This is a genomic window from Acidovorax sp. (assembly GCF_034519795.1).
Lineage (GTDB): Bacteria > Pseudomonadota > Gammaproteobacteria > Burkholderiales > Burkholderiaceae_C > Acidovorax.
The window spans coordinates 1-56,958 of the sequence record NZ_JAXHOB010000032.1 but is presented as its reverse complement, the minus strand read 5'-3'; the positions used below and the strand labels follow the sequence as shown (position 1 = coordinate 56,958).

The window sequence follows — 56,958 nt, the reverse complement described above, 5'->3', positions numbered from 1 at the left end:
GAGATCGACCTGATCGCCGACCTGCTCAAGGAGCTGCAGGTGTCCCTGGTGGACGTGGCCGAGCAGAACGTGGAGGTCATCCTGCCGGGCTTCACCCACCTGCAGGTGGCCCAGCCCGTGAGCTTTGGCCACCACATGCTGGCCTATGTGGAAATGTTCGCGCGCGACGCCGAGCGCATGGCCGATGTGCGCCGCCGCGTCAACGTGCTACCCCTGGGCGCCGCCGCGCTGGCCGGCACCACCTACCCGCTGGACCGCGAGCGTGTGGCGCGCACCCTGGGCATGCAGGGCGTGTGCCAGAACAGCCTGGACGCCGTGAGCGACCGCGACTTCGCCATCGAATTCACGGCCGCCGCCAGCCTGTGCATGGTGCACGTGAGCCGCCTGAGCGAAGAGCTCATCATCTGGATGAGCCAGAACTTCGGCTTCATCAAGATCGCCGACCGCTTCACCACCGGCAGCTCCATCATGCCGCAGAAGAAGAACCCCGACGTGCCGGAGCTGGCGCGCGGCAAGACCGGCCGCGTGGTCGGCCACCTGATGGGCCTGATCACCCTGATGAAGGGCCAGCCCCTGGCCTACAACAAGGACAACCAGGAAGACAAGGAGCCGCTGTTCGACACCGTGGACACGCTCAAGGACACGCTGCGCATCTTCGCCGAGATGGTCGGCGGCCAGTTGAACCCCGCCACGGGCAAGAAGGAGGGCGGCATCACCGTCAACGCGCCCGCCATGGAGCAGGCCGCGCTCAAGGGCTATGCCACCGCCACCGACCTGGCCGACTACCTGGTCAAGAAGGGCCTGCCGTTCCGCGATGCCCACGAAACCGTGGCCCACGCCGTGAAGGCCGCCGTCTCGCACCAGGTGGACCTGTCCGAGCTGCCGCTGGCCGTGCTGCAGGGCTTTCACCCGCAGATCGAGAAGGACGTGTTCGACGCGCTGAGCCTGCGCGGTTCGCTCAATGCGCGCAACACCCTGGGCGGCACGGCACCTGCCCAGGTGCGCGCCCAGTTGGCGCGCCACCGCGCACGGCTGGGCTGACGCCTTCTGGGCGTGCTTCTTGCATGGGATGGATGCCGCAGGCGGCTGCGCATGACAGCGCCGCCGCCTGCGGCTACGATCCCTGCCTGTTGCACCTGATGACCCATCCGCTGGAGCCCTTCGCATGACCTCGCCCCGCCGCCGCCTTCTCCTGAACACCCTGCGCACCGGTGCGCTGCTGCTGGGCCTTGCGGCCACAGGCCTGGCCTCGGCCCAGCCCAAGCCGATCCGGCTGCTGGTGGGTTTTCCGGCCGGCGGTGGTACCGATGCCATCGCGCGCACCCTGGCCGAGAAGCTCAAGGACGAGCTCGGCACCTCGGTGGTGGTGGAGAACAAGCCCGGTGCAGGCGGGCAGATCGCCGCCCAGACCCTCAAGGCCGGCCCGGCGGACGGCACGGTGTTGTTTCTCACCCACGACCACTCTATCTCCATCCTGCCCCAGGTGGTGAAGAACGCCGGCTTCGATCCCGCGCGTGATTTCATCCCAGTGGTCGGCATCGCCACCTTCGTGAACGCCTTCGCTGTCTCGGGCGGTACGCCCGCCAAGTCGTTCAGCGAGTACGTCGCCTGGGTCAAGGCGGCAGGTGGCGGCAAGGGCGCCGTGGGCATCCCTGCCCCCGCGTCCACCCCAGAATTCCTGGTGAAGCTGGTGGGCGGCAAGTTCGGCATCGACCTGGTGTCGGCACCCTACCGGGGCAGCGCGCCCATGATGGCCGACATGCTGGGCAACCAGATCGGTGCCGGCGTGGCCTCCATCCCCGACTTCATCGAGAACCACAAGGCCGGCAAGGTGCGCGTGGTGGCCGTGCTGGGCAAGGCCCGCCAGGCCGCCATGCCCGACGTGCCCACCTTCGACGAGCTGGGCCTCAAGGGCTTCGAAGACCTGCCCTACTACGGCATCTATGCCCCCACCGGCACGCCGCAGAAGTTCGTCACCGACTTTTCGAACGCCGTGGCCAAGGTCATCGCTATGCCCGAGGTGCGCGACCACCTCACCGCCATGGGCCTGACCGTGGGCCACATGTCGCCCACGCAGTTCGCCGCGCGCGAAAAGGCCTACACCGCTGCCTGGACCAAGATCATCAAGGACACCGGCTTCGTGGCCCAGTAATCCGTCTGCCGGAGCAGGCAGGCACCGCCCACCCCCACCCATGCCTAACGCCCGCCTGCCCGCCCACTGGCGCCAGTCCCGCTACCTGCCCTTGATCGTGGGCCTGTGCAGCGGCGCGCTGGCCATGCTGCTGGCCTGGGTGGTGATCGATATCTCGCACACCAAGGCGCGCACCGAGATCGTGGCCCGCGGGCAGACGCACCTGCTCGAAATCCGCGACCGCCTGGACCGCCAGCTGCAGAGCACGCTGTCGGTGCCCGAAACCGTGGCTGCCTTCGTGGCCGCGCAAGGCCATATGCCGCCCGAGATCTTCGCCTCGGTGGTCGGGCGGCTGCTGGAAAGCCAGCGCAACATCCGCAACCTGGCGCTGGCACCGGACAACGTCATCAGCGACATCTATCCGCGCCTGGGCAACGAGAAGGCCCTGGGCCTGCGCTACCTGGACAACCCGCAGCAGCGCGGCGCCGTGGAGCGCGCCATCCAGACCCGCCGCACGGTGGTGGCCGGGCCCATCCCGCTGGTGCAGGGTGGGCTGGGCATCGTGAGCCGCACGCCGGTGTTCCTGTCGGGCGTGCCGGGTGCGGCCGCCGTGGCCGAGCCGCGCTACTGGGGCATCGTCTCGCTGGCCGTGAACGCCGACACCCTGTTCACCGACGTGGGGCTCAACACCGAACAGATGGGTTTCCAGGTGGCTGCGCGCGGCCTCGATGCCATGGGCGCCCAGGGGGCCGTGTTCGTGGGCCGCGCCGGCCTCTTCGACGAAAAGCCGGTCACGCTCGACGTGCCCCTGCCCGGGGGCGGCAGCTGGATCCTGGGTGCCGTGCCGGTCGGTGGCTGGAAGGCCGCCGGCAGTGCACCTGCGCTGGTGGTGACGCTGTCGTACGTGTTCGCGGTGCTGCTGGGGCTGCTCAGTGCCTGGCTGGTGCGGGCCCACCAGCAGGTGCTGGCGCTGGCCAGCCACGACCGCCTCACCGGGCTGCCCAACCGCCGCCTGTTCGAGGATCGCCTGTCCCAGGCCGTGCTGGCGGCCTACCGTGACCGCCGGGCCGGCGCGCTGCTGTTGATGGACCTCGATGGCTTCAAGGCCGTCAACGACAGCATGGGCCACGGTTGCGGCGACCAGGTGCTGGTGCGCGCAGGCCAGCGCCTGGCGGGGCTCGCGCGTGCCAACGACACGGCGGCACGGCTCGGGGGCGACGAGTTCGCGCTGGTGTTGAATGCGGTGACGTCGCCGCAGGCCGCGATGGAAATCGCCCAGCGAGCCATCCAGGACATGCTGGCGCCCATCGGCCTGGACAACGGCGAGCATGTGCGCATCGGTGTCAGCATCGGCGTGGCCGTGTTCCAGGGCGACGCGGCCGAGGCCCTGCCCGCGCTGATCGACCGCGCCGATCAGGCACTGTACGCCAGCAAGCGCACCGGCAAGGGCAAGGCCACGCTGGCCGCCTCGGCCGAACTGCACACCTATGCGACGCAGCCGCTGAACAGCTCCACCATGCCGTGAACCATCCATTCGGATGGCTCTTGCAGTGTCCATGGCTGGCTGTGCGCGAGGGCCCCACCGAATTTGTAAAACATGGGTTGGCTGCGGTGAAACTGCCGAAAATGGCCCCATCTGATAACGATGTGCCACTTCCTGGAGCCCCTGCCATGAAGCGATTTCCCCGCCTCTCCCAGCTCGCCCGGCGCCTTGCGCTGTCGGGGGTGCTGGTGTCGAGCACGGCCGTAGTGCACCCCGCGCCCGTGGGTCCATCGGGCGCGGGGCCCGGGCCCAAGACCACGCAGTCCTCATCGGCCTCCCACTATGCCCGCTGGCAAGCCAGCATGGATGCATTTGCCGCAGCCGACAAGGCCCAGGCCCCTGCCGAGGATGGGGTGCTCTTCGTGGGCAGCTCCACCATCCGCTTCTGGACACAGCTGCCGCAGGACTTTCGCGACGTGCCGGTGGTCATCAACCGTGGCTTCGGTGGCTCCACCATGGCCGATTGCCAGTACTTCGTCAAGCAACTGGTGCTGCAGTACCGCCCGCGCCAGGTGTTCGTCTATGCGGGCGACAACGACCTGGCCGAAGGCCGCTCGCCCCAGCAGGTGCTCGACAGCTTCGAGGGCTTCGTGGCTGCCGTGCGCGCCGAACTGCCGGACACGCGCATCGCCTACATCTCGATCAAACCGAGCCCCTTGCGCGCCGAGCTGATGCCCAGGGCGCGCGAAGCGAATGCGTTGCTGGCCGCCTATGTGCGCACCTTGCCCAACAGCGATTACATCGACATCTTCACCCCCATGCTCGACCTGCAGGGTGCGCCCCGGGCCGAACTCTTCGGGCCGGACCGCCTGCACCTGAGCGGTGCGGGCTACCGGCTGTGGCGCTCGGTGATTGCGGACTATGTGGGGCGTGGCCGGGCCACGATGCAGGCCGGCTCGGACCGGGCTGCCGAGAAAGCCACGGAAACAGCAGCGGCTGTGCCGGCGGCTGCTGCCGTCCAGGTCAGCACCGGCCGCTGAAAGCCCGCTCCTTCATCCCGCCATCGCTTTCGCCTTGGGCGGATCTTGCCGTGCGGGACGGCGCTGGCGGGTACATCGGCGGGCGCTTCTGGCCCGGGGCCAACACGGCGGGCGGCGCGGCGTCTTCCTTCTGTTGGCGTTCAAGCCACAGGGTCGCCCGTGCCACCGCATAGAGCACGCCGAAGCAGGCGGCCAGCAGGGCGATGTCCTGCAGCCAGGGCCGCTCGTATTTCGCACCCAGCCCCGCCAGCACCAGGAGCACCAGCACCAGGTGGGCGCAAAACACCGGCAGCGAGGCCGATCCCAGCGTCTCAAGCCAGCGCTGCCTCGGCATGCTGCGGGCCAGCCCGGGGCCGTAGTGGATGGCGAGCAGCAACAATGCGAAGAGGTTGATCATGCGCATGGGCCCCAGGGCCCACTTGTCGAACCAGGGGTTGAACGCGGCGTATGGACCCTCGGGATGGAACGGTATTTGCCCGACCAGATGGCGCCACCCCAGCAGGAAAATGGCCAGTGCAATGGCCAGCAGCACCGACCAGCGCGGAAACGTGAACGCCGGCGCGTTCGGGTCGTTGCGCGTGGCGCCCATCCACAGCCCCAGCATCCACAGGAACTGCCAGCTCCACATCACGAAGGCGCCGGTCTCGCTGAACGGCACGGGCAGCGGCACGATGGCGTTGATGCCGTCATAGACCCAGTGCGACAGTCCGAACTGGGCCAGCAACCACAGCAGCCCGCTCACCACCATCACCGGCCGCCAGCCCCAGACGAAGGCCAGCACCATCACCCAGGGGCTGGCCAGCATGAACAGCACATACAGCGGCAGAATGTCGAGGAGCGGCGGCTCGTAGAGCAGCAGCAGGCCACCCACCAGCGCGGTGAACGGCTGCTGGATGTAGAAGTTCAGCAGGTCCACCACGGCCGGCTGTTCGATGCGGATGCCGATGAAGGCGATCACCGTGAACAGGAACAAGAGCAGTGCCGCATGGCAGGCGTAGATCTTGAGGGCCCGGCGCCAGAAGGCGTGGTGCATCTCGGCCACGCTCTTGCGCCAGGCCACCCGGCCGTAGACCATGCCGGCCATGTAGGCCGAGAGCAGCACGAAGCCCTCGGCCGCCGACACGAAGCCGAAGGGCTGGCCCAGAGGCGAGGTGAGGCGCGTGGGCAAGTGCGTCACCGTCATCAGCAGCAGCATCAGCCCCCGGGCTGCATCGATTTCCCAGCTGCGCTGGGAGGGGGCAGGGGCGGGGGGCATGGCGCGCTTGCTCAGGCGAGGGTGCGCAGCGTCGGCTCGCGGTCCCACTGCCGTGTCTGCGCGGCAGCAATGAAGGCCTTGCTGTCCTTGGGATCCACCACGCCGGCGTCGGGCTCTATGCCGGCCGCCTGCACGATGGCCTGCGATCCCGGGCAGGCGCCGATCGCCTTGAGGTGGCCGAAGGCATCGCGGAACCAATCCACGGCCGCGGCCTCGCGAGAGAGTTTGTTGCCCATCTCGGTCGAGAGGATGGAGGCCACGGCATCGAACACGGTGGACGGCGTGCCGGCCAGTTGTCCATCGGCGGGCAGGCGGCTGCCATCGTCCATCGTGGCACCGCCCACCTTGGGGGCGACGATCTTCACCGTGGCGCCGGCCTTCTCCACGGCCTTCTTGAAGGCGGCCACCGACTTGGCGTTGGATCCGTCGTCCACCAGCAGGCCCACGCAGCGGCCTTCGAGCGTGGGCTTCATGCGGTCAATGATGCGCAGCGCGGGCGACAGCGGCAGGTCCTGGGGCTCCACGGCAGTGGGCGGCGCAGGGGGCAGGGCGTCCATGCCCAGACCATCTGCCACGCGCTGGGCCAGGGCGGCGTCCACATGCTGCAGATGCCCCACCACCGCCTCGCGCACGTGCACCGTGGCCACCTTGGACAGCTCGAACACGATGGCCGAGGCCATGTGCGCCTGCTCCACCTCGCTCTGGCTGCGATAGAACATGCGCGCCTGGCTGTAGTGGTCGGCAAAGCTCTCGGCGCGCACGCGGCCCTTGGCACCATCGTCGGCCGGGCGCTCGGCAAAGTGTTTGAAGCCCTGCGCCAGCGAGGCGCGCGGCGTGTCGCCCTGCAGGCTGCTGGGCTCGTAGTTCACCCGGCCCTTGGGCACCTGCATCTGCATGTGTCCATCGCGCTGCATGTTGTGGAACGGGCACTTGGGCGCGTTGACCGGGATCTGCGCGAAATTCGGACCGCCCAGGCGCGACAGCTGCGTGTCCAGGTACGAGAACAGCCGGCCCTGCAGCAGCGGGTCGTTGGAGAAATCCACGCCCGGTGGCACGTTGGCGGGGCAGTAGGCGACCTGCTCGGTCTCGGCAAAGAAGTTGTCGGGCCAGCGGTTGAGCACCATGCGGCCAATGGTGCGCAGGGGCACCAGTTCCTCGGGGATCAGCTTGGTGGCATCCAGGTGGTCGAACGGGAACTTTGCCGCGTCTTCCTCGGTGAACAGCTGCACGGCAAAGTCCCACTCGGGGTAGTTGCCGGCCTCGATGGCCTCGAACAGGTCGCGGCGGTGGAAATCGTTGTCCGCCGCCTGCAGCTTCACGGCCTCGTCCCACACCGTGGACTGGATGCCGAGCTTGGGCCGCCAGTGGAACTTCACGAAAGTGCTTTTTCCTTCGGCGTTGACCAGGCGGAAGGAATGCACGCCGAAGCCCTCGATCATGCGCAGGCTGCGCGGGATGGTGCGGTCGCTCATGGCCCACATCACCATGTGCAGGGTTTCGGGCATCAGCGAGACGAAGTCCCAGAAGGTGTCGTGTGCGCTGCCCGCCTGGGGGTAGCCACGGTCGGGCTCCATCTTCACGGCGTGCACGAGGTCGGGGAACTTCATCGCGTCCTGGATGAAGAACACCGGAATGTTGTTGCCCACGATGTCCCAGTTGCCCTCTTGCGTGTACAGCTTGACGGCGAAGCCGCGCACGTCGCGCGGTGTGTCCACCGAACCGGCGCCGCCGGCCACGGTGGAAAAGCGCGTGAACACCGGGGTCTGCACGCCCACTTCGGTCAGCACGCGCGCGGTGGTGAACTCGGCCAGCGATTCGGTCAGCTCGAAGTAGCCGTGTGCGGCCGTGCCGCGGGCATGCACGATGCGCTCGGGAATGCGCTCATGGTCGAAGTGCGTGATCTTCTCGCGCAGGATGAAGTCTTCGAGCAGCGTGGGGCCGCGTGGCGTGTCGCGCAGCGAGTTCTGGTTGTCGGCGATCGGAATGCCCTGCTGGGTTGTCATCACCGGGTGATCACCGCCCGCTTGTTGTTGCAATTCGTCACCATTGCCGCGCTGGGTGTCGGGGGACGGGGTGGTGCTAGGGGTCGAACGTGGCTTATCCGCAGTGCTGCGGATGGCTGGGGACTTGGCCATGGATGCTCCAGAAATGGGGGTGGGGTCAAAAGGCATCTTTCCCGAGGGCACCACAGGCGGGGGTAGGACCACGAGCCGTCCTCCTGTCGGCAGTGCAAAAACGGCGGTTGCGTGAAGTGGCGCACGCTCTGGATACGTAAGTGCTTGCAACGCAGGCCTGCATGCCATGCGCTTTTGTTACGCTTGCCAGTTCCTTTGGAGGGGATCGCGTGAAAGCCAAGAACTGGATGTTTGCTGCCGGCCTGTCGCTGGCCACCATGGGTGCGGCCCATGCCCTGCAGATCACGAGCCTGTCCCCCCAGGGCGAGGTCGCGCGCGTGCGCCAAGTGGTGGCCAAGTTCGATGCGGCCGCCGTCAATTTTGGCGACCCCAAGGCGCCCGCGCCGCTCACGCTGAGCTGCAGCGATGCCGCAGCCACCAAGGGCAATGGCCGCTGGACGGGCGAGAAGGAGTGGGTGTTCGACTTCGAGAACGACCTGCCTCCCGGGGTGCGCTGCACTGCGGCGGTCAAGACCGGTTTCAAGTCGGCCACCGGCACGGCGCTGACGGGCCCCACCAGCTTCCAGTTCAACACCGGCGGGCCCTTCGTGCAGAACATGCGGCCTGGCACCTACCAGGAGCTCGACGAGGAACAGGTCTTCGTACTGCAGCTCAACGGGCCGGCGACGCTCGAAAGCGTGCAGGCCAACACCTGGTGCGCGCTCGATGGGGTGGGTGAGAAGGTTCCCGTGCGCCTGGTCGAAGGCAGCCAGCGTGCCGAGATCCTTAAGTCCCTGGGACTGGACAGGCGTGCCGCGCAGCAGCCCCTGCAGTACGTGAGCCTGGCCTGCAACCGGCGCCTGACTTCGGGCTCGCGCATGCAGTTCGTCTTCGGCAAGGGCGTGGCCACGCCAAGCGGCGTGGCCAATGCGGTCGAAAAGCGCTTTGCCTACAAGGTGCGCGAGCCCTTTTCGGCCGAGTTCACGTGCGAGCGCGAGAACGCGCAGGCCGCCTGCCTGCCGATCCGCCCGATGGCGCTGTCCTTCAACGCGCCGCTGTCGCGCAAGCTGGCGGCCGGCATCCGCCTGAAATCAGGCAAGGAAACCTTGAAGCCGCAGCTCGAAGGCGGTGCGGACGAGGACAAGAACCCCGATTCCGTGGTCACCAGCCTGCAGTTCACCGCACCGCTGGCCGAGAACACGCAGTTCACCATCGAGCTGCCCAAGGATTTCCAGGACGCCTCGGGCCGCACGCTTCGCAACGCCGACAGCTTCCCGCTCAAAGTGGCCACGGGCGGCATGCCGCCGCTGGCCAAGTTCGCGGCCGCGCCCTTCGGCATCGTCGAGCGCTTCGCCGAGGGCCCCGAGGGCCCGGCATTGCTGCCCGTCACGCTGCGCAACGTGGAGGCGGCCCTCAAGGTGCAGGGCCTGCAGGCGGGCAGCGGCACGCCTGCGGCCCCTGCCGGCAAGGTCAGCACCCTGCGGCCCACCAGCGACTCGGACATCATTGCCTGGTTCCGCAAGGTCAAGCGCTACGACAACTACCATGTCGACCGCAAGGAAGCGCGCCGCGACACCAGGGGCCCGTTGCCCAAGGTGATCGACAACGAGCGCGACTACGTGCAGTCGCGCATGGTCTCGCTGCTCGGCGGCCAGGGCGGCGTGAAGATGCTGGAGCTGCCCAAGCCCGCGAGCAACGACCCGCGCCCCTTCGAGGTGGTGGGCATCCCGCTCACGCCCGGCTTCCACGTGGTGGAGATCGCCTCGCCAAGGCTCGGCAGCTCGCTGCTCGACGAGCGCCATGGCGACGCCCGCACCATGTACGTGCGCACTTCGGCGCTGGTGACCAACCTGGGCGTGCACTTCAAGCTCGGCCGCGAGAACGCACTGGCCTGGGTGACCAGCCTGGACAAGGGCCAGCCCGTGGCCGGCGCCACGGTGCGGGTGTCCGACTGCAGCGGCCGTGAACTGGCCACCGGCACCACCAATGCCCAGGGCGTGGCCAGCCTCGAAGGCCTGTCCTCGGATCCGGAAATGTGCGGCGAGGAGGGCGAGCGCGCCTACTTCGTCAGCGCGCGCAGCAAGGGCGCCGACAACGTCGAGGACATGGCCTTCACCTGGAGCGACTGGCAGCGCGGCATCGAGCCCTGGCGCTTCAACGTGCCCACCAGCAGCGAGGCCAATCCCGACGAACGCGCCCACACCATCTTCGACCGCACCCTGTTCCGGGCGGGCGAAACGGTGTCGATGAAGCACCTGCTGCGCACCGAGACGCGCAAGGGCTTCGACATTCCCGAAAGCCGGCCCGCCACGCTGGTGATCACCCACATCGGCAGCGGCCAGCAGTACACCCAGCCCCTGGCCTGGCGCAGCACGGCCACGGGCGGTTTCAGCGCGCAGAGCAGCTTTGCCGTGCCGCCTGCGGCCAAGCTCGGCATGTACTCGGTGGAGCTGCGCAACGCGGGCGGCAGCGAGCGCAGCTTCAGCTCGGGCCAGTTCCGCGTGGAAGAATTCCGCCTGCCGGTGCTGGAAGGGCGCATTGCGCCCGCCGACAAGAAGGCCCTGGTGCGCGTGCGCTCCGTGCCCACGGACGTGCAGATCAACTACGTGGCCGGCGGTGGCGCAGCCAACCTGCCGGTGCGCGTGTCGGCCATGGTGCGCAGCAAGTCCCTGCAGTACAACGACTACGACGCCTTCAGCTTCAACCCGCCGCGCAAGCGTGGCCAGTCGGGCAACGGCAACAGCGACGATGAAGAGGCCGCCGCCAGCCAGGACAGCCGCGTCATCGCCGACAAGCTGCCCGTGACGCTGGACCGCAATGGCGCCGGCAAGGTCACCATCGACAACGTGCCCCAGGGGCGCCAGCCGCAGGACCTGGTGATGGAGGCCACCTACGCCGACCCCAATGGCGAAGTGCAGACCCTGCGCAGCACGCAGACCGTGTGGCCTGCGGGCGTGGTGGCCGGCATCAAGACCGAGGGCTGGGTCTCTGCCAAGCAGAAGATCCGCTTCCAGGCCCTGGCGCTGCAGCACAACGGCACTGCGGCGGCCGACGTGCCCCTGCAGGTCAAGGCCATGGCGCGCATCACCACCACCACGCGCAAACGCATGGTGGGCGGCTTCTACAGCTACGACAACCAGACCGAGACCAAGGACCTGGGCACCGTCTGCAGCGGCAAGAGCGACAGCCGCGGCCTGCTGCTGTGCGAATCCAGGCTCGACGAGGCCGGCGAGGTGGAGCTGGTGGCGATCGCCAGCGACCGCGACGGCAACACCAGCGAGGCGGCGTCTTCGGTCTGGGTCACGCGCCAGGGCGAGCTGTGGTTCGGCGGTGAGGACCACGACCGCATGGACCTGCTGCCCGAGAAGAAGAGCTACCAGAGCGGCGAAACCGCCAAATTCCAGGTGCGCATGCCGTTCCGCTTCGCCACGGCCCTGGTGGCCGTGGAGCGCGAAGGCATCATCGACACCCGCGTGGTGCAGCTCAACGGCCAGGACCCGACCATCGAGCTCAAGATCGAAGAGGGCTGGGGCCCCAACGTCTACGTGAGCGTGCTGGCCCTGCGCGGGCGACTGCGTGACGTGCCCTGGTACAGCTTCTTCACCTGGGGCTTCAAGTCGCCGCGCGAGTGGTGGAACTCGTTCTGGTACGAGGGCAAGGAGTACCAGGCCCCGACGGCCATGGTCGACCTGTCCAAGCCCGCCTTCCGCCTGGGCCTGGCCGAGATCCGCGTGGGCACCAAGGCCCACCAGATCGACGTGAAGGTCGTGGCCGACAAGGAAAGCTACCCGGTGCGCGGCAAGGCGCAGGTCACCATCACCGCCACCCTGCCCAACGGCAAACCCGCCGCCAACGCCGAGGTGGCCCTCGCCGCCGTGGACCAGGCGCTGCTGGAGCTGATGCCCAACACCAGTTGGAACGTGCTTGAAGCCATGCTGCAGCGGCGCAGCTGGGGCGTGCAGACCTCCACCGCGCAGATGGAGATCATCGGCCGGCGCCACTACGGCAAGAAGGCCGTGCCCGCCGGCGGCGGCGGCGGCCGTGCGCAGACGCGCGAGCTGCTCGAAACCCTGCTGCTGTGGGAGCCCGCGCTCAAGCTCGACGCCAATGGCCAGGCCAAGGTGACGGTGCCGCTCAACGACGCGCTCACCACCTTCAAGATCGTCGCTGTGGCCGATGCCTCGGTGGGCCTGTTCGGCACCGGCAGCACCAGCATCCGCGCCACGCAGGACCTGCAGATCATCAGCGGCCTGCCGCCGCTGGTGCGCGAGGACGACCAGTTCCGCGCCCAGCTCACGCTGCGCAACACAACCAAGGCGGCGATGAAGGTCGAGGTCTCGCCCCGCGCCACGCTGCTGGACCTGAAGCCCCAGACCATCGACATCCCCGCCGGCGAGTCGCGCGAGGTGGCCTGGAACGTGACGGCACCGGCGCAACTGGCGCAGACCCGCGCCGAAGCCATCCTCTGGGAGATCGATGCCAAGGACACGGCGAGCGGCGCGCGCGACGCGCTCAAGGCGCGCCAGCGCATCATCCCGGCCATTCCGCTCACGGTGCAGCAGGCCACGCTGGTGCAGGTGGACGGCAGTTTCAACCTGGACGTGAACCCGCCGGCCGACGCACTGCCCGGCCGCGGCGGCCTGAAGATGTCGCTGCAGCCCAAGCTGGCCGAGGGCCTGCCCGGCGTGCGCGACTGGTGGGCCAACTACCCCTTCATCTGCCTGGAGCAAAAGACCAGCAAGGCCGTGGGCATGCGCGACGGCAAGCTGTGGCAGACCGTGGTGGCCCAGCTGCCCACCTACCTGGACAGCGACGGCCTGGCCAACTACTTTCCGCCGCGCGACGGCGATGCCAACCGCGGCAGCGACACGCTCACGGCCTACCTGCTGGCAGCCACGCACGAGGCCTCCAGCATCGACCCGGCCTTCGCACTGCCCGACGAGGCGCGCGCGCCCATGGAGCGGGGCCTGATCGCCTTCATCGAAGGCCGCATCCAGCGCGACTTCTGGAGCCCGCGCAAGGACCTGGACATGCGCAAGCTGGCCGCCATCGAGGCCCTGTCGCGCTACGGCAAGGCCCAGGGCCGCATGGCCAGCAGCATCACCGTGGCGCCCAACCAGTGGCCCACGCACGCGGTGATCGACTGGGTCAACGTGCTGCGCCGCGTGGCCGATGTGCCCGAGCGCGACAAGCGCCTGGCCGAGGCCATGCAGGTGCTGCGCAGCCGCCTGTCCTTCCAGGGCACCAAGCTGATCTTCAGCACCGAGCAGGACGACTACTGGTGGTGGCTGATGCAGAACGGCGACGTCAACACCGCCCGCCTGATGCTGGCCGTGATGGACGACCCGGCCTGGAAGGACGACATGGGCCGGCTGGCCAATGGCTTCATCAGCCGCCAGCAGGGCGGTGCCTGGCACACCACCACGGCCAACCTCTGGGGCGGCCTGGCCCTTGAAAAGTTCTCGGCCAGGTTCGAGGCCACGCCGGTCGCCGGCAGCACCAAGGCCACCCTGGGTGCCAACAGCGCCAGCGTCGACTGGAGCAAGGTCGAGCGCATCAAGACCTCGGATGCCAGTGGCGCCGCGCACCAGACCACCTGGTTCGGCGCACCGGCCGCTCCGGGCAATCTGCGCAACAACGGCATGTTCCTGCCCTGGGCAGCAGCGGGCGGCAAGGAGAGCCTGTCCGTGGCCCACCAGGGCACGGGCAAGCCCTGGCTCACGCTGCAATCGGTGGCCGCCATCCAGCTGAAAGCCCCCTTCGCGGCCGGTTACGCCATCAAGAAGACCATCACCCCGGTGGAGCAGGCCGACAAGTCGCTGCCCGCCGGCCAGTACACGCGCGGCGACGTGCTGCGCGTGACGCTGGAGGTCAACGCCAGCGCCGACATGACCTGGGTCGCCATCACCGACCCGGTGCCCGGCGGCGCCACCATCCTGGGCAGTGGCCTGGGCCGCGATTCCGAGATCGCCACCCAGGGCGAAAAACGCAGCGGCAGCGGCTGGCCGGCGTTCGAGGAGCGCAGCTTCGAGTCCTTCCGCAGCTACTACCAGTTCCTGCCCAAGGGCACGGTGAAGATGGAGTACACCGTGCGCCTGAACAACGTGGGCGACTTCGCGCTGCCCCCGAGCCGCGTGGAAGCCATGTACGCGCCCGAAATGTTCGGCGAGTTCCCCAACGCCCGCGTGAAGGTCGAGGCCGCCAAGTGACACCGCGTACCGCAGCGCCGCCCCGCAGGCACCGGCCATGAACGCCAGCGTCTTCGTGGAGCTGCGGTTCTGGCTGCTGGTGGCCTTCTCGCTGGTGCTGCCTGCCGGCATCTATGCGGCCCTGCTGCGCACGCGCGCCATCTCGCGCCTGGCGGTGCTGGGCTTTGGCGTGGCGCTGGTGCTCATCGCGGGCGTCGATGTCTACCTGCTGCAGAGCATGGCCGCCCTGGCCCGGCACACGCCCTCGCTGGCCGACGACTCGGTGTTCGCATCGGAGCTGTCGATCGCGCTCTACGTGCTGCCGGCCGTCTTCGGCGGCATCGGCGTCAACCTCATCTCGCATGTGCTGCTGCACCACCTGGCCGAGGCCGAGAAGCGCTTCGAGCGGGAGCATTCCGGTGGTTGAAGGGCGGCCGGCATTGGCGCGGCGTGCGCGTTGCGCCGCTGGCATGGCGATACTGCCTGTGACCGCCCATGCCCATGGAGCGGAGGTTCTGCAGGTGCTCTGCGCCCTGGCCGCCAGCTTCGGTGCGTGCCTGCTGGCGCTCTGGCTGGTGCCGGCGTTGCGGCCCCACCGCTGGATGGGTGCCCTCGGTTGCGTGCTGGGGGCGGTGGCCGCGGGCTGGGCCACCAGGGGCCTGCCATTCCAGGCGCAGCGCAGCCTGGTGACGGCGGCCATGGTGCTGGGCCCGCTGCTCGGCGCGGCGGCGGCGGTGGGCTGGCCCCTGCTGCGCAGGCGCTGCCTTCGGGGCAACGATGGCCGCTGAACCCGCGAACACGAGGCCTTGGCAGCCTGCTTGCGGCGGGCGCGCGCTTGGTCTGCTCGTGGCGTTCTGGGGCCTCTTTGCCAGTCCGCTGCCCGCGCACGCCATCCCCAGCTTCGCCGAGGTGCGCCAGGATTTCAGGCCCTCCGACACCCTCGTCCTCTCGCAGGAGGGCGAGGTGGTGCAGCGCCTGCGCACCGATGCCACGGTGCGCCGCGGCCAGTGGGTGCCGCTGGCCGATGTGTCGCCCGCGCTGCGTGCGGCCCTGGTGCTCAGCGAGGACAAGCGCTTTTACGAACACAGCGGGGTGGACTGGCGTGCGGCCTCGGCGGCGGCCTGGGGCAACCTGTGGAACCAGCGCACGCGCGGCGCCAGCACCATCACCATGCAGCTGGCTGGCCTGCTCGACGGCGACTGGCGCCAGGGGCCGGGCGGGCGCAGCGTGGTGCAAAAGCTCGGCCAGACGGTGGCCGCGCAGGTGCTGGACCGCCGCTGGCGCAAGGACCAGGTGCTGGAGGCCTACCTCAACCTGGTGCCGTTTCGCAGCGAGCTGGTGGGCATCGATGCGCTCAGCCGCACCCTGTTCGACAAGGCCGCCCATGGGCTCGATGACCGCGAGGCTGCCGTGGCCGCTGCGCTGGTGCGGGCCCCCAATGCCCGGCCGGCGCTCGTCTCCCAGCGCGCCTGCGGCGTGCTGCGCGACCTGCAGCAGCGCCCCGGCCAGGGGGCTGCGCGCGTGGACTGCGATGGACTGGACCTGTTCGTCACGGCCGCCCTGCAGCGCCGGGCGTTCGACGCCAGCGAGGGCATGGCCCCGCACTTCGCCCGCTACCTGCTGCGCCAGCAGCAGGCCGTGCCGGGCGCGGCCCCCGTGCCCGAACGGGTGACCAGCACCCTGCGGGCGCCGCTGCAGCGCTTTGCCGTGCAGACGCTGGCCCAGCACCTGCGCGAGCTGCAGGGCCGCAACGTCGAGGACGGCGCGGTGCTGGTGCTCGACAACGCCACCGGTGCCGTGCTCGCCTGGGTCGGCTCCTCGGGCCAGCTCAGCCAGGCCGGCGAGGTCGATGGCGTGCAGGCCCTGCGCCAGCCGGGCTCCACGCTCAAGCCCTTCCTGTATGCCCAGGCCATTGCCGAGCGGCGGCTCACCGCCGCCTCGCTGGTGGACGACTCGCCGGCCCACATCGCCACGGCCAGTGGCCTGTACATCCCGCAGAACTACGACCGCCAGTTCAAGGGCTGGGTCTCGGCGCGCACCGCGCTGGCGGCCTCGCTCAACGTGCCGGCCGTGCGCACGCTGGTCATGGTCACGCCCGATGCCTTCCACCGCCAGCTCGGCGCCCTGGGCCTGCCGTTGCGCGAGGGCGGCGACTACTTCGGCTACAGCCTGGCCCTGGGCAGCCCCGAGGTGCCGCTGCTGCATTTGACCAATGCCTTTCGCAGCCTGGCCAACGGCGGCAACCGCGGCCCGGTGCGGGTGTGGCCGGGCCAGCCGGGCGCGGCGCCGGTGCGTGCCATCGATGCCGGCGCGGCGTTCATCGTGGGCGACATCCTGTCCGACGGCAATGCGCGCTCGCGCACCTTCGGCACGGACAGCGTGCTCGCCACGCGCTTCTGGTCGGCCGTGAAGACCGGCACCAGCAAGGACATGCGCGACAACTGGGCCGTGGGCTGGTCGCAGCGCTACACGGTGGGTGTGTGGGTCGGCAACGCCAGCGGCGCGGCCATGCACGACGTGAGCGGAACCAGCGGCGCGGCGCCCATCTGGGCTTCGGTGATGGGCTTTCTGCATGCGCGCGAGCCCAGCCGGGCGCCCGCTGCACCCAAGGGCCTGGTGCGCCAGGCCGTGCAGTTCGGGGCCCTGCAGGCAGCGCAGGAGGGGGCGGCGCCACTGCCGCTGGAAGCGGCGCGCGAAGAGTGGTTCGTTCCCGGTACCCAGCAGGCGCGCTTTGCCATCGACACCGGGCCGGCGGACGACGCCGTGGCTGCGAAGCGCGGTGGCAGGCCCTCGCGGGCCGCACCGGCCGCTGCGGAGGCTGCCGACGAGCCGCCATCGGCGCGCATCCTGGCCCCGGTGCCGGGCACCATCATCGCGCTCGACCCCGACATTCCACCCGAGCGCCAGCGCCTGCAGTTCGTGGCCAGCGGCGGGCGCGACCTGCGTTGGCGCATCGACGGGCGCGAGCAAGGGCGTGGTGCGCGCTGGGCCTGGCCGCCCTGGCCGGGGCGCCACCAGCTGGAACTGGTGGATGCACGGGGCAAGGTGCATGACACACTGCAGTTCGAAGTGCGTGGGGCCGGTGTGCGGGCGGCCGGCGGCGGCGGGCCATCGCGCCGATAAGTGCCGCAAAAGCCCTGCCTTTTCGCGCGATGCCTGGAATGCAGGCGACGTTACACTGTGTTGCAAATAACCGGGTCTGCAGGACGCCTGCCCCGCAACGCACGCTTGTCCATGCATTTCTCCCGCCAGTTTTTCTCCCACAGGCTGATCTGGCTGGCCCTGCTGGTGTCCCTGGGCATCGGCCTGCTGTTCGCCCGCACCATCTGGACCATGCGGGAAGACAGCTGGGACCATGCGAGCCGCACCAATGCCAACCTGGCCAGCACGCTGGAGCGCAGCATTGGCGGCACCCTCCGATCGCTCGACGAGTCGCTCAAGGGTGTGGTGGCGGGGCTGGAGCGCTCGGAGGTGATGGCCCTGCCGCCGGAGATACGCAACGGTGTGCTGTTCGACAACTCCCTGCAGGTGCCTGGCGCCGGATCCGTGCTGGTGGTCGATGACCGGGGCGACGTCGTACTGGACTCTTCCACCCTGAAGCCACGCCAGGCCAACTTTGCCGACCGGGACTATTTCCTCGCGTTCTCCGAAGGCGGCCATCGGGGCTTGCACGTGGGCCGCCCCGTGCTCTCGCGCATCACCGGCTCGTACATTCTTCCGTTGACAAGGGCCTACCACCGCCCAGACGGTTCCTTCGCGGGGGTGGTGGTCGGAGCCATCCGCCTGAGCTACTTCGACGGGCTGTTCGGCTCGCTCGACCTGGGGGCCGGCAGCCGGGTGGACCTGTACCGAACCGATGGGCTGCTGATCTCGCGCTTTCCGCAGGACCAGGCCGACCTGAACACCTCCATTGCCGGCACGGCCGCCCTGGCACGGCTGCAGGCTGCGGCGGTGGGCGTCGACGCGGTCGATGCGGCGGGCACCGACGGCACGCGCCAGCTGCAGGCCTGGAAGCATGCAGGGGCCTACCCGCTGATCGTGAACGTGGCGCAGTCGAGCGATACCGTCCTGGCCAAATGGCACCGCAGCGCCTGGGTGATCGGGGTGTTCTCGGCACTGCTGATGGCCGGCTGCGTGGGGCTGGCCATGCTCTTTGTGCGCGAACTGCTGCGCCGCCAGGCCGTGAGCGCCGAGCTGCGCCTGGCCGAGCGCGACCGCCAGACCATTCTCGATAACCTGCCCTCGCTGGTGAGCTATTGGGATGCGGACCTGAACAACCGCTTTGCCAACAGCGCCTATGACACCTGGTTCGGCCTGCCCGCCGAACAGTTGCGCGGCAGGCACTGCCGCGAGCTGCTGGGCCCTTCTCTGTACGCCCTGTGCGAGCCCTTCCTGCGCAGCGCGCTGCGCGGCGAGAGCCAGCTTTTCGAGTGCACGGTGGTCGACAAGGCCGGGGGGGTGCGCCATGCCATCGTCTCGTATGTGCCCGACATGGATGGTGGTGTCGTGCGCGGCGTGTTCTCGCAAACCACCGACATCACCGACCGCAAGCGCATGGAGGAGCAGCTGTTCGAGGAGAAGGAGCGCATCCGCCTGACGCTGCAGTCCATCGGTGACGCGGTGGTGTGCACCGACGCGCAGGGCGCCATCACCTACCTGAACCCCGTGGCCGAGCGCCTCACTGGCTGGCAGGCCTTTGACGCCGCCGGCAGCCAGGTCGACGCCGTGCTCCGCCTGCATGACCCGGCCACCGGCATGCCCATGCCCAGTCCGCTGCGCCAGGCCATCCAGGGGGTGGCCCAGGAGGTGTCGGTGCGCAGCGTGGTGCACCACCGCACTTCGGGCCAGCGTTTCGACGTGCAGGAAACCGCCAGCCCCATCACCGACCGCCACGGCGCGGTGACCGGCGCCGTGGCCGTGCTGCGCGACGTGACCGAGGCGGTGGCCATGCAGGCGCGCATGGCCCACCTGGCGCAGTACGATGCGCTGACCGACCTGCCCAACCGCCTGCTGTTGCAGGACCGTGCCCAGTTGGCGATTGCGCACGCGCGGCGCGACGGCCGCAGCCTGGCCGTGATGTACATCGACCTCGACGGCTTCAAGGGCGTCAACGACCGCCTGGGGCATGACATGGGCGACCGGCTGCTGGTGCAGTTCGCCCAGCGCCTCAAAGGCGCCGTGCGCGAGTCGGACACGGTATGCCGCCAGGGCGGCGATGAGTTCGTGGTGCTGCTGCCGGGCCTGGAGGATGTGGAGGGCGCCTGCAGCGTGGCGCGCAAGATCCTGGCCACGGCGTCCACCCCCTTCGACCTCGGCGGCGAGCCCCTGTCCGTCGGCCTCAGTGGCGGCATCGCCGTGTTTCCAGCGCATGGCAACACATTCGAAGCGCTCACTCAGCACGCCGACGCCGCCATGTACACCGCCAAGCGCAGCGGGCGCCTGCAGTTCATGCTGTACGCGGGCCCTGGGGCCGAGCCGCGGGTGATCAACAAGCCGCTGGTGCCCGAGCCGAGCTGACGCACCCGCGCGTTGTCGGGGCCTGCGCGTTGGGCGCCCTGCGTCTATGCTCGGCGGTTCTGTCCGCTTCATTCCTGCCTTCCATGCATGCGCTCGCCCCGGTGTTGTTCGTCCTGATCTGGTCCACGGGCTTTCTTGCGGGGCGCGGCGTGGCCAGCCATGCCGACCCGTTCTGGTTTCTGGCGTTGCGCTTTGCCTGTGTGGCTGCCGCCTTCATCGCGGCGGCGCTCTGGGTGCGGGCGTCCTGGCCCCAGGGGGCGCGGCGCATCGCCATGCACCTGCTGGCCGGTGCGCTCATGAGCGGGCTGTACCTGGGGCCGAGCTGGTGGGCCATGTCGCAGGGGCTGGCGGCCGGCATCATGTCGCTCATCGGCGCGCTGCAGCCGCTGTTCACGGCACTGCTGGCCGTGGCGGTGCTCGGCAGGCGGCTGTCGGCCAGCACCTGGGCGGGGCTTGCCCTGGGCTTCGGCGGCGTGGGCATGGTGCTGCTGCCACGCCTGCAGGCGGCCGATGCCAGCGCGCTGTCGCTGCCGGTGGTGCTGGTCGCTGCGGGCAGCATCTTCTCGCTCACCGTGGGCTCCATGGTGCAGAAGTCGCCATTGGCTGCAGGGGACGACCTGCGCAGTGCCAGCGCCGTGCAGAACATCGGCGCCGTGGCCGTGCTGCTGGCCATGGCAGGCACGTTCGGCCAGCCGCACTGGGACAACTCGGCCGCGCTCTGGGGCTACCTGGCGTTCTCGGTGCTGGTGCTGTCCATCGGCGGGGCCACGCTGCTCATCTGGCTCATGCGCCGGGGCGAGGCCACGCGCACCACGGCGCTGCTGCTGGCCGTGCCGCCGCTGTCCGCGCTGCAGGCCTGGTTCATCTTCGGCGAGACGCTCTCGGCGATCCAGCTCGTGGGCTTTGTCGTCGCCATCGCCGGGGTGGCGCTCGCGCGCCGCTGACCGCAGTCACGGCGCCATGCAAAAATTTCAAGACCCCCGTAAAAGCCTTCATCCCGTTGCAGGGAGTGCGGGGCTACCATGGGCGCCATACTGACCCAGCCTGAACCGAGGGAGCCCCGTGCCTGACCTGTCCAAAATCACCTGCATCGAAGACCTGCGCGCCATTGCCCAGCGCCGTGTGCCGCGCATGTTCTATGACTATGCCGATTCAGGCTCGTACACCGAGGGCACCTACCGCGCCAACACGGCCGATTTCCAGTCCATCAAGCTGCGCCAGCGCGTGGCCGTCAACATGGAAGGCCGCAGCACCCGCACCACCCTGCTCGGCCAGGACGTGGCCATGCCCGTGGCCATCGCGCCCACCGGCCTCACGGGCATGCAGCATGCCGATGGCGAGATCCTGGGTGCGCGTGCGGCCAAGGCCTTCGGCATCCCGTTCACGCTGTCCACCATGAGCATCTGCTCGCTCGAAGACATCGCCGAGCACACCGGCCGCCACCCCTTCTGGTTCCAGGTCTACGTGATGCGCGACCGCGACTTCATCGAGCGCCTGATCGACCGCGCCAAGGCCGCCAACTGCTCGGCGCTGCAGCTCACGCTGGACCTGCAGATCCTGGGCCAGCGCCACAAGGACATCAAGAACGGCCTGTCCACCCCGCCCAAGCCCACCCTGCGCAACCTCATTAATCTGGCCACCAAGCCGCAGTGGTGCCTGGGCATGCTGGGCACCAAGCGCCGCAGCTTCGGCAACATCGTCGGCCATGCCAAGGGCGTGGGCGACCTGTCGTCGCTGTCGTCCTGGACGGCTGAGCAGTTCGATCCCCAGCTCAACTGGGGCGACGTGGAGTGGATCAAGAAGCGCTGGGGCGGCAAGCTGGTGCTCAAGGGCATCATGGACGCCGAGGACGCACGCCTGGCCGTGGACAGCGGTGCCGATGCGCTCATCGTCAGCAACCACGGCGGGCGCCAGCTCGACGGGGCGCCCTCGTCCATCGCCGCGCTGCCGGCCATCGCCCAGGCGGTGGGCAAGGACATCGAGGTCTGGATGGACGGCGGCATCCGCAGCGGGCAGGACGTGCTCAAGGCCCGCGCCCTGGGCGCGCAGGGCACGCTGATTGGCCGCAGTTTTCTCTACGGCCTGGGCGCCTTCGGCGAAGCGGGCGTGACCCGCGCGTTGCAGATCATCCAGAAGGAGCTCGATATCACCATGGCTTTCTGCGGCCATACCAACATCAACAACGTGGACCGGTCCATCCTGCTGCCGGGTACCTACCCCGTGTAGGTGCTGGGCAGGCAATCCGGGCCTTCTCCTGCCTGGATGGCCGCCTTGCCGGTTGGAGTGGGCGGGACACCACGCCAGGGCGCTATAACCCATCGATGACTCTTTCATGGATGGCCTGGGCCTGGATTCCCCTCACCCTCTGGGCCGCGCTTGCGCAGACGGCGCGCAATGCCGCCCAGCGCTCCGTCACGGCCGAGCTGGGCACGCTGGCGGCCACACTGGTGCGATTTCTCTACGGGCTGCCACTGGCCTCGGCCTGGGTGGCCGGGCTGACCTTCGTCGGATCGGGCTACGCCGTCCCGCATTTCTCGCTGCCCTATGCCGCCTGGCTGGCCATGGGCGCACTCACGCAGGTGGGGGCCACGGCGTTCCTGCTGCTGGCGATGAAGGAGCGCAATTTCGTGCTCGCCGTGGCCTATTCCAAGACCGAGGTGCTGCAGGTGGCACTGTTCTCGGCCGTGCTGCTGCAGGAGCTGCCGGCCCCGCTGGCCTTGGGTGCCATGGCCGTAGCCACGCTGGGCGTGGTGCTGCTCTCGCTGCCTGCGGGCGGCTGGCGCGCGCTGCGCTCCGGCCAGGGCGGCAGCAGCAAGCTGGTGGTCTACGGATTGGCTTCGGGCGCATGCTTTGCGCTGGCCAGCGTGGGCTTCCGCGGGGCCTCGCTGGCGCTGGGCGAGGGCGTGGCGCCCTGGGTGGCCGGCGCCTGGGGCGTTTTCTGGGCGCAACTGCTGCAAAGCATTGTGCTGGGGGGCTGGCTGCTGGCGCGCCAACCCGGCGTGGCGGGCGCGATCGCGCGCGCATGGCGGCTGTCGGTGGTCGCGGGCTCCATGGGCGCGCTGGCCTCCATCGCCTGGTTCACGGCCTATGCCATGCGCCCGGCATCCGACGTGCGCACGCTGGGGCTGGTCGAGGTGCTGTTCAGCTACCTGGTCTCGCGCCGCATGTTCCGCGAGCGCCTGTCGCGCACCGAGGGCATCGGCCTGGCCCTGGTGCTGGCGGGGTTGGTGGGCATCTGCGCCCAGTGGTAGCGGTGGCGCGCTGCGTCAGCGGTCCGCGGTTGCCAGGCGCCTGAGCGTGGCCAGGTAGGCCACCACGTCTTCGCGCCCCTGCGCATCGTCCAGGCGGGTCGGATGGGGAACTCGGCAGTACCGGGGGGCGCCACCCTCGCCTTGTGCCCCGTGTACGCAGCCAGCCATTGGAGGCAAGCGCATGGTGGCGGCTTTCAAGGCACGGCTGTGCATCCAGATGCCGGTTTGTGGCGTATCCACAGCAGACCCCCTGGAACTTCCACCGTGATTTCTGGCCCATCCCACACAATCGGCGCATGAGCACCCTCACCCCAGACAGTGAACTGATGTACCTCCTTGACCGCATTGCCGCGCAGGACGACTCCGCGCTGAAGGCCTTGTACGAGAGCACCTCGTCCAAGCTGTTCGGCCTGGCGCTGCGCATCGTGCGCCACCGCGACGTGGCCGAGGACGTGCTGCAGGAAGCCTTCCTGAGCATCTGGCGCGGGGCTGGCAACTACCGCGCGTCGCTGAGCCCGCCCATGGCCTGGATGGGGCTGATCGTGCGCAGCCGCGCCCTGGACGCGCTGCGCAAGCGCAGTTCCGAGCGCAGCGACCTCACCAACGAATTCGACGACGAAATGGCGCAGACCCTGGAGGGCGATTCGCCCAACCCCATGGACGTGACGCAGGCCAGCGAACAGGCCTTCGCCCTGCACCAGTGCCTGGGCAAGCTCGAACACAAGCAGCGCGAGGTGGTGAGCCTGGCCTACCTGCGCGACCAGAGCCACAGCGAACTGGCCGAGCAACTGCAACTGCCTCTGGGCACCGTGAAAAGCTGGATCCGGCGCGGCCTGGAGCAGTTGCGCCAGTGCATGGCCCGTTACATCTGAGGGGGCTCCATGAACATCACCCAACACCCCGAACTGCTCGACCGCCTGGCGGCCAGCTACGCGCTGGGCACCTTGCGCGGCGGCGCCCGCCGCCGCTTCGAAACCCTGGCCCGCGAGCACGCGGCGGTGCGTGCCGCCGCGCTGGTGTGGCAGACCCATTGGTCGGGCCTGGCCGAGCTGCAGGAACTGGCCCAGCCCGATGCAGCCGTCTGGAAACGCATCGACAACCTGGTGCAGGCCGACAAGGCGGCCCAGGCCATGCAGGTCTCACGGCTGGCGGGGGAGCCGGCCCTGCCGGTGGCTCCCGGCCCCGGCGGCTGGCTGCGCAGCCTGCTGCTGTGGCGCGGTGCGGCAGCGGCCGGCGCCCTGGCCACCCTGGTGGCCGTGGTGGTCGGCGTCCAGGTCAATGGCGGGCTGCGCGCCAGCAGCGGTGCCCAGATCGCCGAGCTGCGCCAGCAACTGCAGGCCACGCCGCAGATCCAGTACGTGGCCGTGCTGGCCGACGACAAGGCGGCTGCCTCCATGCTGGTGACCTTCGACCCCAAGAACAACCAACTGGTGCTTCAGCGCGTGGGCGGCTTCCAGGAAGGGGCGGACCAATCGCTGCAGCTGTGGGCGCTGCCGCCTGCAGGCGGCCCGCGCTCGCTCGGCGTGCTGGGCCAGGAAAAGCTGCTCAACCTGACGGCCGGCGAGGCCGACGTGCGCCAGGTGCCGGCCCTGGCCATCAGCCTGGAGCCCAAGGGCGGCGTGCCCAGCGCCGGTGGGCCCACCGGGCCGGTGCTGTTCAAGGGCGAGCTGATCCAGCGCATGCTCTGAAACCGCGCCTGTCCGTTTTCGGAGGGGGAAAAAATATCTGTGGTTTTTGAATCCGTGGCACATCCGTTTGCGTAAGTAGGGTGCAACATCCTCTTACATCGCTTTCGCACTGGAGCCCCCGATGAACCACAGGCGTCCTTTCACCGTGTTCGCGGCCTTGGCCATGGCGGCCGGGCTGGCCCATGCCGATACCGGCAAGCTGCTGCTCACCGGCGGCGTCAACACCATCGCCGGCTCGGCCGGTGGGGGCCTCACCCCCTGGGCCGTGATCGGCAGCAACGCCACCGAGGGCGAGGTCGGTTTCAGCGGCTATGCCACGCGCGCCGGCACACAGGACTATGGGCTGACCGGCTATGGCGCGGCGGTCGGCCTGTTCGACCGGGTCGAACTGTCGCTCGCGCGGCAGGACTTCGATGCCTCGCCGGCGCTGGCGCTCAATGGCATCGCGGCGTTTGGCGTCACCCCTGGCCAGCACATCCAGATGGACGTGGTTGGGCTCAAGGTCAAGGTGGCCGGCGATGCGGTGCTCGACGCCGACACCTGGATGCCGCAGATCGCCGTGGGCATCGAGCACAAGCGCGCCAGCCCGGGCTCGGTCCAGTCGGTCTACAACTTTCTGGGCGTGAAGAACAGCGGCACCGATGTGTATGTGAGCGCCACCAAGCTCTTTTTGGCGCAGAGCCTGCTGGTCAATGCCACGCTGCGCTCCACCAACGCCAACCAGAACGGCCTGCTGGGCTTCGGCTCGGCGGCGCCCGGCAAGAGCGGCCGCAGCCTGCAGCCCGAGTTCTCGCTGGCCTACCTGCTGCGCAAGGACTTGGCGGTGGGCGCCGAATACCGCTTCAAGCCCAACAACCTGCAGGCCCTGGGTGCTGCAGCCGGCCTGGGTGCAGGGCTGCGCGAAGACGACTGGAAGGACATCTTCATCGCCTGGGCGCCCAGCAAGCACCTGTCGCTCACGCTGGCCTATGTGGACCTGGGCCGCGTGGTGCCGGGCGTGACCGGCAACCGCCGCCAGACGGGTTACTACCTCTCGGCACAAGCCGCGTTCTGAACACCGGCACCTTTGGAGACCGCCCCATGAAAAAGACCTTGATGGCCTTTGGCCTTGCCTGTGCCTGCCTGCTGGCGGTGCCCGCCCTGGCCCAATCCGCAGCCCCTGCCGGCCTGTACCAGGCGCTGGGCGAGAAGCCCGGCATCGACCGCCTGGTGGACGACTTCGTGAACCGTGCCGTGAAGGACCCGCGCATCGGCGCCCACTTCAAGGACGTCAAGCCTGCTGCGCTCAAGGAGAGCCTGGCCGACCAGTTCTGCCAGCTCAGCGGCGGGCCTTGCAAATACGAAGGCGCCGATATGAAATCGGCCCATGCCGACATGCAGATCACCAAGGGCCACTTCCATGCACTCGTCGAGGTGCTGCAAAGTGCCATGGACGCGCAGGGCATCCCCTTTGCGCAACAGAACCGCCTGCTGGCCCTGCTGGCCCCCATGCACCGCGACGTCATCACCGTTCACTGACTTCAGAGAGGGATCCTTGTCCATGAAAAACACGCTCATCGCCATCGCCGCCGCCCTTGCCATGGGGGCCCACGCCGGCAACGTGCAGATCCAGGTGCTCGACAGGGACGGCAAGCCCGTTCCAGATGCCGTGGTGGTGGTCTACCCGCCCGCAGGCGGCGGCGCGGCGCCCACGCTGGTCGCGCCCAATCCCGTGATCGAGCAGGAAAAGATGCGTTTCGTGCCCGCCGTGACGGTGGTGGTGCCGGGCACCACGGTGCGCTTCACCAACCAGGACCGCTGGGACCACCATGTGCGCGGGAATGCCGCCACACCCGCTGCCAGCGCGGCGCCCGGTGCTGGCGGCTTCGAGTTGCGGCTGGCCGGCAAGACCGATGGCAAGCCCTCGAACTTCGCCGACGTGAAGCTCGACACGGCCGGTGTGCTGCTGCTCGGCTGCCACCTGCACGGCTCCATGCGTGGCCATGTGTTCGTGACCGATTCGGCCTGGACCCTCAAGACCGACGACAACGGCATTGCGCGATTTGCCAGCGTGCCCGAGGGCGCCGCCCAGGTGCGCGTGTGGCATGCCGAGCAACTGGTGGATGTGCCGCGCAAGGCCTTACAGGTGCTGGCCACGCCGGTGCTCGACACGGTGCAGTTGAGCGTGGTGCCGCGTGTGCGCCGCGCTCCCCCATCCACCGCACCGGGTGGCCCGATGGGCGCGTACAGCCAGGCGCAACCGCACCCGCAGCACGCGCACTGACAGGGCCCGGCGGTTTGCTTCAGCGGTTCAATGCCACCTCGGCCGCAGGGGGTGGGGGCACGCTGCCATCGGCGGGCAGGGCCTGCAGGTAGGCATACAGGGCGCGCGCATCCACATCGCTGAGCTGGCCCAGCGATTCGAAGGGCATGACCTGGATGGGCGTGCCATCGGGCCGCTTGCCGTTGCGCAGCATGGCCACGAAGCTCTCCACCGTCGGGTAGCGCGCCATGGAGCTGTCCTTGCCGGGGCGGATGTCGGCGGCGGCCGGCCAGTCCGGCGGGCCACCAGGGATCTTGCCGCCCGCCAGGTTGGCGCCATGGCAGCCGATGCACATATTGGCCACGTACTGGCCATTGGCCACCGTCACGCCGGCCGGCACCGGGCGCGAGGGGGCCAGGTGGTGGTCGATGCGCGCGGCCGCGTCGGGAATCAGCCCCAGGCCGTAGAGCACCCAGGCCGGGCGCGGCAGTTCGATGGCGGCGGGCGTGCCCTCCTTGGCCGGCAACTGGCGGATGTAGGAGACCAGGGCGTTCAGGTCGTCGTTGGTCAGGCGGTTGTAGTCTTCGCTGGGCATCACCAGCAGGGGGCGGCCATTGGGCTTGACGCCATGGCGGATGGCGCTGTTCCAGTCCTCGGGCTGGTAGCGCGCCACCACGCCGGCTGCCGTGATGTTGGGGCCGGCCAGCCGGGTGCCCTTGCCGTCGTTGACGAACTCGCGCCCCGTGCCCTGCGCCCCATGGCAATCGGTGCAGCCGCGCGAGCTGAACAGGTAGCGCCCGCGCTCGATGGTCTGCGCCTCGGTGGTGTAGGCCACGGGGCGCGGCTTGATGTCGATGTAGCGGTTGCGCTTTTGCTCGGCCAGGTACAGGCCGGTGGCGGCGGTGGCGGCGACCAGCACGCCCAGTGCCAGGGCGCTGCCAGCCGTCCATTTCATCCAGCGTTTCATGGTGGGGAAGCCTTGTGGGAATGAAGTCAGAAACTCGATGGAGCGGATTCTGAAGTCCAGCAGGCGCTTTTGGCGCAGGGCGCGCGCAAGGCACGGGCGGCCCCGGTGACATATGTCACGGATACCCTGCCCGCGCGGCCCACCAGGTCGCTGCGGGGCAGTCCATTCCCCTGCCGCGCAGGCCGATCAGCGCTCGATGGTCTTGTTCCAGCGCGCGTTCCAGGCGGGGCGGCTGGCGTTCACGCTGTCCCAGTCCAGCGTCACGGCGCTCTTCATCCACTGGCTGATCTGGGCCACCTGGGCCGCCCCCTCGCCCACGGCCGGGGCCTTGGGGTTGGTGGGGATCTGGGCGCCGAACTGCAGCACGTTGGCCTGGGCCAGCGGGCTCAGCAGGAACTCGGCGAGTTTTTGCGCCAGCTCGGGCTCGCTGTTGTTGGCGATCACGCACTGGCCCACCATCAGCACCACCGAGCCTTCCTTGGGCTGGGCGTACTCCACGGGGATGCCCCGGTTCTTGAGCGCGGCCACGGCGGTGGGCGTGAGCGGGAACATCGCGGCCTCGCCGGTCTGCACCATTTCGGAGATCTTGGCCGAGCTCGGGATGTACTCGAGCACGTTCGGGCCGATGGTCTTGGCCCAGTTGTTGAAGCCCGGCTCCACGTTCTTGTCGTTGCCGCCCTGGATGCGGTTGAACATCAGGAAGCCATGCAGCCCGAAGGACGAGGAGGGCATGGACTGGAACACCACCTTGCCCTTGTACTTGGGGTCGGCGAAGTCCATCCACGAGGTCGGTGGCGCCCAGCCCTTCTCGGTGAACATCTTGGTGTTGTAGGCGATGCCCGTCATGCCCAGGCTCACGCCGCTGGCCAGGTCGTCCTTGAAGCGGGCGGCGGGGTAGATCTCATTGAGGTGCGGGTTGGGCCGCTGCTTCTGGCACAGGCCCATGCCCATGGCGCGCACCATGATGCCGTCGTCCAGGAACATCACATGCATCTGCGGCTTGTCCTTGTTGGCCTGCGCCTTGGCCAGGATGTCCGACGAGGTGCCCGGCACCACCACCACCTTGGCGCCATGCAGCTTCTCGAACGCGGGGAAGACGTACTGCGTGTACGCCTTCTCCATCGTGCCGCCGTTCATGCCGATGTAGATCGTTTTCGTCTGGGCACCGGCCACGCCACTGGCGGCCAGCGCCGCCGCCGCGGCTGCCGTGAGCAGCGCGCGGCGCGCAAAAGAGGTCTGGCGAGAGGAGGTCATGGGTCTTTCCTTTCAGGGTGTTGGAAGGGTAGCGGTCAGGGGATGGAAACTCAATGGGCAGCGGCTGCCGCCGGGGCGCTGGCAGGGAAAAAACGCCCGATGGAAAAGGCGTCGGTGGGTGTGCTGCTGCGGCCGTCGCGCGCCAAGTCGGCCAGCACTTCACCGGCAGCCGGGCCGATCTGAAAGCCCGCCCCCGCAAAGCCGAAGCCGTGCAGCAGGCCGGGCGTGGTGCGGCTCTTGCCTAGCACGGGCTGGCGGTCGGGCAGGTAGCCCTCGGTGCCGCTCCAGGTGCGGATGAAATGCGCGTGCTTGAGCACCGGCAGTAGCTCGATGGCCTGCACGGCCAGCGCCGCAATCGCACTGCGCTCCGAGCGTGCTCGGTCCGCATCCAGGCCAATGCCCGAACCGCCGCCCAGCACCAGGTTGCCGCGTGCCACCTGGCGGCAGTAGATGCTGCCGCCCTCCACACCCAGGCTCCAGTGCATGAAGAAGGGCAGGGGCTCGGTCACGGCCATGGCCGGGTGGCCCGACTGCAGCGGCACGGCCTCGCCGAACTGGGTGGCCAGCGGGCCCGACCATGCGCCTGCACAGTTGATGAGCACGGGCGCACGCACGGTGAGCGCCGTGCCCGAGCGCAAAGTGAATTCCCTCCCGTCATGCTCCACCTCGGTCAAGGGCGTGCGCTCGAAGATATGGGCGCCAGCGCGCCGCGCTGCCAGGGCGAACGCGGGGGACACCAGGCGCGGATTGGCCTGCCCGTCCTCGGCGCAGAGCGATCCGCCCACGGCCTTGCCACCCAGCCAGGGGCAGCGCTCGCGCAGCCGCTGGCCCGAGAGCAGCTCGATCCCGAGGCCGTAGTCGCGGCTCATGGCCTCGTAGCGCTCCAGAGAGGCCAGGTCCTCTTCGCTGCGCGCGATCTTGAAATGGCCGGTGCGCAGGTACTCGCCATCGGTGCCCAGCAGTGCGGGCAGGTTGCCCCAGATTTCGTGCGCCCGCTGAGCAAGCGGCAACTGGCTCAAGGGGCGGCCCTGGCGGCGCACGCCGCCGTAGTTCACGCCGCTGGAGCGCGAGCCGCACAGGTCGCGTTCGAGCAGCACCACGTCCACACCCCGGCGGCGCAGCGCCAGTGCTGCCGAGGCGCCGACGATGCCGCCGCCGACGATGGCCACGTCGGTGTCCATCCGGCGCGGGTGGCTGGTCAGGTGGGGTGCGGCGGCGCTCATGCGGCGGCTCCGGTGTGCTGGCTGGCGGCCTGCAGGTGGATGGGGATGGGCTTGATCGGTGCCTGGCCACGCAGCCGGCCCACCAGTTCCACCGGCTTGCCGGTGGCGTGGGCCAGGATCTCCGCCGCCGCCACGCCGCAGCTGCGGCCCTGGCAGCGGCCCATGCCCACGCGGGTCAGCGCCTTCAGGCGGTTCATCTCGTCGGCGCCCGTCTCGCGCACGGTGGCGCGCAACTGGCCTGCGGTGACGTTCTCGCAGCGGCACACCACCAGCGCGTCGGGCGCCTGCGCGGCCCAATCGGTGGGGAAGGGAAAGGCCCGCTCCAGCCCCTCGCGAAAGCGCGCCAAACGGGTGAGCTTGCCCTCGAGTTCCTGGGCGCGGGCGGCATCCACCGACACGCCCCAGTCGGCCAGCAAGGCCAGGGCGGCACGCTCGCCGGCCCATTCGGCCGCATCGGCGCCCATGATCCCCGCGCCATCGCCGGCCAGGTAGACGCCCGCCACGCTGGTGCGGCCCGCGGCATCGCGCTCGGGCAGGTGGGCGCGGTGCAGGGGCGCCCAGGCAAAGCGGCAGCCCAGCAGGTCGGCTAGCTGGGTCTCGGAGCGCAGCGCGTAGCCCAGGCCCACGGCATCGCAGGCCAGGGTGTGCTCGCGCGTGCCGTCGCTCCACACCACGCCATCCACGCGGTCATCGCCCAGCACGCGCACAGGGCGCACGCCGGTGTGGATGGGCACGCCATGCGCGCGCAGCCAGCCCACGTAGTACACACCCTTGGCGAACACCGCAGGCTGGGTCAGCATGGCCGGCACGGCGGCCACCTGGTCGGCCAGGCGCGCGGTGTCGAGCACGGCCGCCACGGTGGCGCCGGCGCGTGCGTACTGGTAGGCCACCAGGTACAGCAAGGGCCCGTTGCCCATCAGCACCACCCGGCTACCGATGGTGCAGCCCTGGAACTTGAGCGCCACCTGCGCGCCGCCCAGGCTGTAGACGCCGGGCAAGGTCCAGCCCGGCACGGGCAGCACCCGGTCGGCCGCGCCGCTGGCCACGATGAGCTGGCGGTAGGGCACGGTGTGCGTGGTCTGCGTGGGGCCGTGCAGCACGTCGAGTGCACCACCCTGGGCGTTCCAGACCAGGCTGTCGGGGTGGTAGTCGATCTGGTCCGCCATGCCGTCGAGTGCGGCATGCACGGCCTTGGCTCGTGCGGCTTCGGTGCCGTAGAGGGCTGAGGCCGGGCGCTGGAAGTGCGCGGGCGGGCGCCGGTAGATCTGGCCGCCGCCGCGCGCCGATTCGTCGAGCAGCACGGGGCGCACGCCATGCGCGGCCAGGGTCTGCGCGGCGCGTATGCCGGCAGGGCCCGCGCCCACGATCACGGCTTGCAGGGTGGGGTTGCTCATGCGGGGCCCTGGCCGGTGCGCAGGGCCATGCCCGGCGCGATGAAGGTGGCGCAGGCGCGCAGGCGCTCGCCGCTGTCGGTCAGCACCCAGCAGTCCTGGCAGGCGCCCATCAGGCAAAAGCCCGCGCGGGGCTCGCCGCTGAATTCGTTGATGCGCAGCTGCGCACGCAGGGTCAGGATGGCGGTGAGCACCGTATCGCCTTCGAGTGCCGTGGCGGCATGGCCATCCAGCACGAAGGGCACAGGCTTGCGCTGGGTTTCCGCCACGCGGCGCAGAAGGGGCGATGCAGGAGTGTGGGTCATGGCGACCATCTATTTGCGCCCCACCAGCACGCGGTCCAGGCCATAGACGCGGTCCAGGAGCACCATGGCAAAGGCCGTCACGGCCACCATCAGGGCCGACACGGCGGCCATCAGCGGGTCGATGGACTCGGTGGCATACATGTACATGCGCACCGGCAGCGTCACCGTGCTCGGCGAGGTGACGAAGATCGACATGGTCACCTCGTCGAAGCTGTTGATGAAGGCCAGCAGCCACCCGCCGGTGACCCCCGGCAGGATCATGGGCAGCGTGATGCGCGTGAACACCGTGGCCTGGCTGGCACCGAGCGAGAGCGCCGCGTGCTCCGCGCTGCGGTCGAACCCCACCAGTGCCGCCACCACCAGGCGCAGGGTGTAGGGCGTGACGATCAGCGCATGCGCCAGCACCAGCCAGCCGAAGCTGCCCGTGCCGCCCACCAGGGCGAACAGGCGCAGAAGGGCCACGCCCAGCACCAAGTGCGGAATGATCAGCGGCGAGAGGAACAGGCCGTTGAGAAAGCCGCGCCCGGGAAAGTCGTAGCGCGTGATGGCAATGCCCGCAGGCACGGCCAGCACCGTGGCCAGCGTGGCCGACGCGAGCGCCAGCCACAGGCTGTTCCAGAACGACTGCACGAAGTCCGAGTGTTCGAACACCGCCCTGAACCAGCGCAGCGAGAATTCCGTGGTCGGCAGGGTCAGCGTGTTCTCGGGCGTGAAGGCCACCACGCACACGACCACCAGGGGTGCGAGCATGAAGGCGATGGCGAGGGCGTTGAACGCCAGGGCAAGGGGGCCGTTCTTGTGCATGGTCAGGATTCCCGCCGGGCCGCCCCAAGGGAGGCCACGGCCCCCTCGGGGGGCAGCGAATACACGAAGTGATGGAGCGTGGGGGTTGTCATGTCTATCCCAGGGCTTTCTTGTAGCGGCCTTCGACCAGCCGGTTGTAGCTCAGCATCACCACCAGGTTGGCCACCAGCAGCGTCAGGGCCACGGCCGCGCCCAGTGGCCAGTTCAGTTCGTGCAGGTACTCGTCGTAGACCACGGTGGCCACCATCTTCAGGCGCCGCCCGCCCAGCAGGCCGGGGATCGCGAAGGAGCTGGCCGCCAGGCCGAACACGATCAGGCTGCCCGAGAGGATGCCCGGCAGCACCTGCGGCAGCACGATGCGGCGCAGCGTGGTGAACGGCGATGCCTTGAGCGACAGCGCCGCGTTCTGCACCCCGGGGTCGAGCTTCTGCAGCGAGGTCCATACCGGGATCACCATGAAGGGCAGCATCACGTGCACCAGGGCGACGATGACGGCGATCTCGGTGTAGAGCATCTTCACGGGGCCGATGCCGATGAGCTTGAGCGTGCCGTTGACCAGGCCCTCGGGCCCGAGCAGCATGCTCCAGCCGAAGGCGCGCACCACCACCGATACCAAGAGGGGAGCCAGTACCACCAGCAGCAGCACCGAGCGCCAGGGGTTGCCCATGCGGCTCAGGATGTAGGCCTCGGGCGCGCCGATGGCGACGCAGATCACGGTAACCAGCGCCGAGATCCAGAAGGTGCGCCAGAAGATGGCGTGGTAGTACGAGTCGGTGAACACGTGGGCGTAGTGCTCCAGCGTGAACTCGCCGGACTTCACGCCCGTCATCGGGTCGAAGGCGTTGAACGACAGCACGGCCGTGAGCGCCAGCGGCACCAGCAGCAGGCAGGTGAACAGCACCAGCGCCGGGGCCGACAGCCACCAGGGCACGGCCTTGCGGGTGGCGCTGCTCATGGGGCCACCTCGGCCTCGGGTTCGGCCAAGGCGGCTTCATCGGCGGGCAGCAGGCGCATGCAGTGGTCGGGCCAGTCCACACCGGTGCGGTCGCCCTCGTCGAGCGCGTTGCGGCCGTCATTGGGCACCAGCACCATCAGCTCGCCCACGGGGGTGGCCACGCGGTACAGCCACTGGCTGCCCAGGAAGAAGCGTTCGCCCACCTCGCCGTCGAGCCGGCCCTGCACGGCGGGCACCAGCTGCAGCTTCTCGGGCCGCACGCTGAGCAGCACGGCGGCGCCAGGCCGAAACTCCGGGCCCTCGACCTGCACCGCCAGCGAACCCACGGCCACATGGGTGCGTGCCGTGCCGCTGGCCGTGACCTTGCCGGGCAGCAAGTTGGCCTTGCCCACGAAGGTGGAAATGAAGCGCGTGCGCGGGTGCTCGTACACGCGGTGCGGGTGGTCGATCTGCGTGGCGCGGCCGGCCTCCATCACCACCACGCGGTCGCTGATGGACATGGCCTCGCTCTGGTCGTGCGTGACCATCACCGTGGTCGTGCCCACCTTGCGCTGGATCTGGCGCAGCTCGAACTGCATCTCCTCGCGCAGCTTGGCGTCGAGGTTGGACAGGGGCTCGTCGAGCAGCAGCACCGGCGGCTCGATCACCAGCGCGCGCGCCAGCGCCACGCGCTGGCGCTGGCCGCCCGAGAGCTCGCGCGGGTAGCGCGTGGCGTGGGCCTCCAGGTGCACCAGCCCCAGGGCCTGGGCCACGCGCTCCTTGCGCTCGGCCTTGGGCATCTTGCGCATCTCCAGGCCGAAGCTCACGTTGTCGGCCACCGTCATGTGCGGGAACAGGGCATAGCTCTGGAACACGATACCGAGGCCGCGCGTGTTGGCCTTGGCGTGCGTGATGTCGCGGCCGTCGAGCTCGATGCGGCCGTTGGTCACCGCCTCGAAGCCCGCCACCATCTGCAAGGTGGTGGTCTTGCCGCAGCCCGAGGGGCCCAGCAGCGACACGAATTCGCCTTTTTCCACCGAGAGGTTCATGGCCTGCACCGCGCAGGTGCTGCCGTAGAACTTGGTCACATCAGTGAGTTGAAGGAAGGACATGCACGGGCCTTTCTGGTCGCTGTTTCATCGCGGCGCGGCGGCGGTCCTGCGGGCCTGGTGCCTGGGCTGCACCGGCGCGGTGCGGTTTCGGCGGCCCCTGGACTGTCTTGCGCTTTCGATTCAATGTATTGCAGTAATCGGGCCAGTTCGCATCGGGTATTCCATTAATCAGAATATTTATTGAATTTATTTCGATTAATGGAATATGATGATGTTTGAGAGTGCCGTTTATTCCACAGGAGCAGTGCATGGAACCAGCTTCCACCTCCACGGGCGGAGTGCCCCGCATGTTTGCCGTCATCCGGGCCCTGGCCGATGTACAGGCCGAGGGCGGGCGCGTCACCCAATTGGCGCGTGCCGTGGGCCTGACCCAGGGCACGACGCACCGTTTGCTGCAATCGCTGGTGGCCGAGGGCATGGCCGAACAGGACGAGCGCAGCAAGCTCTACCGCCTTTCCACCGAGTTCTTCGCGCTGGCCGCCAAGGCCGGCAACCCGGGCGATCTGCGCAGCCTGTGCCGGCCTGCACTGCTGCGCCTGAGCGCCAGCCTGGGCGACAGCATCTTTTTGCTGGTGCGCAGCGGCTTCGATGCGATCTGCCTGGACCGCAGCGAGGGGCCATTCCCCATCCGTTCCTTCACCGGCGACATCGGCGGGCGGGTTGCACTGGGGGTGGGGCAGGGTGCGCTGGCCATCCTGGCCTTCCTGCCCGAGGCCGAGCGCGAGGAAGTCATCCGCTTCAACCTCTCGCGCGTGCGCGAGTACGGCGTGTACGACGAGGTCTACCTGCGCACCGAGATCGAGCGCGTGCGCCAGACGGGCTATGCCGCGCGCAACACCGGCCTGCTCGAAGGCATGGCCGGCGTGGGTGTGCCCGTGCTCGATCGCGAGGGCCGTGCGGTGGCCGCATTGAGCGTGGGCACCATCGCCGCGCGCCTCAACGAGGACCGCCTGCCCACCGTGGTGGAGCTGCTCAAGCGCGAGGCGGCCGCCATCGGACCGCGCATCCACCCCTTCGATGCCACCTTGCGCCGCCCCACGCAAAGCCTGGCAGGCCAGCAGCCGGAGCAGCGTCTGGTGCCGGGCGGCCCGGCTACGGGGCCGGGCTGAGCCGGGCCGCGGTGCCGGCCCCCGCACATTGCAAGAGCAGCCAGTCCCTGAAGGCCTTGACCAGCGGCGTCTGCGCGCGCGCCTCGGGGTAGACGAGGTAGTAGGCCTCGCTGCTGGTGAGCACGTCGGTGGAAAGGGCCACCAGGGCCCCCGAGGCCAGTTCGCCTTCGATCAGAAAGCGCGGCAGCAGCGCTGCGCCCAGGCCCGACACCGCCGCCTGCGCGATCATCGAAAACTGCTCATAGCGCGGGCCACGCAGCGCCTGCGGGGTGGGGGCGCCCAGGCGCTCGAACCATTCGGTCCATTGCGTGGGCCGGGTGTTCTGCTGCAGCAGCACGGCCCCTGCGAGGTCGGCCGGTGTGTGCAGTTGCTGCTGCGCGCGGTAGTGGGGGCTGCACACGGGCAGCACCTCCTCGTGCATCAGGTACTCGCACACGGCGCCGGCCCAGTGCGGTGCGCCGAAGTGGATGGCTGCGTCCATCGGCTCCTGCGCGAAGTCGAAGGGTTCGGAGCGGGCCGAGAAGTTCACCGTGGCATCGGGGTACAGCGCCATGAAGCCCGGCAGCCGCGGAATCAGCCAGCGCGTGCCCAGCGTGGGCAGCACGGCCAGGTTGAGCAGGCCGCCCGCGCTCGAAAACGCCATGGCCTTCTGCGTGGCGGCCGACAGCTGCTGCAGCAGGGCGCGCACGTCGGCCGCGTAGACGCGTCCGGCATCGGTCAGCACCACGCGCTGGCGCACGCGGTGGAACAGGGCCATGCCCAGTTGCTCCTCCAGCTGGCGTATCTGGCGCGATACCGCGCTCTGCGTGAGGTGCAGTTCCTCCGCTGCGCGCGAGACACTGGTGTGGCGTGCCGCCGCCTCGAAGGCGAGCAGGTCGCCCACGGGCGGCAGAAAGGTCTTGCGAAACATGGTTGTTCATGCTCCTCGGGAATGATTCTCAGGGTTTACACCGCTGGCGCACCGCGATGGTGCCTGCTTTATCCCCGAAATGGGCACAGATGTTGAAGTGACTTGATTCTATTTGCGAATCAAGTTGTTCCAATTTTTTGCTATCCGCCACCCGGCGATTGGGCGATATTGGGCGCATTGATTTTTGGAATGCCGCCATGTCCGCACCCTCTGCTGTCTCCCACTCCCTCGTGACCGATGTCGATGCCCTGCTGCAGCGCCTGGGCGTGCCGCGCGCCGCCTACACCGGTGGCGGCCTGTCGGTGCGCTCGCCGATCACCGGCGAGGCCATTGGTGCCGTGCACGAGGTCTCGGCGGGTGACGCCACCGCCGCCATCGCCCGCGCGCAGACGGCCTTCCTGGCCTGGCGCAACGTGCCGGCCCCGCGCCGCGGCGAGCTCGTGCGCCTGCTGGGCGAGGAACTGCGCGCCGCCAAGGACGACCTGGGCCTGCTGGTGACGCTGGAGGCCGGCAAGATCCCCTCCGAAGGCCTGGGCGAGGTGCAGGAGATGATCGACATCTGCGACTTCGCCGTCGGCCTGTCGCGCCAGCTCTACGGCCTGACCATCGCTACCGAGCGCCCTGGCCACCGCATGATGGAAACCTGGCACCCGCTGGGCGTGTGCGGCGTGATCTCGGCCTTCAACTTCCCCGTGGCCGTGTGGTCGTGGAACGCCGCCCTGGCCCTGGTCTGCGGCGACTCGGTGGTCTGGAAGCCGTCCGAGAAGACGCCCCTCACCGCCCTGGCCACGCATGCCATCGCCCAGCGCGCGCTGGCCCGCTTCGGCGATGCGCCCGAAGGTCTGCTGGAGCTGCTGATCGGCCAGCGCGCCATCGGCGAGGTGCTGGTGGACGATGCCCGCGTGGCCGTGCTCTCGGCCACCGGCTCCACCGCCATGGGCCGCGCGGTCGGCCCGCGCCTGGCCGCCCGTTTCGCGCGCGCCATCCTGGAGCTCGGTGGCAACAACGCCGCCATCGTCGCGCCATCGGCCGACCTCGACTTGGCGCTGCGCGGTATCGCCTTCGCCGCCATGGGCACGGCCGGCCAGCGCTGCACCACGCTGCGCCGCCTGTTCGTGCACGACAGCATCTACGACACGCTGGTTCCGCAACTCACCAAGGTGTACGGCAACGTGCAGGTGGGCGACCCGCGCGCCGCCGGCACCCTGGTCGGCCCGCTGATCGACCGCGGCGCCTACGACGGCATGCAGAAGGCGCTGGACGAAGCCCGCGCCCTGGGTGCCAAAGTGCATGGCGGCGACCGCGTGCAGGGCGTGGCCGGCAGCGATGCGTACTATGTGCGCCCCGCGCTGGTCGAGCTTTCAAAGCACGAAGGCCCGGCACTGCACGAGACCTTCGCGCCCATCCTCTATGTGGTGCGCTACAGCACGCTCGATGAAGCCATCGCCTGGAACAACGCCGTGGGCGCCGGGCTGTCGTCCTCGATCTTTACGCTCAATGTGCGCGAGGCCGAGCAGTTCATGTCGGCGGCCGGGTCGGACTGCGGCATCGCCAACGTCAACATCGGCCCGAGCGGTGCCGAGATCGGTGGCGCCTTCGGCGGCGAGAAGGAAACCGGCGGCGGCCGCGAAGCCGGCTCCGACAGCTGGAAGGCCTACATGCGCCGCGCCACCAACACCGTCAACTACTCCACCGCGCTGCCGCTGGCGCAAGGTGTGAAGTTCGACGTCTAAGAAGGTGCGAACGAACCCGCCATGCCCGCTCATCCCACCAAAACACGCGCGCTCGTCGTTGCAAATGCTCGCCATAGCCCGAGCTATGGCTGTGCTTTGCGCCTAGATCGCACGCGTTGTGGCGGCCTGCTCGGACACGCCGGATTCATTCACACCTTCTAACCACACTGTTCGCTACGCCAATGCCCAGGAGCACCACCAGCATGCCCATCGTGATCATCGGCGGCGGCGTGATCGGCAGTGCCATCGCCTACTTCCTCACGCTGCAGCAGCCGGGCTGCGAGGTCGTGGTGGTGGAGCGGGATCCGACCTATGCACGCGCCTCCTCGGCGCTGTCGGCCAGCTCCATCCGCCAGCAGTTCTCCACCGACATCAACGTCCTGATCTCGGCCTACGGCATCGACTTTCTGCGCAATGTGGGCGCGCTTTTGGCCTGCAACGGCGATGTGCCCGACGTCGGCCTGCACGAGGGCGGCTACCTGTACCTGGCCACTGCGGCTGGTGAGGCCACGCTGCGCGACAACCATGCGCTGCAAAGGCGCCATGGTGCCGATGTGGCGCTGCTCGCACCGGACGAGCTGGCTGCACGCTTTCCCTGGCTGGCGCTGCAGAACGTGGTGCTGGGCTCGCTCGGCCTGTCGGGCGAGGGCTGGTTCGACGGCTACCTGCTGCTGACCGCGCTGCGCAAGAAGGCCCAGAGCCAGGGCGTGCGCTATGTGGCCGACGAGGCCGTGGGCTTTGACCTGGTCACCAGCGACGGCGTGCAGCATGTCACCGCCGTGCAGTTGCAAAGCGGCACCACGCTGCCCTGCAGCCATGCCGTGAACGCCGGTGGACCCTGGGCTGCCGCCATTGGAGGCTGGGCCGGCATTGCCCTGCCCGTGGTGGGCAAGCGCCGCACCGTGTTCCATCTGTCCAGCCCGGCCCCACTGCCGCGCTGCCCCCTGCTCATCGACACCAGCGGCATCTGGCTGCGGCCGGAGGGCCAGGGCTTCATTGCCGGCTTTGCACCGCCCGCTGACCAAGACGCCGACTTCGCCCCGCTGGAGCCCGAATACCACGCGTTCGAGGAGCATGTCTGGCCCCTGCTGGCCGAGCGCATCCCGGGCTTCGAGGCGCTGCGCATGCAGGGCGCCTGGGCCGGCTACTACGAGATGAATACCTTCGACCACAACGCCATCGTGGGCCTCTCGCCTGCGTGCGACAACCTGGTGTTCGCCAATGGCTTCTCGGGCCATGGCCTGCAGCAGTGCCCTGCCGTCGGGCGGGGCGTGGCCGAGCTGCTGCTCACGGGCGCCTACCAGAGCCTGGACCTGTCGCCCCTGTCCATCACGCGCATCGCCGAGAACCGGCCGCTGCTGGAAAAGAACGTCATCTGAATCGCAGCAACGCCGCATTCGTGCGGCGCGCCCCCACCGCTTTCCCAACGCCATCCACAACAACCACCGGAGACAACGACATGGCTTTTTCCCCCAACCGCAAGATGATGGCCGTGGCCCTGGCCGCACTGCTGTGCGCCGCAGGTGCCAGTGCCCAGACCACACTCGAGAAGATCAAGGCCAGCGGCAAGGTCGTGCTCGGGGTGCGCGAGACCTCGCCTCCGATGGCCTATGCGCTGGGCGCCAACGAGAAGTACGTGGGCTACCACGTCGAGCTGTGCGAGCGCGTGCTCAAGGAGATCGTGCCCGACGCCAAGCTCGAGTACATGGCCGTGACGGCGCAGAACACACTGCCGCTGGTGCAGAACGGCACGCTCGACATCGGCTGCGGCCCCACCACCAACAACACCGCGCGCCAGCAGCAGGTGGCCTTTGCGGTGACCACCTATGTGAGCGAGGTGCGCATGGCGGTGCGCAAGGACTCGGACCTCAAGTCCGTCAGCCAGCTCGCAGGCCGCACCATTGCGGCATCCACCGGCACCACGGCCGTGCAACTGCTGCGCAAGCAGGAGCGCGCCCTGGGCGGTGCGTCCGTCAAGACCGTGCTGGGCAAGGACCACCACGAAAGCTTTTTGCTGCTCGAATCCGGCCGCGCCGATGCCTTCGTGCTCGACGACAACCTGCTGGCCGGGATGATCGCCAACGCCAAGGACCCTTCGGCCTACCGCATCGTGGGCGAGCCGCTGGGCGCCGAGCCGATTGCGCTGCTGTTCCGCAAGGACGACCCCAGCTTCAAGGCCGCCGTCGACGGTGTGCTCACCAAACTCATGCAGAGCGGTGAGATGGAAAAGATCTACAGCAAATGGTTCATGAGTCCCATCCCGCCCAAGAACGTGGCCCTGAACCTGCCGCTGGGCACCACGCTGCGCCAGCTGTTCGCCGCCCCCAACGACAAGCCCCTGGAGTCCTACCAGCAATGAACGCTGCCATCCCCGCCACGGCCTTTCGTGCAGCCGACCGCATCAGCGCCATCGGCGTGTCGGACATCGTGCGCATCACCCAGGCCGCCAATGAGCTCAAGCGCCAGGGCCAGCCCGTGATCGTGCTGGGCCTGGGCGAGCCGGACTTCGATACGCCCCTCCACATCCAGGAGGCCGCGCAGCAGGCCATGGCGCGGGGCGACACGCACTACACGGTGCTGGACGGCACGCCTGCACTCAAGGCGGCCATCGCGCTCAAGTTCCGCCGTGACAACGGCCTGGAGTTCGCAGCCAACGAGATCACGGTGGGCGCGGGTGCCAAGCAGGTCATCTACAACGCGCTGATGGCCAGCCTGAACCCTGGCGACGAGGTGATCCTGGCCGCGCCGTACTGGACCTCGTACGCCGACATGGTGCTGATCGCGGGCGGCGTGCCCGTGGTGGTTCCGTGCAGCGAGGCCAACGGCTTTCGCCTCACGGCCGGGCAGCTCGACGCTGCCATCACGCCGCGCACGCGCTGGGTGTTCATCAACTCCCCTTCCAACCCCAGCGGCACGGCCTACAGCGCTGAGCAGCTGCAGCCCATCCTGGAGGTGGTGCTGCGCCACCCGCAGGTCTGGGTGCTGGCGGACGACATCTACGAACACATCCTGTACGGCGGCCATGCGTTCGCCACGCCGGTGGCGGTGCTGCCCGCACTGCGCGAGCGCACGCTCACCGTGAACGGCGTCTCCAAGTCGTACGCCATGACGGGCTGGCGCATCGGCTACGGTGCGGGCCCGCGCGCACTGATTGCGGCCATGGCCGTGGTGCAGAGCCAGGCCACCTCGTGCGCATCGTCCATCAGCCAGGCAGCGGCCGTGGCGGCGCTCACCGGCCCGCAGGACATCGTGGCCGAGCGCTGCCGCGAGTTTCAGGCGCGGCGCGACCTGGTGGTGGCCGCGCTCAACGCTTCGCCCGGGCTGCGCTGCCGCGTGCCCGAAGGGGCGTTCTACACCTTTGCCAGCTGCGAAGGCGTGCTGGGCCGCACCACGCCGGGCGGTGCCATGCTGCGCAGCGATGCGGATTTTTGCGACTACCTGCTGCGCGAGTTCCACGTGGCGGTGGTCCCTGGCAGCGTGCTGGGACTGGCGCCGTACTTCCGGATCTCGTACGCTGCGTCCATGGCCGACCTGCAGGAAGCCTGCGCGCGCATCCGCCGCGCGTGCGAGGCGCTGCGCTGACGATTTTTTGATTGTTGTTTGTTTCTCTCGTTCCGGAATCCTGACATGACCACGCCTTCCTCCCCCAGCCATACCGCCAGCCGCACGGGCGGCCAGATCCTGGTCCAGCAGCTCATCACCCATGGCGTCAAGCAGCTGTTCTGCGTGCCTGGTGAAAGCTACCTGGCGGTGCTCGACGCGCTGCACGACGCCGACATCGCCGTCACCGTCTGCCGCCAGGAAGGGGGCGCGGCCATGATGGCCGAGGCCCAGGGCAAGCTCACGGGCCAGCCCGGCATCTGCTTCGTCACGCGCGGGCCGGGTGCCACCAATGCCTCGGCGGGCGTGCACATCGCGCACCAGGATTCGACGCCGATGATCCTGTTCGTGGGCCAGGTGGCGCGCGGTGCGCTCGGGCGCGAGGCCTTCCAGGAGCTGGACTACGGCGCCGTCTTCGGCACCATGGCCAAGTGGGTGGTGCAGATCGACGACCCGGCGCGCGTGCCCGAGCTGATTTCGCGCGCCTTCCACGTCGCCACCTCGGGCCGGCCCGGCCCCGTGGTGGTGGCCCTGCCCGAGGACATGCTGACCGAGGCAGCGGCGGTGGCCGATGCGCTGCCCTACCAGGCGGCCGAGACCCACCCCGGCGCCGCGCAGATGGCCGAGCTGGCCGAGCGCCTGCGCAATGCGCAGCAGCCCGTGGCCATTCTGGGCGGCAGCCGCTGGTCCGAGCAGGCCGTGCGCGAATTCACGGCCTTTGCAGAGGCCTGGTCCCTGCCCGTGTACTGCTCGTTCCGCCGGCAGATGCTGTTCCCTGCCACGCACGCCTGCTATGGCGGCGACCTGGGCCTGGGCGTGAACCCGAAGCTGCTGGCGCGCATCCGCGCGTCGGACCTGGTGTTGGTGGTCGGTGGGCGACTGTCCGAGGTGCCGTCGCAGGGCTATGAGCTGTTCGCCATTCCCAACCCCGTGCAGCCCATCGTGCACGTGCTCGCCGATGCGGACGAACTGGGCAAGCTGTACCGGCCCGCGCAGCCGATCCATGCCACGCCCCAGGCCTTCACGGCTGCTCTGGTGGCGGTGCGCCCCACCGCACCGGTGCCATGGCAGGCCCATGCCGAAGCCGCCCATGCCGAGTACCTGGCCTGGAGCGACACCGCGCCCATCCGCATCCCCGGCGAACTGCAGATGGGCCAGGTGATGCAGCACTTGAAGGAGGTGCTGCCGGCCGACACCATCTTCTGCAACGGCGCAGGCAACTTCGCCACCTGGATCCACCGCTTCTGGCCCTTCACCACCTATGCCAGCCAGTTGGCCCCCACCAGCGGCTCCATGGGCTACGGCCTGCCGGCCGGCGTGGGCGGCAAGCGCCTGTGGCCGCAGCGCGAGGTGGTGGTCTTTGCCGGCGACGGCGACTTCCTGATGCACGGCCAGGAGTTCGCCACCGCCGTGCAGTACGGCCTGCCCATCATCGTGGTGCTGCTGGACAACGCCATGTACGGCACCATCCGCATGCACCAGGAGCGCGAGTACCCGGGTCGCGTGAGCGCCACCGCGCTCAAGAACCCCGACTTCAAGGCCTATGCGGCGGCCTTCGGCGGCCATGGTGAGCGCGTGACCACCACCGAGGAGTTCGCCCCGGCCCTGGCCCGTGCGCGCGCCAGCGGCCTGCCCAGCGTGCTGCACTGCCTGATCGACCCCGAGGCGATCACGCCCACGGGCACGCTGCAGGGCCTGCGCACCGCAGCACTCGCCAAGAAGTAACCGCCCCTCACACCCTGCAGACAGCTGGGCGGCTGACAGCAGGGTGGCGGCGCTTTTGCGCACAATGGAGGCCGTGACCTCCCCACCTCCCGACGAGCCTTCAGCCCCGCGCCTGCGCCGCATCGCGCACCTGGACATGGATGCCTTCTTCGCCTCCGTGGAGCTGCTGCGCTACCCGCAGCTCAAGGGCCTGGCCGTGGTGATCGGCGGCGGGCGTCGCAAGGTGGACGAACTGCTGCACCAGACGCCCGACGGCACGGGCCTGCGCGAGCCGCATTTCATCCCGGTAGCCGACTTCCCGCGGCTCAAGGACTATGTGGGCCGCGGCGTCATCACCACCGCGACCTACGCGGCGCGGCAGTTCGGCGTGGGATCGGCCATGGGCATGATGAAGGCCGCCAAACTCTGTCCCCAGGCCATCGTGCTGCCCGTCGATTTCGACGAGGTGCGCCGCTTCTCGCGCCTGTTCAAGAGCACCATCACCGACATCGCCCCTGTGATGCAGGACCGGGGGGTGGACGAGGTGTACATCGACTTCACCGACGTGCCCGGCGGCCAGCGCGAGGGCGGCCGGGTGCTGGCGCGGCTGATCCAGAAAAGCATCTTCGACGTGACGGGGCTGACCTGCTCCATCGGCGTGGCGCCCAACCGGCTCTTGGCCAAGATGGCCAGCGAGTTCAACAAGCCCAACGGCATCTCCATCGTCTACGAGAACGAGCTTGAATCGAAGATCTGGCCGCTCAACGTGCGCAAGATCAATGGCATCGGCCCCAAGGCGGGCGAAAAGCTCGCGGCGCTGGGCATAACGACCATCGGCCAACTGGCCGCGCAGGAGCCGCAGTGGCTCATCGAGCGCTTCGGCAAGTCGAGCGGCGCCTGGATGCACCGCGTGGCCTGGGGCCGCGACGACAGCCCCGTGGTGACCGAGAGCGAGCCCGTGAGCATGAGCCGCGAGACGACCTTCGACCGCGACCTGCACGCCGTGCGCGACAAGGCCGAGCTGGGCCGCATCTTCACCGACCTGTGCGAGCGCGTGGCGGGCGACCTGCAGCGCAAGGGCTATGTCGGCAAGACCATCGGCATCAAGCTGCGCTACGACGATTTCAGGATCGCCACGCGCGACCAGACACTGGACCGCTACACCCAGGACGCGGCCACCATCCGCCGCACGGCCGGCCAGTGCCTCAAGCGCGTGCCGCTGGACCAGAAGCTGCGTTTGCTGGGCGTGCGCGTGGGCACGCTGGAGCGGGAGGGCGAGGTGCCCGACGGCCCGCCGGAGCCGCGCGCCCCCAGGGTGCGCGAGGCCGACCCGCATACCCGCCCTCTTTTTTGAGGGCCGCCGACAGGTCTGCTGTCGTGCAGGGGGCTTGACGAAATCTTACGTCAAACTTGCATTGATCATTCCTCTGGCGGGAGATGGTCATGACGCTCAACGAGCTCCAGCGCATCAAGCAGTGGCATGTGGACCACCGGGTGGAGCATCCGCTGGAATACCACCTGTGGGATCTGGTCCTGACGCTCTGGCTCATGGGCTGGCTGCCTGCCTTTGTGTTTGGCGATGCCTGGGCCGCGCCCCTGTGTTTGGCCGGAACCCTGTTGCCCAGCCTGTATGTGGCGTGGCGCACTCGTGCGCACCGCCTGCACCGATTGCGATGCGACTGGCTGGGCAAGTAAATAGGTCCCTCCTGAATCCCCCAGGCCTTGGAACCTGTTCACGATCCCCCGCGAGATCGTGGGCTGATTCTCACTGCCGTGCCGTGCGCACGTTGCCTGGCAGGGCCTGCGGGTGGCTGGTGCGCAGCGGGTTGATGTCCAGGCCGCCGCGGCGTGTGTAGCGCGCGTAGACCGTGAGCTTGAGCGGCTTGCAGCGCGTCCACAGGTCCATGAAGATGCGCTCCACGCACTGCTCGTGGAATTCGTTGTGGTTGCGAAAGCTCACCAGGTACTGCAGCAGGCCTTCCTGGTCGATGGGGGCACCGGTGTAGCGGATCTGCACGCTGCCCCAGTCGGGCTGGCCGGTCACCAGGCAGTTGCTCTTGAGCAGGTTGCTGGTGAGCACCTCGGTGACGGCGGGCTCGTCGTGCACGGCGTGCAGCAGTTCGGGTGCGGGCTGGTAGTGCGTGCACTCCACGTCCAGGCGGTCCAGGCTCAGGCCGTCGAGCTCGTGCACGGGTTCCTGGTCAAACAGCTCCGGCAGCAGCAGCCGCACGCCCACGGTGGCCGGGTGTTCGGCACCGCGCCAGACGGCCTCGCTCACATCGGCACGGATGCGCGCCTGCACCTCGGAGGCATCGGCAAAGCGCGTGTTGTTGAAGCTGTTGAGGTAGAGCTTGAAGGACTTGCTCTCGACGATGTTCGGCGTTTCGCAGGGGATGGTGATGTGCGCCAGGGCCACCTGCGGCTTGCCGCGCTGGTTGAGCCACGACAGCTCGAACGCTGTCCACAGGTCGGCGCCGAAAAAGGGCGGTGCGGTGGTGACGCCGATCTCGGCGCGCTTGCCCGCGCGCGGGATGGGGAACAGCAGCGAGGCATCGTACTGGTCCACATAGGCGGAGGTCTTGCCCAACTGGGATTGTTCGGGGGTGTTTTCGTTCATGGCGGAGTCTCCTGGTTCCGTGCCTGCGGCGGGCCACAGGGCTGGCGGCAGGCCTTTGTTTACTTGAATTCGCGCTCGCGCAGCCACTTGGTGGCGATCCACTTCTCACCGGCAATCACCGGTGCGCCGCCATGCAGCGTGCGCGTGGAGGGGTGGGCACGTTCATAGCTGAAGAACACGGCATTGCCGCGCTGCGGGCCGACTTCGACATGCACGTCGGGGAAGGTGGTTCCGCCGCCCTTTTCGGGCGTGTTGAGGTACATCACCAGCGTGCCCACGCGCTGCCCGCCGCGCTTCAAGATGGTGGGCGTACCCGGCTCGCCCGGGTCGAAGTAGTCGTAGTGCGGCTTGTACTCGGCGCCGGGGCGGTAGTGCAGCACCTGCAGGCCCTCGCCGTTCTCGATGGGCCAGTCCAGCAGCCGGGCAATGCGCTCCTCGATGCGCTGCACCACCGGGTTCTCGCCGCGCTGGAAGAACATGCCGTCGCTGGTGCGGTCGTCGTTGACCTCTTCGCCGCCGGTCTTGGTGGCTACCGTGAGGGAGCGCGCCATGCGTGGCTCGGCCGCCGCGATCAGGGCATCGCATTCTTCGGGCGAGAGCAGGTTGCCGAAGACCACGATGCGCGGCTTGGCCATGGACAGCAGGATGTTCACCGCGCGGTCGCCGGCATCGATCTGGGCCGGAGATTCGTCCAGGGGCGGCTCAGGCACCTTCACGGCGGGCGGCTGGCCCTGCTGCTCGGCCAGTGCGTTCAGGTGGTCCTGCAGCGTGATTTCCAGCGCCTCGGCGGCTGTGTCCTCGTTCCAGCCCGCATCGCGCATGGACTGCAGCACCACGGGGGCGGCAAAGCCGGCCTCGGCCTGCTCGATGATCCAGCGGCGCAATTCGGGCGTGATCGCCTGGCGTGCTGCGGTGGTGGTGGCGGTGGACGGCGACTGTTCGGAAGACGATGCCATGGCAGATCTCACACGTGGGTCTTGCGCCGGAATACCAGGCGCTCGGGCTCTGAGGCGGCGGGAGCAAAAGTGTAGCCTTCCAGGTCAAAGCCCTGGAGGGCGTGCGGGGTCGCCAGTCGGTGGGTCACGGCGTAGCGCGCCATCAGCCCGCGTGCGCGCTTGGCGTGAAAGCTGATGATCTTGTAGGCGCCACCCTTCCAGTCCTCGAACACGCATTCGAGCACGCGCGCCTTGAGGGCCTTGGTGTCCACCACCTTGAAATACTCCTGGGAGGCCAGGTTCACCACCACGGGCGTGGTGTCGGCCCGCAAGCGCTTGTTCAGGTGCTCCGCGATGCGGCTGCCCCAGAAGTGGTAGAGGTTGCTGCCAGCATCGGTGGCCAGGCGCGTGCCCATCTCCAGGCGGTAGGGCTGCATCCGGTCCAGCGGGCGCAGCATGCCGTACAGGCCGCTCAGGATGCACACATGGTCCTGCGCCCATTGCAGGTCTTCGCTGCCCAGCGAGCGTGCGTCCAGGCCTTCATAGACATCGCCGTTGAAGGCCAGCAGGGCCTGGCGCGAGTTGCTGGCAGTGAAGCGCGGCTTCCAGGCCTGGTAGCGCGCCATGTTCAGGGCCGCGAGCGGGTCGCTCAGCGACATCAGCGTGGCGATGTCCTGGTGCGACTTTTCGCGCAGCACCTGGATCAGGGCCGTGGATTGGGGCATGAACTGCGGCAGCGTGTGCGGCAGGTCCGGCGGCAGCGGGGTGTCATAGTCCAGCGACTTGGCGGGAGACAGCAGGAACAGCATGGTGGCGTGGGGGCTCGTCGGGGTCGAACAGAAGGAGCGTGGGACACGGGGTCGTGGCTGCAAGGATACCGGTATCGGCCGTGCGCCAGCGCAAACGCACGGCCCAAAAGCAAGAAGGCGGCCGAGGCCGCCTTCTTGCTTGTTCACCGCATCAAGCTGCTGGAGGCTGCTCGAACGGGAGTTTCATCGCCGAGAGGTCGCGGCGGGTTTCCACCAGCACCAGCGGGCCCTCGTCGGCCACCACCACGGGCGGACGCTCGCGCGGCACGTGGATGGGCTTGGGCTCTGCCGCGATCGCGGCCTGCACGGCGGCGATCTTTGCGGCATCGGAGTTCACCCACTGCAGGCCCGACGACTCGGCGACCTGCTGCAGCTCGCCGAGCGGCAGGGTGAAGGCCTGCACAAGCGGCAGGCCCGCGGCCGGGGCTGCGACCGGTGCCGGGGCCGCCGCCACGGGCGCCGCGGCGACAGGGGCCGGGGCCACAGGTGCGGGCGCCACGGGTGCGGGGGCTGCGACGACGGGTGCAGCTGCCGCTACCACCGGGGCAGGGGCAGCCGGGGCAGGCGCCACGGGAGCCACAGCCACGGGGGCTGGCGCGCTGTCCTGGACGGGGGCTGCCACAGGTGCCGTGCCTTGCGCGGCGGTGGGTGCCGGTGCGTTGAAGTAGCTGCGGCGTGGCGCTTCGTCCTGGGGCTCGGCCGTTGGGGCCGGAACTGACGAGGTATCGAAGTCCAGCAGGGGCGCTGCAGGTGCGGCTGCCGCCTCGGCGTTGTCGCGTGGACCGCGCTCGCCACGTTCGCGGCGGTCACGGCCATAGCGGTCGCGCGAGCGGCGCTCGCGGCGCTGCTCTTCGCTGCCTGCAGCGGTGTTGGCCGACTCATTGCCGGTCAGGTCCAGGTCGGGCAGCAGTGCCAGCGGCGAGGTATCGGCAAAGTCGCCTGCCGGGGCAGCGGCTTCCGTGCCTTCGGCGTTGCGGGGCGCGCGTTCGCTGCGCTCGCCGCGTTCACGCCGGCCGGAGCCGTCGCCGCGTTCGCGGCGGGGGCCGCGCTCGCTGCGTTCGCCACGGGGGGGCTGGCCGGCGGCGGCGTCACTGCCGATCGGGCCTTCCACCTGGGCACCGGCGACGGCCGCTGCCTGCTCGCCATTCAGTGCGCTACCGTTGGCTTGGTTGCGGCCTTCGCCGTCGTTGCGGCCACCACGGCCATTGCGGCCGCCGCGTCCTTCACGGCCCTCGCGGCCTTCGCCCTCGGGGCGGCGTTCGCCGCCTTCGCGCGGTGGACGATTGCCCTGGCCTTCGGCGTCGCGCGGTGCACGGCCTTCGGCCGGGCGTTCGCCACGGCGGCCACGGCCTTCTGCGGCACCTTCGCGGTTGCCACCGTCACGGCCTGCGCCTTCGCGTGGGCCGTCGCTGCGGCCGGGCGCATCGCGGTTGCTGCGGCGTCCGCCACGGCCTTCGCCGCGGCCATCACGGCGCGGTTCGCGGGCGGTGGTTTCCGCTGCGGGTGCGGCTACCGGGGCTGGGGCGGCCACTGGGGCAGGCGCTGCTGGCTTGTCACCGAAGCCGAAGAAACCCTTGATGAAGGCCAGGATGCCTTGCTCCTGGGGCGCGGCAGGCGCCGCAGCGGGTGCCGGTGTGGGCGTGGGGGCTGCAGCAGCTGGCGTGGCGGCAGGGCGCTGGCCCTGGCCGGCGCGTGGTGCGCGGGCCGCGCCTTCGGGGCGGGGCTCGACCTGGGGTGCCGGTGCGTCGGGCAGCACGCCCTTGATCACCGGGGTCTGCTTGTTGGTGGGCTCCTGCGAGCGGCGCGTCACGGCTGTGGGGTCTTCCACTTCCTCGGCGAGCTTGTAGCTGGCTTCGATGTGGTCCAGGCGCGGGTCGTCGTGCTTCAAGCGTTCCAGGCGGTAGTTGGGGGTTTCCAGCGTCTTGTTGGGAACCATCAGCACGGCCACGCGCTGCTTGAGCTCGATCTTGGCGATTTCGGTGCGCTTTTCGTTGAGCAGGAACGAGGCCACTTCCACCGGCACCTGGCAGTGCACGGCGGCCGTGTTGTCCTTCATCGACTCTTCCTGGATGATGCGCAGGATCTGCAGCGCCGAGGACTCGGTGTCGCGGATGTGGCCCGAGCCGCCGCAGCGTGGGCAGGGGATGGACGAACCTTCGGACAGCGCGGGCTTCAAGCGCTGGCGGCTCATTTCCATGAGGCCGAACTTGCTGATGGTGCCGAACTGCACGCGGGCGCGGTCCTGGCGCAGCGCGTCGCGCAGGCGGTTTTCCACTTCGCGGCGGTTCTTGCTCTCCTCCATGTCGATGAAGTCGATCACGATCAGGCCGCCCAGGTCGCGCAGGCGCATCTGGCGCGCCACTTCGTCGGCGGCTTCCAGGTTGGTGCGGGTGGCGGTTTCCTCGATGTCGCCGCCCTTGATGGCGCGGGCCGAGTTCACGTCCACGCTGACCAGCGCTTCGGTGTGGTCGATGACGATGGCGCCGCCCGAGGGCAGTTGCACGGTGCGGGCGTAGGCCGATTCGATCTGGTGCTCGATCTGGAAGCGGCTGAACAGGGCGGCGTCGTCGCGGTAGCGCTTCACGCGGGCGGCATGCTCGGGCATGACGTGCGCCATGAACTGCTGCGCCTGTTCGTAGATGTCGTCGGTATCGATGAGGATGTCACCGATGTCGTTGTTGAAGTAGTCGCGGATCGCGCGGATCACCAGGCTCGATTCCTGGTAGATCAGGAAGGCACCCTTGCCACCCTTGGCGGCGCCGTCGATGGCGTTCCACAGCTTGAGCAGGTAGTTCAGGTCCCACTGCAGCTCGGGCGCGGTGCGGCCGATGCCGGCGGTGCGCGCGATGATGGACATGCCGTTCGGGTACTCCAGCTGGTCCATCGCCTCCTTGAGCTCCGCGCGGTCCTCGCCCTCGATGCGGCGCGATACGCCACCGCCACGGGGGTTGTTGGGCATCAGCACCACGTAGCGGCCGGCCAGCGAGACGAAGGTGGTCAGGGCTGCACCCTTGTTGCCGCGCTCTTCCTTTTCGACCTGGACCAGCAGCTCCTGGCCTTCGCGGATCACTTCATTGATGCGCGCCTGGCTGGGCGAGACGCCCGGGGCGAAATAGCTGCGCGAGATTTCCTTGAACGGCAGGAAGCCGTGGCGGTCTTCGCCGTAGTCGACGAAGCAGGCTTCCAGCGAGGGCTCGACGCGCGTGACGACGGCCTTGTAGATATTGCCCTTGCGCTGTTCGCGCCCCTCGATCTCGATCTCGTAGTCGAGGAGCTTTTGTCCGTCGACGATGGCCAGGCGCCGTTCTTCGGGCTGCGTGGCGTTGATGAGCATCCGCTTCATGATGCGTTTCCTTCTTGTGTTTCGCGGTGGGCAGCGGCGCGGCCGACAGGGCCGTCGCGGGCTGCCACCCGCAGTTCCAAACCATTGAACAAGCTCTACAGGAGCTGTGAATGCCTGGACTGACGCATCGAAACGAAGGGAATTGCCGGGGATGCCGAAAGCCTGCCGCGCGTTAGCGCGGCAGCGAAAGGCAGGGGCGCATGGAAGGGGGCGAGTGGGAGAGGCGCAGTTTTGCCACGAACAAGGTGGCTGGTTGCGCTGGCCGGACGGTTGTTGCAGGCAATTGCGCGCGCATGGCCAGGGGCATGCGCCACCGCCACAAGGTCACAATCCAAGCCATCAACAACCACATGCTCGCTTCGATCCGCTGGCAGACCTTGCCCTGGTGGGGCGCATCTGCCAGCTTGGGGGATTCCGTATCAGTGTTTCAATCTGTCAGCCCGCCGGCTGGCACCCAGGCCATTGCAGGCATCTGGCCTGCAATCTGCGTGGGCGACACCCGCTGGCATCGACCTGCCTGCGCCCGTGTGGCGGTCGTGTGGACTAAACTCCAGACAAATCAACCACTTACACAGCAACGCGCAGGTGAAACACATTATAGGGGGCAAACCGCCATCCGGCCCCGCCCCGGCTTCCAACGTGCCGGCCGCCCGCGTCGTCGAGGTCGACGAGGACTCGGCGGGCCAGCGGCTCGATAACTTTTTGATACGGCATCTCAAGGGTGTGCCCAAGACGCATGTCTACCGCATCATCCGCAGCGGCGAGGTGCGCATCAACAAGGGCCGCGCCAGTGCCGACACCCGGGTGGAGGCGGGCGACCAGGTGCGCCTGCCGCCGGTGCGCATCTCCGACAAGGTGGCCGAGAAGGCCGAGCGCCCGGCACCGGCGCGCGAATTCCCCATCCTGCTCGAAGACGATCACGTGATCGCGCTCGACAAGCCGGCGGGCGTGGCGGTGCATGGTGGCAGCGGGGTGAGCTTCGGTGTCATCGAGCAACTGCGCCAGGCGCGGCCGGGTGCAAGATTTCTGGAACTGGTGCACCGGCTGGACCGGGACACCTCGGGCATTTTGCTGGTGGCCAAGAAGCGCTCGGCGCTCACCCACCTGCAGGACCAGTTCCGCGAGCGCGAAACCGGCAAGACCTACCTGGCCCTGGTCACCGGGGTGTGGGCTGCCAGCAACAAGGTCATCGACCTGCCGCTGCACAAGTACCTGCAGGCCGACGGCGAGCGCCGCGTGCGCGTGACCACGGCCGACGACCCCGACGGCATGCGCTCCATCACCCTGGTCAAGGTGCGCCGGGTGGTGCCGGCGCGCCAGGAACAGGGCCTGCCGGCCATGACGCTGCTGGAGGTGACCATCAAGACCGGGCGCACGCACCAGATTCGCGTGCACCTGGCCAGCCAGGGGCATGCCATCGTCGGGGACGACAAGTACGGCGATTTTGAGCTGAACAAACGCTTGCAGAAGCTGGGCATGCGGCGCATGTTCCTGCACGCCTGGAGGTTACAGTTCAACCACCCGGCCGGTGGCGAGCGCGTGGCGCTCGACGCCGAACTGCCGCCCGAGCTGGCCGGTTTTGTCCCTTCTGCCTGAGTGCCCCGTCCCATGCGTCCCACGCCCCGCCCCCGCCGTTTCGACCTGATCGCCTTTGACTGGGATGGCACCCTGTTCGATTCCACCCAGATCATCGTGCGCTGCATCCAGGCGGCCGTGAAGGACGTGGGCGGCACTGTGCCCACGGACCAGGCTGCCTCGTACGTGATCGGCATGGCCCTGATGCAGGCGCTGGCCCATGCGGCGCCCGATGTGCCGCCCGAAAAGTACCCCGAGCTGGGCAATCGCTACCGTTTTCACTATGTGCAGCACCAGGACGATCTGAGCCTCTTCGAGGGCGTGCTGCCGATGCTGGCCGATCTGCGCGACGCCGGGCACCTGCTCACGGTGGCCACCGGCAAGAGCCGGCGCGGCCTGGACGATGTGCTGCACTCCAAGGACCTCAAGGGCGTGTTCGACGGTTCGCGCACCGCCGACCAGACGGCCGGCAAGCCCCACCCGCTGATGCTGCAGGAGCTGATGGCCGAGTTCGACGTGCTGCCCGAGCGCGTGCTCATGATCGGCGACACCACGCACGACCTGCAGATGGCGAAAAACGCCGGCTGTGCCAGCGTGGGCGTGAGCTATGGTGCCCATGAGCCCGATGCCTTCCATGTGCTGCAGCCGCTGGTGGTGGCGCATTCCGTGCGCGAACTGCACGACTGGCTGCTGGCCAACGGCTGACCTGTACGCCCCCGCGCCGCTGCTGTCCTGCCATGACCCCTGCCGAATCCACCCCCATCGTCCTGTGCAACAGCGCCGACCTGGCGGACGGCGGGCTGGCGGTGCCGTTTGATGTGCGCTATGCGGGCCAGACCTGCCGGGCCTTTGCCATCCGCTACCGCGGCTTGCCGCATGCCTATCTCAACCGCTGCACGCATGTGGCGATGGAGATGGACTACCAGCCCGACCGCTTTTTCGACGATTCCGGCAACTGGCTGCTGTGCGCCACGCATGGCGCGGCCTACCTGCCCGACACCGGCCAGTGCGCCGGCGGGCCTTGCCGGGGCGGCCTGGTGAAGATAGCCCTGTCGGAGTCCGGTGGTGTGGTGCACTGGCATACTGCGTACAACCTGCAGCCCGTCGAGTTCTAGGAGGCTGTCGGACTTGGAGCGTCGAAAGCGAAAATCGGCCTCAGCGAGGACAGTTTTTTCCGGATTTGCAGCCCCATAGCCAGGCTATGGGGCAAAAAGACGGTGAAAAATGGACCGCTGCGGCCGATTTGCAGCCGACGATTTCCAAGTCCGACAGCCTCCTGGATGAACCGAGCGGGCGCGCCCTGTTTTCCCGCATCCATGCCCGCCATGGGTTGCACGGTGTCTCAAAAGGCCTGAAATGACCGATCCCCAACAGCCCGGAACCCCGGGTTCCGACAAGAACTTCCCCCCATCGCAGGACCTGTGGTCGCAGTCGGCCACACCGTCCGCTGCCCGTGCGGCCGCGCAGGAGCCCGGCTGGGAGCGCGCGACGCTGGAGAAGCTGGCCTTTGCGGCCTTGAGCGAGCAGCGCTCGGCCCGCCGCTGGAAGATTTTCTTTCGCTTTGCCTGGCTGCTGCTGGTTGCGGCCCTGGTCTTTGGTGCCATGCGCCAGGCCTCCACCGGCGCGAGCAAGAGCACACCGCACACGGCGGTGGTGGACATCAAGGGCGAGATCGCCTCGGGCGCCGAGGCCAGTGCCGAGTTCGTGGTGGCCGCCATGCGCAGTGCCTTCGAGGACGAGGGCTCGCAGGCCGTGGTGCTGCTGATCAACTCGCCGGGCGGCAGCCCGGTGCAGGCCGGCATCATCAACGACGAGATCGTGCGCCTGAAGGCCAAGTACAACAAGCCGGTGTATGCCGTGGTCGAGGAGACCTGTGCGTCTGCCGCCTACTACATCGCTGCGGCGGCCGACGAGATCTTCGTGGACAAGGCCAGCATCGTGGGCAGCATCGGCGTGCTGATGGATGGCTTCGGCTTCACCGGCATCATGGAAAAGCTCGGCGTGGAGCGCCGCCTGCTCACGGCCGGCGAGAACAAGGGGTTTCTCGATCCCTTCAGCCCGCAGACCGAAAAGCAGCGCGAGTATGCGCAGGCCATGCTCGACCAGATCCACCAGCAGTTCATCGGCGTGGTGAAGGCCGGCCGCGGCGATCGGCTCAAGGTCACGCCCGAAACCTTCAGCGGCCTGTTCTGGACCGGTCAGCAGGCCGTGGAGATGGGCCTGGCCGACAAGCTGGGCAACCTCGACTTCGTGGCGCGCGAGGTGGTCAAGGCCGAGGAAATCATCGACTACACCCGTCGCGACAACGTGGCCGAGCGACTGGCCAAGCGCTTTGGCGCGGCCATGGGCATCGGCGCCGCCAAGGCGATGATGTCCGCCGGGCCGCAGTTGCGCTGATCAGGAGTCGATTGCGCCGGCCTTGCGCTGGCGCGATCCGTCTTCGAGGATGGTGTCGTCGGCCACGAGCTTGCCGGACTCGTCCCATTGCTTGCGCGCCTCCAGCCGGGTTCGCCCCCGGGCGTTGGGCGCGGTGTAGCGGTCTTCCTGGGCCATGCGGCCATTGGCGTGGAACTGCTGCTGCACGCCGGTGGGAAACTGCTCGGCGGTGAGCATCTCCCGGCGCGTGAGCCGGCCTTCGTCGTCGCGCAGCTCGCGCTGGATGCGGGTGGACTCCCCGGTGCCCGTCACCGTCGAGCGTTCTCGGACCGAGCCGTTGAGGTACCAGCGCTCCAGCAGCGCCTCGCGCCCTTGGGCGTACCCGCGCTGCTCGATCAACGGGCCGCTGCTGCCGAAGCGGCGCAGGCTGAGCAGCGGCCCGCGCGTGTCGCGCAGCAAGCGCTGTGGCTCATCGGGCGCAAAGATGCGCTCCTCGCGCAGCACGCTCTTGCCGCCTTCGGTGAAAAAGCTGCGGTGCACACGCCGGCCTTCCTCGTAGAGCATCTGCTGCGCCACAAGGCCGTCGCTTGTCCATTCGGTGGACAGCAGCAGCCGGCCCTGGTCGTAGCGCACCTGGCCGGCCTTGGCGCCCGCGCTGGTGAACAGTGGGGTGTCTGCGGCGCCTTCGAAGCCGCAGGGCTTGCGGTCCTCGGGCAGCACGCTGGCGCGCGGGCATTGCAGGCGCGTGGGCTGGCCAGCGGCGTTGTATTCGATGGCGAACTGCTCCTGTCCTGCGGCATGGAAGGACAGGCGCTCGGGTCGGCCATTCGCGTCGAAGCGGCGCACCGCCCCGACCGTGCTCCCGTTCTCCGCGAATTCCTCGCGCTTGAGCTGGCCATTGGGCCAGAACTCGGCCACACGGCCTTGGCTGTTGCCGCGCTCGTTCACGCTGCGCTCGCGCGTGAGCCTGCCTTCGCGGTCGAAAAAGCGTTCCTTGCCCAGGTACTTGCCGTCCGTGAGCTCCTGCTCGCGTTGCAGCTGGCCGGTGTTTTCGTCGCGGCATCGCAACAAGCCTGTCAGGCCCGCGGTTTCGGCGCCGTTGGACGGGTTGACGCTCTTGCCGTTGAATTCGCAGCGGATGATGGCGTGTGCGCCCGTGGCACAGGTGCCCAGAGTCAGTAGCAGAAGGGCGGGGATGTGTCGCATGGCACGGGGCGGGCTCAGCGGCCCAGGGCAAACACGATGGGTGTGCGGTTGCTGGGGGCCAGAGGCTGGGCGCGCCACTGGCGCACGAGTTGGCTGCGGATCTGGGCGCTGGGCAGCGTCAGGCCGCTGGCCAGTGCCAGGC

The 56,958-nt window shown here is 68.8% G+C and carries 46 protein-coding genes and 1 pseudogene (1 of these 47 only partly in view); 29 read left to right on the top strand and 18 right to left on the bottom strand.

Features of this window, described 5'->3' with window-relative positions:
* The 4 genes from argH to U5N23_RS31835 form a co-directional block, all read left to right on the top strand.
* Positions 1 to 1,041, top strand: partial view of an argininosuccinate lyase gene (argH, locus tag U5N23_RS31850; RefSeq protein ID WP_322596673.1) — the 3' portion only. Its footprint begins 429 nt before the window's first position; the window shows 1,041 of its 1,470 coding nt (coding positions 430-1,470); the start codon falls outside the window, past its left edge; its stop codon occupies positions 1,039 to 1,041.
* Between the two features lie 124 nt (positions 1,042 to 1,165).
* Positions 1,166 to 2,152: a Bug family tripartite tricarboxylate transporter substrate binding protein gene (locus U5N23_RS31845; RefSeq protein WP_322596672.1), complete on the top strand. Its 987-nt coding sequence runs from the start codon at positions 1,166 to 1,168 to the stop codon at positions 2,150 to 2,152.
* Positions 2,153 to 2,192: 40 nt separating this feature from the next.
* Positions 2,193 to 3,656, top strand: a complete 1,464-nt coding sequence (locus U5N23_RS31840; protein WP_322596671.1) for a diguanylate cyclase domain-containing protein — start codon at positions 2,193 to 2,195, stop codon at positions 3,654 to 3,656.
* A gap of 146 nt (positions 3,657 to 3,802) precedes the next feature.
* Entirely contained in the window at positions 3,803 to 4,654 is an 852-nt protein-coding gene (locus U5N23_RS31835) for an SGNH/GDSL hydrolase family protein (RefSeq protein ID WP_322596670.1), read from the top strand.
* Here U5N23_RS31835 and opgC read toward each other — a convergent pair.
* Both opgC and U5N23_RS31825 read right to left on the bottom strand, forming a co-directional pair.
* On the bottom strand, positions 4,638 to 5,909 hold the full coding sequence (gene opgC / locus U5N23_RS31830; RefSeq protein WP_322596669.1) for an OpgC domain-containing protein: 1,272 nt from the start codon (positions 5,907 to 5,909) through the stop codon (positions 4,638 to 4,640). The two genes, U5N23_RS31835 and opgC, sit on opposite strands and share 17 nt — an antisense overlap.
* An 11-nt stretch (positions 5,910 to 5,920) precedes the next feature.
* Positions 5,921 to 8,044, bottom strand: a complete 2,124-nt coding sequence (locus U5N23_RS31825; protein WP_322596668.1) for a catalase — start codon at positions 8,042 to 8,044, stop codon at positions 5,921 to 5,923.
* Between the two features lie 227 nt (positions 8,045 to 8,271).
* On the opposite strand from U5N23_RS31825, the gene U5N23_RS31820 reads away from it, so the two are divergent.
* The 8 genes from U5N23_RS31820 (at position 8,272) to U5N23_RS31785 (ending at position 22,979) form a co-directional block, all read left to right on the top strand.
* Positions 8,272 to 14,232 carry an MG2 domain-containing protein gene (locus U5N23_RS31820; protein WP_416208714.1) on the top strand — a complete coding sequence of 1,987 codons (5,961 nt, stop codon included), beginning with the start codon at positions 8,272 to 8,274 and terminating at the stop codon, positions 14,230 to 14,232.
* 37 nt (positions 14,233 to 14,269) lie between these two features.
* A complete protein-coding gene (locus tag U5N23_RS31815) occupies positions 14,270 to 14,638 on the top strand; it encodes a hypothetical protein (protein WP_322596667.1) in 369 nt (122 codons plus the stop codon).
* A 43-nt stretch (positions 14,639 to 14,681) separates the two neighbouring features.
* Positions 14,682 to 14,999: a hypothetical protein gene (locus tag U5N23_RS31810; protein WP_322596666.1), complete on the top strand. Its 318-nt coding sequence runs from the start codon at positions 14,682 to 14,684 to the stop codon at positions 14,997 to 14,999.
* The gene (pbpC, locus tag U5N23_RS31805) at positions 14,989 to 17,334 is read left to right on the top strand and encodes a penicillin-binding protein 1C (protein ID WP_322596665.1); all 2,346 of its coding nucleotides are present in this window, start codon (positions 14,989 to 14,991) and stop codon (positions 17,332 to 17,334) included. Before U5N23_RS31810 ends, pbpC begins: the two co-directional genes overlap by 11 nt.
* Positions 17,335 to 17,445: 111 nt before the next feature.
* Entirely contained in the window at positions 17,446 to 19,728 is a 2,283-nt protein-coding gene (locus U5N23_RS31800; RefSeq protein ID WP_322596664.1) for a diguanylate cyclase domain-containing protein, read from the top strand.
* 83 nt (positions 19,729 to 19,811) lie between these two features.
* Positions 19,812 to 20,672: a DMT family transporter gene (locus U5N23_RS31795; RefSeq protein ID WP_322596663.1), complete on the top strand. Its 861-nt coding sequence runs from the start codon at positions 19,812 to 19,814 to the stop codon at positions 20,670 to 20,672.
* A 118-nt stretch (positions 20,673 to 20,790) separates the two neighbouring features.
* Positions 20,791 to 21,954, top strand: a complete 1,164-nt coding sequence (locus tag U5N23_RS31790) for an alpha-hydroxy acid oxidase (protein ID WP_322596662.1) — start codon at positions 20,791 to 20,793, stop codon at positions 21,952 to 21,954.
* 95 nt (positions 21,955 to 22,049) lie between these two features.
* Positions 22,050 to 22,979 carry a DMT family transporter gene (locus U5N23_RS31785; RefSeq protein ID WP_322596661.1) on the top strand — a complete coding sequence of 310 codons (930 nt, stop codon included), beginning with the start codon at positions 22,050 to 22,052 and terminating at the stop codon, positions 22,977 to 22,979.
* A gap of 15 nt (positions 22,980 to 22,994) precedes the next feature.
* Here U5N23_RS31785 and U5N23_RS31780 read toward each other — a convergent pair whose 3' ends face one another.
* Entirely contained in the window at positions 22,995 to 23,162 is a 168-nt protein-coding gene (locus U5N23_RS31780) for a hypothetical protein (RefSeq protein ID WP_322596660.1), read from the bottom strand.
* Between the two features lie 113 nt (positions 23,163 to 23,275).
* On the opposite strand from U5N23_RS31780, the gene U5N23_RS31775 reads away from it, so the two are divergent.
* From U5N23_RS31775 to U5N23_RS31755, 5 genes are all read left to right on the top strand, one after another.
* A complete protein-coding gene (locus U5N23_RS31775; RefSeq protein ID WP_057202064.1) occupies positions 23,276 to 23,851 on the top strand; it encodes an RNA polymerase sigma factor in 576 nt (191 codons plus the stop codon).
* A gap of 9 nt (positions 23,852 to 23,860) precedes the next feature.
* Entirely contained in the window at positions 23,861 to 24,667 is an 807-nt protein-coding gene (locus U5N23_RS31770) for an anti-sigma factor domain-containing protein (RefSeq protein ID WP_322596659.1), read from the top strand.
* Positions 24,668 to 24,788: 121 nt separating this feature from the next.
* Entirely contained in the window at positions 24,789 to 25,721 is a 933-nt protein-coding gene (locus U5N23_RS31765) for a DUF3034 family protein (protein ID WP_322596658.1), read from the top strand.
* Between the two features lie 26 nt (positions 25,722 to 25,747).
* Positions 25,748 to 26,185: a group 1 truncated hemoglobin gene (locus U5N23_RS31760; protein WP_322596657.1), complete on the top strand. Its 438-nt coding sequence runs from the start codon at positions 25,748 to 25,750 to the stop codon at positions 26,183 to 26,185.
* Between the two features lie 22 nt (positions 26,186 to 26,207).
* Positions 26,208 to 26,930, top strand: coding sequence for a plastocyanin (locus U5N23_RS31755; protein WP_322596656.1), 723 nt, complete (start codon positions 26,208 to 26,210; stop codon positions 26,928 to 26,930).
* 19 nt (positions 26,931 to 26,949) lie between these two features.
* On the opposite strand, the gene U5N23_RS31750 is transcribed toward U5N23_RS31755, so the two are convergent.
* The 8 genes from U5N23_RS31750 to U5N23_RS31715 all read right to left on the bottom strand — a co-directional run bounded on the left by U5N23_RS31750 (position 26,950) and on the right by U5N23_RS31715 (position 34,899).
* Complete coding sequence (locus U5N23_RS31750) at positions 26,950 to 27,876, bottom strand: c-type cytochrome (RefSeq protein ID WP_322596655.1); 927 nt, start codon at positions 27,874 to 27,876, stop codon at positions 26,950 to 26,952.
* Between the two features lie 186 nt (positions 27,877 to 28,062).
* Positions 28,063 to 29,130 carry an ABC transporter substrate-binding protein gene (locus tag U5N23_RS31745; RefSeq protein ID WP_322596654.1) on the bottom strand — a complete coding sequence of 356 codons (1,068 nt, stop codon included), beginning with the start codon at positions 29,128 to 29,130 and terminating at the stop codon, positions 28,063 to 28,065.
* Between the two features lie 50 nt (positions 29,131 to 29,180).
* Entirely contained in the window at positions 29,181 to 30,353 is a 1,173-nt protein-coding gene (locus U5N23_RS31740; protein WP_322596653.1) for an FAD-dependent oxidoreductase, read from the bottom strand.
* On the bottom strand, positions 30,350 to 31,747 hold the full coding sequence (locus U5N23_RS31735) for an NAD(P)/FAD-dependent oxidoreductase (RefSeq protein WP_322596652.1): 1,398 nt from the start codon (positions 31,745 to 31,747) through the stop codon (positions 30,350 to 30,352). Before U5N23_RS31735 ends, U5N23_RS31740 begins: the two co-directional genes overlap by 4 nt.
* Positions 31,744 to 32,058, bottom strand: a complete 315-nt coding sequence (locus tag U5N23_RS31730) for a (2Fe-2S)-binding protein (RefSeq protein WP_322596651.1) — start codon at positions 32,056 to 32,058, stop codon at positions 31,744 to 31,746. Before U5N23_RS31730 ends, U5N23_RS31735 begins: the two co-directional genes overlap by 4 nt.
* Positions 32,059 to 32,853: an ABC transporter permease gene (locus tag U5N23_RS31725; RefSeq protein ID WP_322596650.1), complete on the bottom strand. Its 795-nt coding sequence runs from the start codon at positions 32,851 to 32,853 to the stop codon at positions 32,059 to 32,061. It abuts the gene before it with no gap.
* A 94-nt stretch (positions 32,854 to 32,947) separates the two neighbouring features.
* Complete coding sequence (locus tag U5N23_RS31720) at positions 32,948 to 33,808, bottom strand: ABC transporter permease (protein ID WP_322596649.1); 861 nt, start codon at positions 33,806 to 33,808, stop codon at positions 32,948 to 32,950.
* Entirely contained in the window at positions 33,805 to 34,899 is a 1,095-nt protein-coding gene (locus U5N23_RS31715) for an ABC transporter ATP-binding protein (RefSeq protein ID WP_322596648.1), read from the bottom strand. Before U5N23_RS31715 ends, U5N23_RS31720 begins: the two co-directional genes overlap by 4 nt.
* Positions 34,900 to 35,147: 248 nt before the next feature.
* Between U5N23_RS31715 and U5N23_RS31710 the strand changes: the two genes are divergently transcribed.
* On the top strand, positions 35,148 to 36,008 hold the full coding sequence (locus U5N23_RS31710; protein WP_322596647.1) for an IclR family transcriptional regulator: 861 nt from the start codon (positions 35,148 to 35,150) through the stop codon (positions 36,006 to 36,008).
* Here U5N23_RS31710 and U5N23_RS31705 read toward each other — a convergent pair.
* A complete protein-coding gene (locus tag U5N23_RS31705; RefSeq protein ID WP_322596646.1) occupies positions 35,992 to 36,918 on the bottom strand; it encodes a LysR family transcriptional regulator in 927 nt (308 codons plus the stop codon). The genes U5N23_RS31710 and U5N23_RS31705 overlap by 17 nt on opposite strands.
* Positions 36,919 to 37,115: 197 nt before the next feature.
* Here U5N23_RS31705 and U5N23_RS31700 point away from each other — a divergent pair, with 197 nt between their 5' ends.
* From U5N23_RS31700 to U5N23_RS31670, 7 genes are all read left to right on the top strand, one after another.
* The gene (locus U5N23_RS31700; RefSeq protein ID WP_322596645.1) at positions 37,116 to 38,651 is read left to right on the top strand and encodes an aldehyde dehydrogenase family protein; all 1,536 of its coding nucleotides are present in this window, start codon (positions 37,116 to 37,118) and stop codon (positions 38,649 to 38,651) included.
* A 203-nt stretch (positions 38,652 to 38,854) separates the two neighbouring features.
* Positions 38,855 to 40,030, top strand: coding sequence for an FAD-binding oxidoreductase (locus tag U5N23_RS31695; RefSeq protein ID WP_322596644.1), 1,176 nt, complete (start codon positions 38,855 to 38,857; stop codon positions 40,028 to 40,030).
* Positions 40,031 to 40,110: 80 nt separating this feature from the next.
* Positions 40,111 to 41,010 (top strand): amino acid ABC transporter substrate-binding protein, encoded by a 900-nt coding sequence (locus U5N23_RS31690; protein WP_416208705.1) that lies wholly within the window; start codon positions 40,111 to 40,113, stop codon positions 41,008 to 41,010.
* Complete coding sequence (locus U5N23_RS31685; protein ID WP_322596643.1) at positions 41,007 to 42,233, top strand: pyridoxal phosphate-dependent aminotransferase; 1,227 nt, start codon at positions 41,007 to 41,009, stop codon at positions 42,231 to 42,233. Before U5N23_RS31690 ends, U5N23_RS31685 begins: the two co-directional genes overlap by 4 nt.
* A 45-nt stretch (positions 42,234 to 42,278) precedes the next feature.
* Positions 42,279 to 43,976: a thiamine pyrophosphate-binding protein gene (locus U5N23_RS31680; RefSeq protein WP_322596642.1), complete on the top strand. Its 1,698-nt coding sequence runs from the start codon at positions 42,279 to 42,281 to the stop codon at positions 43,974 to 43,976.
* Between the two features lie 64 nt (positions 43,977 to 44,040).
* A complete protein-coding gene (locus tag U5N23_RS31675) occupies positions 44,041 to 45,309 on the top strand; it encodes a DNA polymerase IV (RefSeq protein ID WP_322596879.1) in 1,269 nt (422 codons plus the stop codon).
* Between the two features lie 89 nt (positions 45,310 to 45,398).
* Positions 45,399 to 45,650 carry a hypothetical protein gene (locus U5N23_RS31670; RefSeq protein ID WP_322596641.1) on the top strand — a complete coding sequence of 84 codons (252 nt, stop codon included), beginning with the start codon at positions 45,399 to 45,401 and terminating at the stop codon, positions 45,648 to 45,650.
* Between the two features lie 70 nt (positions 45,651 to 45,720).
* On the opposite strand, the gene queF is transcribed toward U5N23_RS31670, so the two are convergent.
* The 4 genes from queF to U5N23_RS31650 all read right to left on the bottom strand — a co-directional run bounded on the left by queF (position 45,721) and on the right by U5N23_RS31650 (position 51,659).
* Positions 45,721 to 46,572 (bottom strand): NADPH-dependent 7-cyano-7-deazaguanine reductase QueF, encoded by an 852-nt coding sequence (queF, locus tag U5N23_RS31665; RefSeq protein WP_322596640.1) that lies wholly within the window; start codon positions 46,570 to 46,572, stop codon positions 45,721 to 45,723.
* 59 nt (positions 46,573 to 46,631) lie between these two features.
* Positions 46,632 to 47,528, bottom strand: coding sequence for a 2OG-Fe(II) oxygenase (locus U5N23_RS31660; protein ID WP_322596639.1), 897 nt, complete (start codon positions 47,526 to 47,528; stop codon positions 46,632 to 46,634).
* Between the two features lie 8 nt (positions 47,529 to 47,536).
* Complete coding sequence (gene yaaA / locus U5N23_RS31655; protein WP_322596638.1) at positions 47,537 to 48,316, bottom strand: peroxide stress protein YaaA; 780 nt, start codon at positions 48,314 to 48,316, stop codon at positions 47,537 to 47,539.
* A 151-nt stretch (positions 48,317 to 48,467) separates the two neighbouring features.
* Positions 48,468 to 51,659: an Rne/Rng family ribonuclease gene (locus U5N23_RS31650; RefSeq protein ID WP_322596637.1), complete on the bottom strand. Its 3,192-nt coding sequence runs from the start codon at positions 51,657 to 51,659 to the stop codon at positions 48,468 to 48,470.
* A gap of 585 nt (positions 51,660 to 52,244) precedes the next feature.
* Between U5N23_RS31650 and U5N23_RS31645 the strand changes: the two genes are divergently transcribed.
* The 4 genes from U5N23_RS31645 (at position 52,245) to U5N23_RS31630 (ending at position 55,631) form a co-directional block, all read left to right on the top strand.
* Entirely contained in the window at positions 52,245 to 53,255 is a 1,011-nt protein-coding gene (locus tag U5N23_RS31645) for an RluA family pseudouridine synthase (RefSeq protein ID WP_322596636.1), read from the top strand.
* 12 nt (positions 53,256 to 53,267) lie between these two features.
* Positions 53,268 to 53,939: an HAD-IIIA family hydrolase gene (locus tag U5N23_RS31640; protein ID WP_322596635.1), complete on the top strand. Its 672-nt coding sequence runs from the start codon at positions 53,268 to 53,270 to the stop codon at positions 53,937 to 53,939.
* A gap of 32 nt (positions 53,940 to 53,971) precedes the next feature.
* Positions 53,972 to 54,349: a Rieske (2Fe-2S) protein gene (locus U5N23_RS31635; protein WP_322596634.1), complete on the top strand. Its 378-nt coding sequence runs from the start codon at positions 53,972 to 53,974 to the stop codon at positions 54,347 to 54,349.
* A gap of 241 nt (positions 54,350 to 54,590) precedes the next feature.
* Positions 54,591 to 55,631: a S49 family peptidase gene (locus U5N23_RS31630; protein WP_322596633.1), complete on the top strand. Its 1,041-nt coding sequence runs from the start codon at positions 54,591 to 54,593 to the stop codon at positions 55,629 to 55,631.
* Here U5N23_RS31630 and U5N23_RS31625 read toward each other — a convergent pair whose 3' ends face one another.
* Both U5N23_RS31625 and U5N23_RS31620 read right to left on the bottom strand, forming a co-directional pair.
* Positions 55,632 to 56,816 (bottom strand): hypothetical protein, encoded by a 1,185-nt coding sequence (locus U5N23_RS31625; protein WP_322596632.1) that lies wholly within the window; start codon positions 56,814 to 56,816, stop codon positions 55,632 to 55,634.
* A gap of 14 nt (positions 56,817 to 56,830) precedes the next feature.
* Positions 56,831 to 56,958: pseudogene (locus tag U5N23_RS31620) on the bottom strand (ribosomal RNA small subunit methyltransferase I); the annotation flags it as partial.

What these genes read in the sequence shown, in the direction of transcription:
- U5N23_RS31845 (WP_322596672.1), top strand. Translation starts at nt 1,166, where the DNA reads ATGACCTCGCCCCGCCGCCGCCTTCTCCTGAACACCCTGCGCACCGGT.
- U5N23_RS31840 (WP_322596671.1), top strand. Translation starts at nt 2,193, where the DNA reads ATGCCTAACGCCCGCCTGCCCGCCCACTGGCGCCAGTCCCGCTACCTG.
- U5N23_RS31835 (WP_322596670.1), top strand. Translation starts at nt 3,803, where the DNA reads ATGAAGCGATTTCCCCGCCTCTCCCAGCTCGCCCGGCGCCTTGCGCTG.
- opgC (WP_322596669.1), bottom strand. Translation starts at nt 5,909, where the DNA reads ATGCCCCCCGCCCCTGCCCCCTCCCAGCGCAGCTGGGAAATCGATGCA.
- U5N23_RS31825 (WP_322596668.1), bottom strand. Translation starts at nt 8,044, where the DNA reads ATGGCCAAGTCCCCAGCCATCCGCAGCACTGCGGATAAGCCACGTTCG.
- U5N23_RS31820 (WP_416208714.1), top strand. Translation starts at nt 8,272, where the DNA reads ATGTTTGCTGCCGGCCTGTCGCTGGCCACCATGGGTGCGGCCCATGCC.
- U5N23_RS31815 (WP_322596667.1), top strand. Translation starts at nt 14,270, where the DNA reads ATGAACGCCAGCGTCTTCGTGGAGCTGCGGTTCTGGCTGCTGGTGGCC.
- U5N23_RS31810 (WP_322596666.1), top strand. Translation starts at nt 14,682, where the DNA reads ATGGCGATACTGCCTGTGACCGCCCATGCCCATGGAGCGGAGGTTCTG.
- pbpC (WP_322596665.1), top strand. Translation starts at nt 14,989, where the DNA reads ATGGCCGCTGAACCCGCGAACACGAGGCCTTGGCAGCCTGCTTGCGGC.
- U5N23_RS31800 (WP_322596664.1), top strand. Translation starts at nt 17,446, where the DNA reads ATGCATTTCTCCCGCCAGTTTTTCTCCCACAGGCTGATCTGGCTGGCC.
- U5N23_RS31795 (WP_322596663.1), top strand. Translation starts at nt 19,812, where the DNA reads ATGCATGCGCTCGCCCCGGTGTTGTTCGTCCTGATCTGGTCCACGGGC.
- U5N23_RS31785 (WP_322596661.1), top strand. Translation starts at nt 22,050, where the DNA reads ATGACTCTTTCATGGATGGCCTGGGCCTGGATTCCCCTCACCCTCTGG.
- U5N23_RS31780 (WP_322596660.1), bottom strand. Translation starts at nt 23,162, where the DNA reads ATGCGCTTGCCTCCAATGGCTGGCTGCGTACACGGGGCACAAGGCGAG.
- U5N23_RS31775 (WP_057202064.1), top strand. Translation starts at nt 23,276, where the DNA reads ATGAGCACCCTCACCCCAGACAGTGAACTGATGTACCTCCTTGACCGC.
- U5N23_RS31770 (WP_322596659.1), top strand. Translation starts at nt 23,861, where the DNA reads ATGAACATCACCCAACACCCCGAACTGCTCGACCGCCTGGCGGCCAGC.
- U5N23_RS31765 (WP_322596658.1), top strand. Translation starts at nt 24,789, where the DNA reads ATGAACCACAGGCGTCCTTTCACCGTGTTCGCGGCCTTGGCCATGGCG.
- U5N23_RS31760 (WP_322596657.1), top strand. Translation starts at nt 25,748, where the DNA reads ATGAAAAAGACCTTGATGGCCTTTGGCCTTGCCTGTGCCTGCCTGCTG.
- U5N23_RS31755 (WP_322596656.1), top strand. Translation starts at nt 26,208, where the DNA reads ATGAAAAACACGCTCATCGCCATCGCCGCCGCCCTTGCCATGGGGGCC.
- U5N23_RS31750 (WP_322596655.1), bottom strand. Translation starts at nt 27,876, where the DNA reads ATGAAACGCTGGATGAAATGGACGGCTGGCAGCGCCCTGGCACTGGGC.
- U5N23_RS31745 (WP_322596654.1), bottom strand. Translation starts at nt 29,130, where the DNA reads ATGACCTCCTCTCGCCAGACCTCTTTTGCGCGCCGCGCGCTGCTCACG.
- U5N23_RS31740 (WP_322596653.1), bottom strand. Translation starts at nt 30,353, where the DNA reads ATGAGCGCCGCCGCACCCCACCTGACCAGCCACCCGCGCCGGATGGAC.
- U5N23_RS31735 (WP_322596652.1), bottom strand. Translation starts at nt 31,747, where the DNA reads ATGAGCAACCCCACCCTGCAAGCCGTGATCGTGGGCGCGGGCCCTGCC.
- U5N23_RS31730 (WP_322596651.1), bottom strand. Translation starts at nt 32,058, where the DNA reads ATGGTCGCCATGACCCACACTCCTGCATCGCCCCTTCTGCGCCGCGTG.
- U5N23_RS31725 (WP_322596650.1), bottom strand. Translation starts at nt 32,853, where the DNA reads ATGCACAAGAACGGCCCCCTTGCCCTGGCGTTCAACGCCCTCGCCATC.
- U5N23_RS31720 (WP_322596649.1), bottom strand. Translation starts at nt 33,808, where the DNA reads ATGAGCAGCGCCACCCGCAAGGCCGTGCCCTGGTGGCTGTCGGCCCCG.
- U5N23_RS31715 (WP_322596648.1), bottom strand. Translation starts at nt 34,899, where the DNA reads ATGTCCTTCCTTCAACTCACTGATGTGACCAAGTTCTACGGCAGCACC.
- U5N23_RS31710 (WP_322596647.1), top strand. Translation starts at nt 35,148, where the DNA reads ATGGAACCAGCTTCCACCTCCACGGGCGGAGTGCCCCGCATGTTTGCC.
- U5N23_RS31705 (WP_322596646.1), bottom strand. Translation starts at nt 36,918, where the DNA reads ATGTTTCGCAAGACCTTTCTGCCGCCCGTGGGCGACCTGCTCGCCTTC.
- U5N23_RS31700 (WP_322596645.1), top strand. Translation starts at nt 37,116, where the DNA reads ATGTCCGCACCCTCTGCTGTCTCCCACTCCCTCGTGACCGATGTCGAT.
- U5N23_RS31695 (WP_322596644.1), top strand. Translation starts at nt 38,855, where the DNA reads ATGCCCATCGTGATCATCGGCGGCGGCGTGATCGGCAGTGCCATCGCC.
- U5N23_RS31690 (WP_416208705.1), top strand. Translation starts at nt 40,111, where the DNA reads ATGGCTTTTTCCCCCAACCGCAAGATGATGGCCGTGGCCCTGGCCGCA.
- U5N23_RS31685 (WP_322596643.1), top strand. Translation starts at nt 41,007, where the DNA reads ATGAACGCTGCCATCCCCGCCACGGCCTTTCGTGCAGCCGACCGCATC.
- U5N23_RS31680 (WP_322596642.1), top strand. Translation starts at nt 42,279, where the DNA reads ATGACCACGCCTTCCTCCCCCAGCCATACCGCCAGCCGCACGGGCGGC.
- U5N23_RS31675 (WP_322596879.1), top strand. Translation starts at nt 44,041, where the DNA reads ATGGAGGCCGTGACCTCCCCACCTCCCGACGAGCCTTCAGCCCCGCGC.
- U5N23_RS31670 (WP_322596641.1), top strand. Translation starts at nt 45,399, where the DNA reads ATGACGCTCAACGAGCTCCAGCGCATCAAGCAGTGGCATGTGGACCAC.
- queF (WP_322596640.1), bottom strand. Translation starts at nt 46,572, where the DNA reads ATGAACGAAAACACCCCCGAACAATCCCAGTTGGGCAAGACCTCCGCC.
- U5N23_RS31660 (WP_322596639.1), bottom strand. Translation starts at nt 47,528, where the DNA reads ATGGCATCGTCTTCCGAACAGTCGCCGTCCACCGCCACCACCACCGCA.
- yaaA (WP_322596638.1), bottom strand. Translation starts at nt 48,316, where the DNA reads ATGCTGTTCCTGCTGTCTCCCGCCAAGTCGCTGGACTATGACACCCCG.
- U5N23_RS31650 (WP_322596637.1), bottom strand. Translation starts at nt 51,659, where the DNA reads ATGAAGCGGATGCTCATCAACGCCACGCAGCCCGAAGAACGGCGCCTG.
- U5N23_RS31640 (WP_322596635.1), top strand. Translation starts at nt 53,268, where the DNA reads ATGCGTCCCACGCCCCGCCCCCGCCGTTTCGACCTGATCGCCTTTGAC.
- U5N23_RS31635 (WP_322596634.1), top strand. Translation starts at nt 53,972, where the DNA reads ATGACCCCTGCCGAATCCACCCCCATCGTCCTGTGCAACAGCGCCGAC.
- U5N23_RS31630 (WP_322596633.1), top strand. Translation starts at nt 54,591, where the DNA reads ATGACCGATCCCCAACAGCCCGGAACCCCGGGTTCCGACAAGAACTTC.
- U5N23_RS31625 (WP_322596632.1), bottom strand. Translation starts at nt 56,816, where the DNA reads ATGCGACACATCCCCGCCCTTCTGCTACTGACTCTGGGCACCTGTGCC.